Origin of the sequence: Pedobacter heparinus, assembly GCF_032678725.1 — a bacterium.
In the GTDB taxonomy this organism is placed as follows: domain Bacteria; phylum Bacteroidota; class Bacteroidia; order Sphingobacteriales; family Sphingobacteriaceae; genus Pedobacter; species Pedobacter heparinus_A.
This window is the reverse complement of sequence record NZ_JAVTSC010000001.1, coordinates 692,059-749,729: the sequence shown is the minus strand read 5'-3', so window position 1 is coordinate 749,729 and position 57,671 is coordinate 692,059. Positions and strand designations below refer to the sequence as shown.

Sequence of the window (57,671 nt, the reverse complement as noted above, 5' to 3'; positions counted from 1 at the left end):
CTGTTGATCCAATCTGCAGGTCACAAAGTTATCCTGAACAGAATAAGGTTCAAGTGCATAACCGTACACATCAGCTCCTAAATATTTTAGCCAAATGGCTAACCATGAACCTTTAAAGCCTGTATGACCGGTAAGCAACACCTTTTTCCCTTTATAACAATTTTGAAAAGCCATACTTACCAGTTTTTCCATTTAGCAACACCATTGTTCCAGTCTTCTTCGAGCTCGTGTTTATCCCTTAAGGTATCCATTGGCTTCCAGAAGCCTTCGTGTCTAAATGCTACCATTTGGCCTTCCGAGGCAATCCTTTCCATAGGTTCTCTTTCCCAGGTTGTATGATCACCTTCAATATAGTCAAAAATCTCAGGTTCACACACAAAGAAACCGCCATTGATCCAGGATCCATCGCCTTTCGGTTTTTCCAGAAAAGAATGAACTTCGCTTTGATCTCCAATGTTTAACGCACCAAAACGACCAGAAGGCTGCACAGATGTTACTGTACAGAACTTACCTTTTTGTTTATGAAACTCTACTAGTTTGGTGACGTCAATACTCCCAACACCGTCTCCATAAGTGAGCATAAAAGTTTCATTACCTATATGCTGTTTAATTCGCTTAATACGTCCGCCCGTCATGGAATCTACTCCTGTATCTACCAATGTAATTTTCCAGGGTTCTGCATGAGAGTTATGTACATTAATTGAATTGTCTGCAAGATCTATAGTCACATCAGACCTATGAAGAAAGTAATTTGCAAAATACTCTTTAACGATATATCCCTTATAGCCCAAACAAATGACAAAATCATTAAATCCATGGGAAGAGTAAATTTTCATAATATGCCATAAAATAGGCATTCCTCCTATTTCAACCATTGGTTTGGGTTTTAGAACTGTTTCCTCAGATAGTCTTGTTCCTAAGCCTCCTGCTAATAAAACTACTTTCATATTTTATATTAATTATAATTTTGTGAATTGTTCGTCTAGAATGTACAAAGTGCTTGTTGCAAAACTCTGTTGTATCACTTTAAAGCGCCTGAAGTTAACAAAAATAATATAAATTCCTCTATGTCGTAAGATTAGAGTTTTAACATTGAAAAGAATTAAAATGATGTTATAAAAAAATAAAAAACTTACAATCAGCGATATAACATTGTATAAATTAATTAAAACGATTTCTTTTGTTTAACTAAAGGTGTATAGAAAATTTAAAAATATCTATATCTTAGGAACATGAAAGTTGAGGTTAAATATTACTGGCTTGACCTTATAAGGGGCCTAGCTGCATTGGCGGTTTTTTTAGGTCATTTGAGAATTATTACGTTTAAAGACACCCCGACTTACGAACTTGACATTCTGGGCAAACTGGTTTTTTTTGCTACAGGTTTCGGACATATCTCAGTTACCTTGTTTTTTACATTAAGTGGATTTTTGATTATCGGGAGCATTCATGAATCGGTTGCCGCTAAGCGATGGGCTTTTTCCAATTATGCAAACAACAGGTTAATCAGGCTTTGGGTTGTTTTGATTCCTTGCTTGGTTTTAGGCTTGATATGGGATAAGATTGGCCTGACCTTCTTCGGTGACTCCATTTTTTATTCTAACCAATGGAAGTATTTTTTAAACCAGGATTTACCAAGTAAATTAACACCCGAGATATTTATAGGCAACGTCTTGTTTTTGCAGAAAATCCTGGTCCCAACTTTAGGGTCTAATGGCTCATTATGGAGTTTGACCAATGAATTTTGGTACTACGTTACTTTCCCGCTGTTATTTTTTTCTTCATTTAGATATTATGGCAAAGCTACAAGAATGATTTTTGCTATAGCAAGTGTAATGATTTTGTTTTTTGTTGGTAAGGATATTGCTATAAACTTTATTTTGTGGTTAATGGGAGGAATAAGTTACATCATGCTAAAAAAAATAAAAATATCAATATTCGACAATAAACCGGCACTCTTTATTTTGACACTTCTTTTCCTGATCACTATTAGTTTAACCAGGTCAAAATTATATCCTGCAATATTTAACAATTTTTCTATCGGTCTTGTGTTTTCACTTTTGATTCCTTTTTTAACAAGGGCTCAGATGAGAAATCAATTATTAAAAAAGGTTTCTATTTATTTATCAGATGTTTCCTACACGCTTTACTTGGCCCATTTACCAATTATTTATGTAATTACCTCAATGATCTCAGCGCAGAGTCTGGATTGGAGTAACAAGAACTTTCTGATATATCTTGCAATAAGCACTACTGTTTTCATGTATTCCAGGCTGCTATGGTTTTTATTTGAAAAAAACACCAAGAATATCAAGTACTGGATTCAAGCACAACAGACTAAGCTCAATGTGTTAAAACTTAAAAACCAGGAAGAGAAATCATCTAATTCAAAATATTAGACCTAATTTTACACCAAAATGCTACCACTACTTATTAATAACTTACCCCCTAACCCAATACCAGGTTTTATCATCAAATACATATGACTGAACATGCTTATCGCTTTAAAGAAGTTACTTTATTAATTACGCACTACAACAGAAGCAGCTCTCTGGGACGTTTGCTAAATGCTTTTGATAAAATAAACTGTAGCTTTGGGGATGTTGTTATTTCTGATAATGCAAGTGAGCCGGAACATCTGGATTATATAGCGAACCTTAGTAAAATACATAATTTCAGATTAATAACTTCCCCAGTGAATAAAGGTCTTGGAAATAACATCAACAAAGGACAGGATGCCGTAAAAACAAAATATACTGTTTATATTCAGGATGACTTTATTCCACTTCCTTCGTTCCCCGAACATTTTAGGGACGCATTGGAAATCATGGAAGATGATACAAGCTGGGATCTTGTTTCCTTTTATTCTTATGTCCCATATCCATATTTAAAACCTTATAAAAAAGGATATTCAGAAAAAATATTCAAGATTATGCCTTGGTATTCTAATCATCTAAAATTTTATGTATACGGCGATCATCCACATTTAAGGAGAAGCGATTTCTTCACAAAATTCGGCCGTTATCAGGAAGGTGTAAATCTTGACGAGACTGAACGTGCAATGTGTCTTGCTTTTATAAAAAATAAAGGCAAAGCACTATTTTATGATGACCACTATGGACTACTTGATCAGCAAAACTCTGAAAGTGAACCCAGCACTGCTACTTACAGAAAGGAATGGCGCCAGCAAAAAACACCTTTAGTACTGTTCATTAAATGGTTTTATCTGAAGTATAAATTTTTAAAAATTAATTTTCAGTTATTAATAAAGTAAGGTGATTAAGATCCCAAAACAGTATAAAATTATTTCTCCTGATGAGTAATCAAAAAGCGGCCATAAATGGAGCCAAATGGACCACAAGTGCCACGGTTATTACTACAGTTTTTAATTCGCTCCAAATGGCAGTAATTGCCAGAGTATTAGATCCCTCAATTTTTGGCCTAGTTAGCATTTGCACCATCATACTAAATTTTTTTTACATTTTTGCCAATCTTGGTTTTGCTAATTCCATTATTTCAACACAAGAGACAGATAAAAAAAAATTGTCAACAATTTTTTTTGCCAGCCTTGGCATGGGTTTAATTTTCTGCGGAATAATCAATTTAACAGCTCCCTTTGTAATCAGTTTTTATAACCAACCAAGGCTAGCGCAAATCATACCCCTGGCTTCACTTAACTTCCCTCTGGTTTATGGTAGTCAAATCTATGGTATTCTTTTACAAAAGGAGCTTCGCTTCAGAACACTGGCATTCAATGACATACTAAGCGCCAGTGTTGGTATAATAGTAACTATATTTTTAGCGTACAAAGATTTCCAGGAGTTGTCAATTATGTATGGACAACTGGCTCTAGCCGGAACCAGAACGATTACCTACACCATAACAGGGTTAAAATTATTCAGGCCCATTTTATATTTCAAATTAGGTGAAATAAAACAACACCTGCGTTTTGGAGTCTATAGTATTGGAGAAGGCTTACTAGGTTTTGCCAACAGCAATTTAGAAACAATCATAATAGGTAAGTTTATTAGTATGGAAGTTCTTGGCTATTATAATATTGCTTATCAAATTGCCATCTTCCCGCTGTATAAACTCAATCCGATCATCATGCAGGTTACCTTTCCTATTATGGCAAAAATGAAAAATAATGAAGATATGAAAAGAGCCTATCTAAAAATTGTAGATTTCATGACTTTTTGTAATTTTCCATTGCTGGCGGGCCTATTTATTACGGCGGGAACCGTTGTTCCTTTGATTTTTGGACAAAATTTTGCTCCATCAATTCCACTGGTTCATGTAATTGTTTTTACTGGGCTGTTCTCCTGCTTTACTACTCCTTTTTCTGCAATCGCCTTCTCAAAAGGAAAACCTAATCTGTTGTTTATACTAAACCTTTTATCGCTTTTATTTAAACTTCCAATACTTTATTTCTCCGCTAAAAACTATGGGCTGATGGGAATAATCTATGGAGGGTTAATAACTTCAGTATTTGAAGCAGCAGTTTGTGCTTTATTTATACGGTCACTTATAGGAAGCTTTATAATGAAGTTCTTGTCAAATGTATATAAGCCAATTATTTTCTGTTTAATAATGGTCTCCGTAATTGCCTTATACCAACAATTCATAGGGAACATCGGATTTGTTCACACATTCGTCCAGATTGCAATTGGTGGCTCGGTCTATATCGCCTTAACTTTAAGATATAAAATATCATTCGGTGAAGTAATGAATTTAAGAAAATCTTTATAATGAAAGAAACGATAAGTATTGTCGGTGTATGTGGGAATCATTTTGCAGTTCTATTAGCTGCACTCCTGAAATCTTTAGAGTTAAACCATCGTACAGATGAAAACATTGATTTTTATATCATTGACGACAAAATTAGTTACAAGAATAAACTTAAGCTCAATAGATCAGTTGATAAAAAAACAATCAATCTGATCTGGCTAAAGATGTCAGATTGTATTCCTAAACAATTTGACCTGCCCAAAGATAAAAGCACTTATCCGATAAAAATTTACATGAAATTATTTATCCCGTATTTTATGCCTGAACATGTTGAAAAAGTGATTTTTCTAGATGTGGATATGATTATGCTGGAGGATGTCAGTGTACTTTGGAATATTGATCTAAATGGACATCCTATTGCAGCAGCACAAGACCAATTTATTAAGGAAGTGGGCAATTGGGGAGGAATACAGAATTATGAAGATTTTAATCTAACACCAGATACCAAGTACTTCAATACCGGGCTAATCGTATTTGATATTAAAAAATGGCTGAATTTAAATGTAACAGAAAAGGTTCTTGACTGTACAAATGAAAATCAAAAATTTGCCAGCTTCGGAGACCAATATGGATTAAATGCTGTATTGGGTAAGGACTGGTATCAGCTGGATCCATTATGGAACAGATATGCATACTCTGAAGAAGAAAGGCCATTTAATATCCATTTTACAGGTAGAAAACCCATTTATAAAACTTATGAATATAATGAACATTATAAAGAATTGTTCTATAACTATCTCTATCAAACCGAATGGAAAAATTTCAAACCTATAGGAGAAACATCCCGTTATTTGAGTAAGCTAAACAACATACTAAGTAAGCTAAGAAAAATGATATAGCTTTTCGAAACTATAATGAACCTCTTTTTAGTTGCTCCACTGCATAGCTACATGCCCTGGCTGTTAATGCCATATATGTTAAAGAAGGATTTTGACAGGCTGACGACGTCATACAGCTTCCATCAGTTATGAAAACATTTTTCACATTATGAACTTGATTAAATCGATTCAAAACCGATGTATCAGGATCATTACCCATTCTAGCTGTTCCCATTTCATGTATAGTAGATCCTCCAGGTTTGTTATAGTTAAACTTACCAGCCTCAAAACCAGCGCCTTCCAACATCTCCAAACATGTTTGCTGAATGTCATCCATCATTTTTTGCTCATTATCCTGAAATGAAAAGTCAATTTTGACGAGAGGTAAATTCCATTGATCTTTTTTTTCTTGATCAAGTGAAATCTTATTTTCAAAATAGGGTAAACATTCTCCCCATCCTGCCATCCAGACCGTCCATTCTCCCGGAGTAGTCAGTTGAGTTTTAAAATCCTTACCGAATCCAGGAAGGCTATACAATCTATCCATAGACTCCTGTCGTTCACCATCCCCTTGTATATTGTACCCTCTTTTAAAGTTAAGATTTTCGTTCTTCTTCAGATTCCTATACCGTGGAATTAAAAAACCACAAGGCCTTCTACCCTTATAATAGCGATCTTTATAACCCTTATGCACACCATAAGCCCCAGCAGAGGAATGATGATCCATTAAATTATGGCCCAATTGACCGCTATCATTTCCTAAGCCATCAGGAAAACGCGAAGATTTTGAATTTAATAAAATAGAGGCAGTCGCGATAGTAGATGCATTTACAAAAATAATCTTTGAGAAAAAATCCAAATTTTCGTTGGTGTTCGCATCTATTATTCTTACACCTTTTGCTTTTTGGGAACTATCGTCATAAATGATTTCAGTTACAATGGAAAAAGGTCTTAAAGTCAGATTACCTGTTGCAAATGCTGCTGGAATCGTTGAACTATTACTACTAAAATATCCGCCAAAAGGACATCCTCTAGAGCATAAATTACGATTCAGGCAAGGCCCTCTATTATCCCATCCTCTTGTTAGATTAGCGACTCTTGCAATTGTTAACAGCCGGGTTTCGTCATTTTTCTTAATCGATGCAGCTAAATGTTTTTCAATGCAATTGAGTTCCATTGGAGGCAAAAAGTTTCCGTCCGGGAGGTGAGACAGATTTTCCTTTTGTCCACTTACTCCTATATAAGACTCCACATAATCATACCACGGCGCAATATCGTTATACCTGATTGGCCAGTCTATGGCTATCCCTTCTTTAACATTTGCTTCAAAGTCAAGGTCACTTAAACGATAACATTGCCGGCCCCACATTAAAGACCGCCCTCCTACCTGATACCCCCTAAACCAATTGAAGGGTTTATTCTGGATATATGGATGATCCTTGTCAGACACATAAAAATGTTTATTATCTGGTGTATAAATATTGCTGTGCACCGGGTCGCTTTGGCGATCCTGATTGGTATTATTAAAACCATTTTTAAAGTCCCATGGATTCAGCATTGCTGTAGGATAATCCTTTATGTGCTGAACATCCCTACCTCTTTCTAGCAATAAGGTTTTGAGTCCTTTTCGACACAACTCCATAGCCGCCCAGCCTCCGCTGATACCCGAACCAATGACAATGGCATCATAACTATTATTAACTGAATTGCTGATCAACATATTTAAAGTTTAGAAAATTTATTCCCCTTATTTTTGAGCCACAGCCGTTTCTACGGCATGAATAGTAACAGGATGGGCATTATAATCATTATGAAAGTACTTTTTAAATCTTAAAAAATAATTTTCAAATAAATGATAACTTACGATGCTCATTAATATTGAAAGTAATACAATAATAAACGAGGCCAATACAGAAATCAGGCTGCCATGTATAAAATTGCCGGTAGTTATGAATTTACTCACGGTATCTATCAGCAATATATAGATCATGGCATGGTAAACATAAAGGCCGTAAGAATATTTACCAAAAAAGGTCAAGAATCTCCACGAGAAAATCTTCGAAAATATCGTTTTATCAGAAATGGCGTATAACAGTATAGAGCCCCAGAAAAAAGCAACTAATGTAAAGCCAAATCGCGCCATAACGGGGTGTGAAAAAAAGGGGCCGTTAAACATTGCATTAAAAATAATAAAAAACCCAGAAACTATGGTTACCAATACAGTATATTTATTTAATACCTGCTTTTTAAACCTGATTAAAACGGCAATCAAACTGCCAATACATAGCGCATCAAACCTGGCAAATGTATTTACATAATAACCAATATTATTATTGGCAAGCAAAAAAAATCTAATTATCACAGCCAAAATAATGAATGAAATAATTGTTATGATCAGCGGTTTAATTTTTAAATTTTTAACTATGAAGGGCCAGAATATATAAAACTGTTCTTCAACCGCCAAAGACCAAAAATGTCCTAATATTGCATTCTCTTCAGAAAATTTCCCAGTAAATGTAATTTGCCAGTTTTGGAGATAAAGCCAATAGTATGGGTTTGGAATAATAAATTTAAAATCAGTATTGAAAAAAGAGAGGTATGATGAAATTGTGATGATAAACAGCACTAAATAATACAGTGGAAAAATTCTTAAAACTCGCTTGCCAAAAAAATTCCTGTAATAATCTTTTTTATGTTTTACATCTATTAGTATTCCAGTGATTAAAAACCCTGATAAGACAAAAAACAGGTCTACCCCCATCCATCCAAAATAGGACAGTTTCGTAAATCCGAAACAATGAAAAAAAACAACCAGCAAAACCGCGAAACCTCTTAAGCCATCCAGTGCCAAAATCTTTTTTTTTGAATCAATGTAATCAACATCAAAATGGCTTAACTTACTAAGTAATTTCATAATTCAAATTTTGCTAATTGCGTTAATTTCATTTTGTAGCCCATGATCTTTGATTGGGTTTTAAAGGGATGCAGGCTTCGTAGTTAACCGGTACATAGTCATAAACTAATCCCTGGGTTGCCCCAACCTGGGATAGACAATATCCCTCTACAGTAAGATTTTTGAGCTTGGTAAAGAAAGGTTGGCCTAGAAATTTATTAGTTATTTTATTAAGGAGTGGATAGCTATAGGAATCTTTGTGCTCAAAATACTCCAGTATATTATTTCTTTCTTTTGAATCACATTCAAAAAAACTTTTTCCATACGTGTCCAGCGTATAATCTTCAAGATCTCTTAATCCGTTCAGAAATTTATTTTGCTCCTTATTACCAACGCAATTTAACATTACATTTATGATAAACTCATGTACCCGGGCATCCTTGGCCCCTGGGATATCTGTTTTGGGAATAATCGTTTCAGCCAATTCTGCGATGAGATTTTTATGGGACATAAGAGCCTTCAAATCAACTTTTTGATTTAATCCAATCCATTTAAAAACAGGAATAGAAGAAATGCCAATTAAACTTATGCCCAAAAGTGCTTTAATCGTAGTCCTTCTTCTCATTAATTGAATATAGTCTCTGTGGTGAATCACTGGTAAATATAAATATAATGTGTTAGAAAAAACATAATAATAAAAATGTGTTCAATGTTATTGCTTTTATTAGCATCTTTATTTCCAATTTATAACACAGAATAAATATTTTATGAAACTCTTTAATAATCCTTCTTTGTTAAAAGATTTTAATTACCCATATGAAAAATTCGAAGATGTCCCGCAACAGGTCTTTGATTTGGTTAATCAAGATCTGGATAAAATAAGTAGCGACAATCCAACGGTAACTATTCTCATAGCTGCTTGGAATGAAGAGATTAATATTTTAAGATGTGTTGCCAGTTTATCTAAAACATTATGTAATTATCCAATAGAAATTATAGTCGTCAACAATAATTCTAAAGATAAAACACAGGCAACGATTGACAAACTTCATGTAAAGGGGCTTTTTGAAGAAAAACAAGGATGTGGCCCCGCAAGGCAGTGGGGACAAATTAATGCAAAAGGAAAATACGTGCTGCTTGCGGATGCAGATTGTTTTTACCCTTCCTGTTGGGTTGAAGAAATGATTAAAATATTAAAAAAGCCTGATGTAGTATGTGTTTATGGACGATACTCTTTCATCAGCGAACCTGGCTTTCCGCGATGGAAGCTTTTTATTCTGGAAAAATTAAAGGACATTATATCGGAATTCAGGCAATTAAACAGGCCATATTTTAATGCTTATGGCATAAGCATGGGCTATATTAGAGAATTGGGGCTAAAAGTAGGGTTTATCAATGACAACTTTTGGGGCGACGACGGACAGTTGTGTTTAGGTTTGATGAAATATGGAAAAATAAAACAGGTAAGATCCAATAAAGCAAGAGCCTGGACAGGTACCCGAACTCTGCAGAGGGGCGGACATAATTTTTCAAAAGCGCTGACTTCGAGAATTGTTAAAGAATTTAATAGGTTTTTTAGTAATTTCAATTCAAAACTTCCTGATGATTCCTATAGAAAAACATCTTGATACTTATTTGCGAGTAATAACATTATAAACCTCCTCAATTTTTCTTGTCATTTTAGCTACATTAAAATCCGCCAATATTGTTTTTCCTGCATTTCCCCCCAATCGTTTCCTGAGTTGCTCGTCTGTAGATAATAAGACCAAAGCTTCTGCTAACTTTTCTGGATTTTGAACAGGGACCAGGATTCCGTTCTCCATGCTCTTTATAACTTCCTTGGCACCATCAATCGCAGTAACAATTACAGCTTTATGCATTGCCATTGCTTCCAGCATTCCAATTGGCAGGCCCTCCCAAAGCGATGGTAAACAATAAATATCAACTGCATTTAAAATGTTAGGTACGTCCTGACGAAAGTCCAAAAATATTATCCTTGAATAAATACCTAACTCTTTTGCCAATTTAATAGCATCTAATTTTAGCTCGCCATCACCTACAAATAAAAATTTGATATTTACATCTCCAGGTATTAAAGCAATTGCTTTTACTAACGTTAATGGATCTTTCTGTTTTGTCATCCTCACCACATAGCCTACCAGAATATCATCCGCTTCGATACCTAATTCCTGTCTTACATTATCATATCGATTATACGGGTTAAATTTTTCAAGATTTATTCCATACCTGATAACTTTAGCTCTGTCCATTGGAAATTCATTCCGCGCATCTTTCAAGTTATTCTCTGACACACATATTGTCAGATCTGCATTTTTCACAAGATGCTTCTCTCCTAATATTCTTAGGTTTCTCAACAAAAAACCCTGATCTGGATGAAACGACCATCCATGAACGGTATAAACTACTGGAATGCCTAATCGCATTGCACTCTTATAAGTATTGGAGTTTGCCCTGGTGCCATGTGCATGAACCACATCTATATTTTCTTGTTCCAGAATCGCTTTCACTCCAGACCATTTCGTAAAGTCAAAGGGCCGTTCAGTTTCTATAACATATGTTTTTATCCCCATCGACTGCATCTTATCAACCATGGGGCCATACGTAAATGACAACACCACACTTTCGTAATGATCTTTATTTAGTTCCTGCACAAGATCCAGAACATGGGACTCGCCGCCGCCAATTTTACCTTGTCGGATAGTTTGCAATATTTTGATTTTTTTGTTTGTATCCATTCCTTCTGGAGTCTATTTGATTAAGATTTTAAATCTTCAATTTCAGATTGATATTCATGCTTGGTGGCTACCGATAGCTTATTGGCATTGTTGGCTTTAAGCAAAGCCGATAACTGGTAATATATAAATTTTGGTGCGTTTTTTAATGATTTATAAATTCTTTCATCAGCCTGAAAATAACCCAAAGCTTTATAAAATATAAAAACAAAAAGAAAAGATCCAAAAATCCAACCGATTAGTAATTCCGGAAAGATAAAAATATCCAACATTCCAAATAGACCACAGACCATTAAAAGTAAAAATAGCGGAGGGCGTAGTAACATCAGACTAAAAAGAAACTGATTGACGTTTAGGCTAACTATTGCTCTTACATTCATTTTAACGCCGAGTACAAAAAATTTAAACCATGTATTGATCCATCTTGCTCTTTGTTTCACCAACTGATCAGATTTCGCTGTTTTCTCATCATAAACGACTGCTTTTTCGGCGAATGCAATGGTTAATTTTCTCTTAAGAAGCTCATATTGCAGTATTTTGTCAAAGCCTGCCCCTCCAATTTGCAAGTGGCCCAAACAAGTTTTATAAACAGCGGTTGTAAAGGCCATTCCAGATCCGGCTAATGATGCCGAAGATCCAGCATCAAATAAAAGCTTTCTATCAATGAATCTATAATAGATATCACCAGCTTCATCAAGACAAGCGTACTGGGAATTCAAATTTTTAGCTCTTCTTACCCCTTGAACGGCACAGTAGCCCTGTTCAAATAATTTATTTAATTCATTTAAATATTCTGAATCAACCAAATTGTCACTATCAATAATTGTCAGTCTTTCGTGTGCTCTTTTAAAATGATCTATTGCATAAAAATGTGATTTAATATTACTGGCCAGTGTAGTTTCTGGCCTTAGTAAAATTACCTTTGGATTAGAAATTGAAAGTGAAGATATGTCACAATTATCAGCTACGACATAGATTAAATAATTACCATAATTTAATTCAAGTAATGAATTAACTACCGGTAAAATAAGATTAACCTGTTCGTATGCAGTAACGATAATTGCGTAGTCAACATCATTGACGGGTAAGTTTGTCAGGGCCGTTCTATTTTTCCTGAACAGACAGATAATGTACAAAATAAAAGGATAAATCAAATGAAATCCAATAAGGCATTGAATTACCATAAAAAAAACAGACCAGCTAACACTCATTTGAAAGATATTAAACTTTAAGAATTTTCACAATTTCCTTTGACATTTTTTTAACACTTTCCTGCCAGGTATGGGTTAATGCGAAAGCCTTTCTTGCCAAAATTGAATCGTTAGCCTTATCTTCTGCAAGAGCCAACCTAATTAATGGAACGTACGCATCAGCTGTATCGGCAAGATATACAAAATCTGCAAAAAACTCCATTGTTTTTGTTTTGGTAGCTACAACTGCCTTTCCCATGGCCAAATATTCATCAATTTTCCGTGGATAATTTCCAATAGTAATTTTATTTAATATTTGTGGATTGATGCATACATCAAATGAGTTAATATAGGCAGGCAACACGTCAACTGGCTTTAAACCTGTAAAAATAACATTTTGAGAATCATGCAACCTGCTAACCTTAAACTGCTGATCCTCAGGACCAACTAACACCACCATACATTCAGGAAAGCTGTCTGCAATTTGCTCTATAACTTGTATATCCAGGCGTTCGCTATTAAGAGACCCCACATACCCAATTGTTTTCCGCCCGATATCCCTTAATTCATCAGGAACATCATTATTTACACTTATAAATTCCTGAACATCACATCCTTGACCAACATTGAATGAATTCTGGTTAAACGAACTACAGTATTCAGCCAGATACGCTGAATTGCTAAAACATAAATCGCTTTTTGCAATTAGTCGTGCCTCAAGTTTTACCCCATGTTTTCTCCAGTAATCAACACCTATCATGTAATCTCTTGAATAATAAATACTTAGTGAAGGATTTAACAAATCTTTCAGATAATATCCTTTAAATATTTCATTGTCATTAAATAAAATAAAATTGCTAAAGCCAAGTTGTTTAATAGCCTTTATTATAGAAATAGAGAATTTCCAGTTATTAAGCCGATTTATCAAATTAAATAAGAAGTGACTATTTAACCAATTAATAGATTCAACCATACAATCAGGATAATAGTTCCATAGGTTATCTTTAATCTTAATTAGCCCCTGTTCCTTTCCTTTTATAATGTTAATTCTTTTTTTTATCTTTTGATCGTTTTTATTCCTGAAAAGTGTGATTCTATCTAAAGGAGAATTGATATATAATACCCGATTTGTTTTGCTGAATTCCAAAGCAATATCCTTACAATTACTTCCAATTTCAGTGTCCCACGGTTGCTGACCAATTATTATAATATCATTCTTAAAATCCATTTATCAAAATTATTTAAGCCATGTTGCAGATTAATACTTTTTAAGATATAAGCTATAGTTAAAAAGTACATATCTGTATATGTACCTAATGAACCTAATAGGTAAATTATCCTTCTTTCTCCACGAAGTTCTTTCCTGAGTCATAGTACTGGGTTCAGAAGAAGTATTGATCTGCTCAAAGACAGATTTAAACTTATCATACAACAAGCCCTTCCCTTTATTTTGCAGAAACGAGATCATCATATCAAACTCTGTTTTTTCCGGATTTTTCATTTCCGAATACCGGCCGAACTTTTCGAAGAAGTTACTACGCCTAATATGAGGATGGTCACTATACAGAGGAAATTTATCCAGGTTATTTGACCAATGATTAAATATCATCTCTGAGAAACCATACTTGTATACTCTTTTGTGTGTATACTCTAAATACGAATAGAACCTCACTGTATCAAAACGTAGATCTTCAGCTAAGATACTTACCGCATTCTTCAAAGGAACTTCACAGCCTGGCAATGGTATAAAATCTTCCTGAACATACAAAGTATAGGGAGATTTCACAGCATCCTGACCTTTGTTTATGTTATTTCCTAAACCTTTGTTTTTAGGTGTCGTTACTAACTTAAATTCAAATCTAGCCTTTAGGCTTTCGATATAACTTAAATGTTCTGGCCGACTTCCATCATCAGACACAACAATTTCATGAAAAGAACAATCAACCTTATCAAAATTGTCGAGCAACCGTTCTAATGACTTACTTCTATTGTAGTGCGTCACCAATAAAGTAACATTCTCAAAATGATGCGTTTTAACTGCCATATAATTTTACGTCTTTTAAAAACAAGTCTTCTCCCATTTTTTTGAAACAACATTATATTGTTTTATTACTTTGGCGGGGTTTCCAACAGCAATAGAAAACTCTGGGATATTTTTAGTCACCACACTTCCGGCACCAACAATGCAATGTTTCCCAATGGTAACTCCTGCCGTGATCACACTATTTGCGCCAATCCAAACATCATCACAAATTGTTATCTGCTTGCAGATTACCTTCTGCAAAGATGGAGAAAGTGTAATATCTTCATATCCGTGATTTAGCCCTGAAATTACAATATTTTGTGCTAGCATCACATTATTTCCAATAAGAACAGGCCCGATGATGACATTTGATATCCCTACGATAGTTCGATTTCCTATTATAACATTCCCGACTCCATTATTAATAGTTGAAAAATCTTCAATTACCGATCGCTCGCCTAATTCAAATTCATTAAACGGAAAAACATCTAACCTTGTCCTTCTTCTGATAATGCTTCGTTTACCACGCTTATGTTTAAATGGATTCAAAAAAATCCGCACCCATAATCTTGGCCTGTGCTCATTTGAAGGAATCAAAAAAGCCAAAGCCATCTTTTTTAATTTCGGGTTCGATTTTATTTTTGATATTATTGACATTTGCTAGGTATATTAAACAATGCTCGGAATACAACTTTCTGAAATATGGCTACTCATCATCATCTCTCTTCATTGCATTCAAACCACTAATTATTCCAAGAACAAAAAAGACTAACGCTGGCAATCCAAATATTTCGTAAGGCATATTAAACGGCTATAAATTTATTTTCCCTAATATCACGATCTATCTTCGGCATCTTATATACCAGCACCCAGGACATATAGATAATTATAGAAGATGGAATAGTATTCATTATCTCATTTCCATAACTACAAAACAGTATGCCTCCAATACCTGAAGTAATGGCGATTCCTTTAACTCTAAGTGCTTCATCCTCTATCTTCCAAACTATACCACAACACTTACCAAGTATAAACGTCATCATTCCAAACCAAATTACAAAACCAACGATACCCGTCATTGCCCAAATTTTCACCCAATAACTATCTGGCTGAACTTTAGATAAAAATTTATCAGAATTATATTTCATTCCATAATATCCAATTACGCCTAAACCTCCGCCCAAGGGTCTGGAGTCCATATAATCCCTTAACAACTTTTGAGAATTAAATCTCACATTTAGAGAGGGGTCATCAGGGTTTAATGCAGATCTGAATCTATATATGTTATAATTTCCATTACCAATTGTTGTAAACTTTAGGAAGCAAACAAAACAAATACCAACGATTCCCCCTAAAAATAAAACTTTAAATTTTTTGCTCAACAAGATAGCAATTAGCCCACCAGAAATTACTGCGAAAAAGGCCCCTCTCGTTCCGGATATAAGCATTCCATAAAACATTAAAGCTGAACAAATAAACAATAAAATTTTTATTTTCTTATTAAATGGTCCGAGTGCTAAAATCAATGACAGTAACCCTATATGCGCCTGAGAAGAACCGAACTGTGCAGCCTCGGAATAGATGGAAAAAACACGCAGGCGCCCCCATAGCAAATGCGTAATCGAACCACCCTGATCTAAAAATCTTTGATCTCCCGTAGAAAGTCCAAAGTGGAGCTGTTTAGCTCCATATAAAGCTGCGGCAGTGGATAATCCAATAATAACAATTAAAAACTTGTTCAGATCTTTATTTGTTCTCAAAGCCAAGAGTGAAAGTGTTACGATTAACAAAGGTATTAATGCAACCGGTACAATCTCCCTCAACCAACCGTCTACACTAGCCCCCGCTGGATTAAAAACTTCTAAAATACAAATTATGAACCACGCTAATATAATATAAAACAAATCGCTTCGTAACCCTTCCCAATCCTGGCTGGATGGTTTGAAAATAGTGAGGAAAAGTCCAAACAGTGGCAGGGATAATGCAATGATATCCGCAGGTAAATCCAGGTTTAATTGCCTTGTAAATAACTTAACAATAAATGCATAAATAAGTGATAAAAAAAGGATTGATTTAGGATTCATAAGCGAATAAGGTATAAAACAATTAAGAACTTACTGTTTATTAAACAGTCTAAGTATCTTTATACTCACTTAATTTAATTTTATTTAATACCCATCCCATAAATCCAGGTTGATGCTTGATAAAACTTACAAAATCCTTGTCCCTATCAGTTAAAGCCCTTCCGGCTTCAAATACAGCTATATTTTTCTCAGTAAATGACAGCCATTCTTTTGCAAGGTTAATATCAGATAAACTGTTGACATCTATAATAACCAAATCGAATTCATTTTTTAGTATCTCAAAACCTGCTTTTAAACTTTTCTCATTCTGAGATTCCAAAAGCGAGTAGCTTTCATCACTTTTGCTCAAAATAGTAATCAGATCTTCAGTCACCACTTCTTTCTTTACTAAAAAAGATTCGAAATTTTGACCTTTTACTAACTCTTTGGTATTCGCTTTATCAATAAAATTCGGCTCTTCCCCGATTAATAGAATTTTCTTACCCGTCATTGCAAAGGCATATGCCAAATTATAGGCCAGAAATGTCTTACCCTCTCCATCTGTCAGGCTGGTAATACCTACAATATTACTGGAATCTGCAGTTAATGTATTGTTTATTTCAAAACGCAATGACCTTAATAAGTTCTTATAGGCAGCATAATCAGCATTATTTTTGTCTTTCCAGATATTTCTAATGCTTCTATCAGGAGTAGTAATATAACTCAAACTTCCCAGTACTTTAGATTTTGTTGCTGAAGACAGTTGCGAGGAGGTATTGATAGAATGATCACTCAAGAATATCACGACAAGAACCATTACACATAAAAAAAGACTCCCTATTCCCGCCATCGCCAGGAATAATATTTTCTTTGAAGGTTCAGGTAAGCCTGGAAGACCATACTCTTCAATATTCAATCTTAACCCTATATTCTGATCAGTTTTAGTTTGATTGAATCTATTCAAAGCATCAGTATATTCCTTGGTAGCAACATCAGCATCACGCATATAGTTTTGTATTCCGGCATCGAAAGGAACCATTGCATAATATTTACCTTTGGCTTCTGCCAATTCGCTGTCAATAGAGCGCATGCTTCCATTTAATTGTGCCAATGTAGTTTCAAGTCCATATTTTTGCTGGAGAAAATTCTGTCTAGATATCTGAGGATCAACTATATATTTATCTGAATTTAAAGTTGTTAATGAACTTTTAATGGAAACTAAAGAATCAACTTTTCTTTTATCCGACTGCTTAAATCCTCCATCAACATACCTCTTATTTGCTAACTCTAATTGGTTATTTATGTTAATTATTCTTGCATTATCTTCTATAGCAGCCCCACCTAAATCAGTATTACCACTCTTCAACTTACTTTCAATCGCATTAATAGTATTTTGTGTAGATTGTATCTGACGAATAACTTCGGCTTTTCTATTTTCAGCCTGTGTAATCTGTTGATATACCAATTCTGATTGCTTATCTATATTTAATACTCCGTTTTTCATTTTAAATTCTTTCAACGCAATATTTTTAGCATTCATTTCTTCTTCCTTTCTTTTCAGATCGGCATTGAGTATTTCAATAGAATTATTTTGATTAAAGTTCACTTCTGAGCTGAAATTTTTGATAAATTCCGTTGCTAATGTATTTACTGCATAGGCAGATAAATCAGGGCTATCAGAAACAAATTTAATGTCAACATAATCGCTGTTATCAACATGTGTTACTTCTATACTTTCACTCAGTGCATACTCACCGTATCCCATAGAATTCACAATATCAAATAAATTATACTTTCCTTTCCGATCTGCCAGTGTAAGCGGTATTTTATTAAATAGCCGCTCTTTGTAAATTTGAATAACCTCTTGCCTCTCGTTAGCAGTTAAAGAATCAACTTTTTCATTGTATTTTCTAAAGCTCTTTCTTGGATCAGACAAATCATGAATAATTAAATTGTATGAAAGTATATTTAACATCTTCTTCATCTTCATCTTCTCCATGATTGTCGTAAATTGCTGACTTATTTTAAAAAAGTCAGTGTTTTGTTCTGTAACCTGTTTCGACTGATCCAACAATCCAGTGGAAATCTTAGCGTTAGAACTATACTGTTTCGGTAAGTTTTTAACAAAATAATAAGTCGTTGCCACAGCGATTACAGGAACCAATATCAGAAATAACTTATACCTATATAAAAGCTTTAAAAACCGTTTAATATCCATATTTATATTCGTAGAACCTATTTAATCTCTTCTAGTTTTTTACCTATTATTTCTTCTAAAGCATCTTTTGTTTTTAAATAACTAACTTCAGATTCAATTTTTGATGAATTCGCACCAGCTAGAGCAACTCTTGATTGATTGTAAACGTCAAGTGTAACCTCACCCTTTTCAAATTTATATTTTAAATTTTCTGCAACGTTTTTACCGTCTTGAACCACTTGAGAATTAATTTTTAGTTGATTCAACTGCTGTATATAATCATAATATCTCGCTTTAACTTCATTAGCTAACGTTCTATCGTAATCTTTCATTTCTAATTGAGCTATTTTATAATCAATTTTAGCTTTCTTAATTAGAAATGGCCGCTGCAAAAGAGAACCTAAACTTACATTTATGCCAAGTTGAAAACCATTAACGATATAGGGGTTATTAGCATCAATCGCAGACTTACTCTGTGGGCGCCAAAAATAAGAAGCACCAACCATATCCAGATATCCTAATGTGGTTATAGGAATATCTGCTTTAGCCTTTTCAGCGTTTAATCCAAGAATTTGTCTTTTAATTAAGTTTTCTTTTGCCGCCTGAATGTATTTTTCCAAAGTGGAATAATTTATTTCAGCAAGTATAGATTCTTGGGCAGATGATTTAAAACCAAAAGCACACATCAAAACTATAATTAATAGTGATACATTTTTCATTTACTTAAATTTTAGTTGAGTATTAATTAATAATTACAAATTTATTTGTTCCGAGGAACTATCTTAAATATCCTTTTTAAACTTGTTCTTTCTGTATCAACGCAGGTATGGTTTTCATAATAATTTTTAGATCCAGCAAAATGGAATAATTAGCCGCATAATAATTATCCAGTTCCTTCCTTTCCGTTTCAGACATATCCTTTTTTCCCCGCTTGCTGATCTGCCACAAACCTGTTAAGCCTGCTGGGCCTAAAAATCTCGTAGACCATTCGTTAGTGGTCAGTTGCTCTGCTTCATAAAGTGGCAGTGGCCGGTTACCTACTAAAGACATATCCCCGATAAATACGTTGATCAGTTGCGGCAGTTCATCTATACTGGTCCTTCTTAAAAAAGAGCCCAATTTTGTGATCCTCGGATCATCTTTAAATTTCACAAAAGCAGCTTTACCATTTTTACTATTTGACTCACTGGCATATTGGTTCAGTTCGGCAATCGACGCAATCATCTGATCGGCATCGCTGCGCATCGACCTGAATTTATAAAAATCGAAGATCCTGTACCCCGCGCCTACCCGCTTACTTCTATATATCACTTCCCCCTTTGATTCCAATTTGATCAAAATTGCCACAACGATAAAAATTGGGGTTAAGAACAATAAGGCACATCCGGAAGCCAAAAGATCAAAAATACGTTTGGTCATTGGAATCTGGTACTCCACATCCATTTGTTTGGAGAGTTCTAAAAGTTTTGGTTTAATTAACTTAAATTTAATGAGAAAATTAAGTCTTTCATAAAAATCTTCAACTGGAAAAGGGTAAGTATAATAATCGTTCACCTGCAATTCCAGCGCTTTTTTTCGCCAGCCCTTATCCTCTTTAATGCCCAGGAGCACAATGACCAAACCATGAAGCAGCGGGTTTTTCTTAATATATTTAACCTGTTCAAAACAATCTTTATTGTCATCCACCTCTATTAAGATAATGTCCGGCAAACTTAACAGAGACTGGTTATCCAAATGCTTCTTAAAATCATCAGGATTATCTAAATGCTCTATATTGAAATTCGAATCAAAATCTTCAAACACTACACTTTTAAGCAGTTTACCAAAATAAACGATCTTTGCATTGATCTCCGGCCTGTTAATAGTAGCTGTTATCATCATGAGAGGAGTTGTGTGATGTGAGACTTTAAAATGGTAGGATTAAAAGGTTTCTCCACAAACCGGTCTATTTTAAAGGGCATTTCTTTTACTTTATCCTCCAGATCTTCTGCTCCTGAAAGCAGAATAACCGGGGTATTTCTATAAAAACCACTGATTTTAAGGTTTTTGATTAATGTACTTCCGTCAAAATAAGGCATCATCAGGTCAGATATAATTAAATCAGGATCATTTCCCTCTTCCAACCACGCTATCGCTTCAATCCCGCTTGTTTTAATAACCAATGTATAAGTGGATGACAATATAAAGTTCAACAATTTGAGTATGCTTGGTTCATCGTCAACAACTAATATAATTTTTTTAACGCCGTCCTTACTCTCCATGGCTTATAAAGCAATTTTTTGGTTTATTAAAATTAAGTCAAACGTAAACAAATAATTTCAACTAACTTATTTTATTAAAGGTTTTTATCCTAATTATTTTTTTTATTTAAGCTGAGCGTAAAAATAGCATTTTCTTATAAAAAGAATCAATAAATTTATGAATATTGGTGTAGGCAGGACATAGCTCCCCCCTATTGGACATTTAACCAACACTCCAAACTCGCTTTTTTCGTTAAATTTACTTGGCTTTAATCGTGAAAATTCCCTCCCGAACCTCGCCTTCCTTACAGGAATTGAGCTCGTTGGAGACTACCCGCCCATCAGAATCGATCACCATTAACCGGATACCCTGGGCTTCTAAAGACTTCACCTGGGTTTTAAGATTAAAATCTGTTACATAAAAGAAAGGTATATCTTCACTACCATCTTTTACGTTTACGTTATAATCTTTATTCTGAACAGAATAACTTACCTGACAATCGTTACATTCCACTCTTAATATTCCTTTGTTGTTCAGCACAACATTAGATAAGTCGTCAGTGAGGGATTCCTTTTTACAACTGCAAAAGGACAAAATGAGAAGAATCAATAGGGTTGAGATTTTCATTTTTATTACTTTTTCAGAAATACTAAGAGAAAAAATCAGGCCATGAACCAGAATAAGTAAATATGCAGCTCAATTTAGCGCCATATCATCGAATTACCGGCAATTTTGCCTAAAAAAGCAACAATACAAAGCATAACTGCGGTGGAAACGCTGCTTCCCCATTCAAAAACAAACTCCTCAACTTTCCTCAAATCGGGGAATTTAATCAACACTACAAAGCAAATATTTAACAAAAATTCAATTTAATTGCGAATCCCGGTCCCTTAAAAAGCCTGTTTTCTTTTATAAATTAAATATTTCTTTTTTTTCCGGTAAAAAATATCCACACAAATCAGGTAACAAAATACTTATAATGAGTATATTAGCAAAATAAATATGGAAACACCACCAAACGAACCTGGTAAAATGTTTTTTTGTAAGTTTTGCTTATTGAAATGTCATATAAATAACTATTTTTACTCTGTTGTTGAGAACAGCTTATCAGCAGCCATTTTCATATGAAATACACACCTCTTCCCGAAAATGAGAAAGAACGATTAAGGGTATTACACAACTCTCAGGTATTTGACCCCGCGTATGAGGCCCACTTCGAACGCATTACTGAAGTAGCTTCTTCTACATGTGACACCTCAATTGCATTTATTACCCTGATAGACCAGAATAAACAATGGTACAGATCAAACAAGATCTTCACTGCAGAAGAAATTGCGATTGAAAATGAATTTTATCGTCAAACTATAAATTCTCCCGGAATCCTGGAAATTACCGATCCGGCAAGTGACATCAGGTTTAAGATAAATACCAGCCACCAGTACATTAAAATCAATTATTATGCAGGTATTCCATTAATTGATTCCATCGGGAACATTATTGGTGCCTTGTCTGTATTTGATACGAGACCTAAAGAAGTACTTACCTCTAAGCAAAGAAGGATACTGGAGCTGCTTTCTATCGAAATCATTTCCCTGGTTAATGAGATCAAGAATAAAAAAGAATTAAACCACTTTTTAAAACTCTATAAGTCTTCACATGATCTCATTTGTGAAGCGGACACCGATGGTCAGTTAAAACGTGTAAACCCGGCTTTCGCAACAGCACTTGGCTGGCAGGAACAAGACCTGCTCGGCAGTTCCTTTTACAATTTCATTCATCCTTACGATTTGCAATCTACGAGTGATGAGTTAAAAAAGCTAAGTTCATTAAAGAATGCGGTAAACTTTACCAATCGTTTTAAAACGAAAAAAGGAGAATACAGAACCCTACAATGGAGTGCAACTACAGAAGTAGATTCTCAGCGGATACTGGCGATTGCCAGGGACATTACCAGAGATAAAAATCTTCAGCAAAAAATCCTGACCAACGAGAGTAAGCTCAGGTCATATGTAGAAAATGCGCAGGGTTTTATGTTTACCCATGACCTGTCAGGTAATTTCTTATTCATCAATAATAACGGGGCACAGCATTTAGGCTATACCAAACAGGAAATGCAAAGTATGAGCCTGTATGATCTGATTCCTAAAGACCACCATTCTGCCATTAACGATTACCTTAAAGAAATCAAAGTTAAAGGAAAAGCAGAGGGCCTGATGGCAACCACGCACAAAAAAGGCAACGATATCTTATGGATATTTAACTGTGTACTGGAAAATTCAGCATCAAGCAAACCCTATGTGATTTGCAATTCCATAGACATAACCGAAAGACATAACCTGGTAAAGGAGTTAAAAAACCGGAACCAAAAACTTGAGCAGGCAAACCATATTGCCCGTTTAGGGAATTGGGAATTGCACCTGGTTGAACAAAAACTGGTCTGGTCTGATATTACCCGTCAGATATTTGAAGTAGGACATGACTTTGACCCGAGCCTGGAAAGCGAACTGTTATACTATAAACCAGGGGCTACCAGAGAGAACAGGTTCAATGCGCTTAACGCGGCAGTATTACATGGGAACAGCTGGGACCTGGAATTAGAGCTGCTCACCGCAAAAGGAAATCAAATCTGGATCCGTTCCATTGGCGTCCCTGAATTTCTGGAAGGCAGGTGTTATAAAATACGGGGTACCATTCAGGACATCACCAAAATTAAGCGCATGGAAGCGAACTTAATTTCTGCAAAAGAAGATGCTGAATTAGCCAACAAAGCCAAATCAGAATTTCTGGCCAACATGAGCCATGAAATCAGGACACCACTGAACGGCATTATTGGATTTACCGACCTCCTGATCAAGACACAACTTAACGAGACCCAGCAACAATACCTGTCTATAGTTACACAGTCTGGAAACGCCTTGTTAAATACCATCAATGATATTCTAGATTTCTCCAAAATTGAAGCCGGTAAATTAGAGATGAACTGGTCCAAGTTCAATCTTTATGAAATGGCAGAGGAATCTGCAGATGTCATCAAATACCAGGTACAAAGCAAAGGACTCGAAATGCTGCTGAATATTTCAGCAGACCTGCCTAAATACATCTGGGCAGATGAACTCCGGCTGAAACAGATCCTGATCAATTTACTCGGTAATGCGGTAAAATTTACCGAAAGCGGTGAGATTGAACTGAAAGTAGAAGCCTTAACCAATCCGGAACTACCCGAAATCAAGTATCGTTTTTCTGTGCGGGATACCGGGATTGGCATTAACCCGGATAAAAAGCTGAAAATATTTGATGCATTTTCACAGGAAGATGCCTCTACCACAAAACGGTATGGAGGCACTGGATTAGGATTGACCATTTCTAATAAATTACTGGGACTGATGAACAGTCAGCTCCAGGTAGACAGTGTAATGGGCAAAGGAAGTGTATTTTATTTCGAAATTATCCTCCAGTCTGAACCGGGAGAATCGGTCGAGATCCAGAACCTGGATAAAATCAAGAATGTTCTTATTGTTGATGACAATAAGAACAACAGGCTGATCATCAATAAAATGTTATCACTGAAACAGATCAGATCAGTGGAAGCAGGAAGCGGCGCTGAAGCCATAAAACTGATTACCGGCGGCGAGAAGTTTGATGTGATCCTGATGGATTATCATATGCCTGATCTGGATGGCCTGGAAACCATAACAAAAATAAGAGAGGTACTGAAAGATTCTGATAAAGATCAGCCGATTGTTTTGTTGCACAGCTCTTCTGATGAAAGCATCATCAAGGCCTGTGAAAAATTAAATGTACATCATCGTCTGTTAAAGCCAATTAAGCTGAAAGATATGTACAGTTCATTGTATAGGGTAATCTCTAAAAAGAACGAAAAACAGAACGTGGTTGTTCAGGAATCAGAACGAATGGACGATGCCATCAATGTCCTGATCGCAGAAGACAACGCGGTTAATATGCTGCTGGCTAAAACCATTGTCAGACGAATCGCACCAAATGCGACGATACATGAGGCAAAGAATGGTCTCGAAGCACTGGAACTTTATAAAAGCACAAGTATTGATATCGTCCTGATGGACATTCAAATGCCGGAAATGAACGGCTATGAAGCGACGAAAAAGATCAGGGCAGTACAGCATAAGATCCACACCCCGATAATTGCCTTAACTGCGGGAAATGTTAAAGGAGAAAAAGAAAAATGTTTTGCTGCAGGAATGGATGATTTCATATCCAAACCCGTAGTGGCACATACCATTGCACTTTCCCTGAAAAAGTGGCTTAAAAACCCTACAGAAGATCCGCATAGCGACCTGTCTTTATCCCCATCAGCAAATTTGGATTATCATTTTAACATCGAGCTGCTTAAAGAATATGTAGGGGACGATGAAACTGTTTTAACAAAAGTATTGTCCTTACTCCGGACCGAACTGATGAATTTCGTGAAAGAATTTAAGGAGCATACCACAAATAAAGACCTCAGCAGGATACAGCAATTGGGTCAAAAAGTTTATGACACCGCTATTGTATCAGGATTAACGGCACTGGCTGTTATTGCGAAAAAAATAGGAGCAGTTACCGTCTACAACGAAACGGAGATCAACAGCTTGTTTTCGGAGGCCAGGGACGAAATAAAAACAGCCATAGGTTTGATTGTCAGATAATTTATTTTACATAAAAAAAGCCGGAACTGACGCTCCGGCTTTTTTTATCTAAAAATACTTTTTATTTAATTCTTGGGCTGCACCCGTCCTGATTTTCTATCCTGCCCTCTTCCGATCAGGTATCCGGTACCTGCACCTACAACACCTCCGATAATCGCTCCCCGGCCATCTTTTTTGTCAATCAGTACACCACCAAGCGCTCCGGCACCGGCACCGATCACAGCTCCTTTAGCAGCCTGGCTCCAGCCTTTTTTCTTTGCAGGAGCAGCCTCCTCATTACTATATTGTCTCGATGCAGCTTCATTTCGCTCAGACAGTAACAACATGCGTTTTTCTTCTTTTATCTGAGCCAACCTGGCCTCTTCTTTTTGCTTTTCTTTCTGCTGAACCTCAGCTTTCTTAAAACTGTCCAGTCTTAAACTATCCTTGATAGCGGCCACAGCTTTCTGTTTAATCAGCGCTTCCTCCTTAGCATTGTTTGTACATGCCGAAAGCATTAAACCCAATATGATTACCGAAAATAACTTTTTCATAACTGTCTTATTTAATTAATTATAGTATCTACTGAAAAAATGATGCCAAAGATCATTTATCTGCTAAAGAAGAATGACCAGGCCTTTCTTGGGTATCATTTTGATCATCCTCCCCATCCGGATTTCCTGAAATACGGTTATTGTCACTATTCAGATTGCCGTATGTCGCAGTTTCATCGGATGATCCGTCAGCATCCAGGCCAAGGTTTTCGTTAGGGTCATCACCCAAACCAGCTTTCTTGCCTATGCCATTACGTCTTCTATTTTTCAACACAAATACCTCCTTAAAGTTTAATAAATACTATGGTTAGATAACAATATCCCCCCAACTAAGTTTTAGATCATCAGGTCATTTTTCCTGAAAAAGCTACAAAAGCAGCCCTGTTTAACATTTTGATATTAAAGTTCAATTGATTATTTTCACAACGAAATATATAACATAATTATGCGTACAACAGGAAAAGTTAAATGGTTTAATTCTGCAAAGGGATTTGGATTTATAACTCCGGAAGATGGAGGAAAGGATATTTTCGTGCATTTTTCTGCAATTGCAGGTGATTCATTCAGGGAATTGAATGAAGGGGACAGTGTGGAGTTCGAATTGAATGATGGTAAAAAAGGTCCTGAAGCTCAAAATGTAACAGTACTTTAACTGGTAAATTTATGCTGTTCAAAAGGGGTTTGTTTAAACATAACCCCTTTTTCATTTTCAAAATATAAACAGAAATACCTTAATGGGCCAATCAACCGCTTCGGTTAAATTACAAACAGTAAGTATTTTAGGTTGCGGCTGGTACGGCCTCGAATTGGCTAAAGCCTTAGTTGCTAAAGGGTACACCGTAAAAGGATCCAGCACCACCGCTGAAAAGCTACCCCTACTGTCCAGCCACCAGATACAGCCTTTCTTAGTCAGTTTTGAACAAGAGGAAGAAAGCTATGACCCGCTCTTTTTTCAAACTGATGTATTGTTCATCTGTATCCCTCCTAAAAGAAGCAGCAGTCAGCAATCTGCTTACCTCCATAAAATCCAGCGGATTTGCAATGCCGCAACACTTCATAAAACCTCAAACCTGGTCTTCATCAGTTCAACATCCGTTTATGGCGATCACAATGAGGAGGTAACAGAAATCAGTATCCCGATACCCGAAACTGCTTCCGGCAATGCCATACTTGAAGCCGAAAATCTGCTAAAAAAACAAAGTGGTTTCCACTGTACCATTCTTCGTTTTGCAGGCCTGGTTGGTCCGGGCAGACATCCGGGAAGATTCTTTGCAGGAAAAAAGGAGCTGCCAAATGGCCAGGCACCCATTAACCTGATCCATTTAACAGACTGTATCGGCATTAGCCTGCAGCTCATTGAACAGCAGTTGTTTGGACATACCATCAATGCATGCTCACCGGATCATCCGGCTAAACAGGACTTTTACGTTGCAGCAACCCTAAACGCCGGATTGCCGCTTCCGGAATTTAAAAATGAACGCTTAAAATGGAAACTGATCTCCACCATCCATACACCTTTGTTAAATTATACGTATCAGCTGGCAAACTGGAAAAACTGGCTTAATGAAGACAACTTATTATAAAAAACCGTAAAATAAATAGATGAAACTGACAATATTAGGTGCAGCACAGCAGGTAACCGGAAGTATGCACCTGTTACAACTGGATAAATACAACATCATCATAGACTGCGGACTTGATTATGAGAAAGAAACCTATCAAAACGAGAACCTCTATTTTCCGTTTAACCCTGCAGACATTGACCTGGTGGTATTGACCCATGCACACATAGACCATTCGGGAAATTTACCTACGCTTGTCCGGATGGGTTTTAACGGACAAATCCTTTGCACTCCTCCCACAGCAGAACTGACTGAGTTACTTTTACTGGATTCGGTTCATATTTTTCTAAGCAAACAAAACAAACGCTCCAGGAGCAAAAGAAGTAGACCGGGCCCGGAACCATTATACCTTGAAAAGCATGTAAAAGATACGCTGGAGCGCTTTGTAACCATCAGCTTCCATAAAGAATTCCGCATCAGCGAACAGCTGTCCCTTACATTTATTCCAGTAGGACATTTATTAGGAGCAGCTGCAGTGGTATTAAGCGTTCATGAAAACGGAACAACAAAGAAGATTGCTTTCACAGGGGATATAGGGCGAAAAAACTATCCTTTACTCATCGATCCTCAGCCCCTGCCCCCTGTTGATTACCTGGTTTGTGAATCTACATACGGAGGCCGCCTGCACAGCACAGAAAGCACACTGGAGCAAAAACTCATCGAAACGATTACAGAATCCTGCATCAAATTTCCAGGCCGTCTGATCATTCCTGCATTCAGTATCGGCAGAACCCAGTCTTTGGCCTATGCCCTGAATAAAATATTCAGCAAAGGCTTACTTCCCTCCGTAAAAGTATTCATCGACAGCCCGCTGGCCAGTTCAGCTACGGAAATTTATACCAGATACCGCGACCTGATGAACGATGAAGCCAAAGCATTCTATGGTGATGCGCAAAATGCTGATTTTAAAGAGCTTTCATTTGTAAACGACAAACGTGAAAGCGTATCCGTATCCAATTACCACGAACCCTGCATCATCATATCCTCGGCAGGAATGCTGGAGGGCGGGCGTATCCAGGACCACCTCTATTATAACATACAAAATTATTATTGTACCATACTTTTTATCGGGTATTGTGCCAAAGGCACACTCGGAAACCGGCTTTTAAGGGGAGATCCGATCATCAGGCTGAGAAACCGTGACCTTATGGTATACGCCACCATCAAACAAACTGATCTGCTGAGCGGCCATGGCGATCATCAGGACCTGATGAATACCATCAGACAACAGGAACCCGCTCAACTGAAACAGGTTTTTCTGGTACACGGAGAAACCAGCAGCATCCAGGCATTGGCCGATGCTTTACTGCAGGAAGATTATCGGGTGACCATTCCGCAAAAGGGACAGCTTTTTGAGTTATAACCCCTCAGCTACGGATTAAAATTGTAGCAAATACTATACATATTTTTTGATATCCAGCCCATGCAGCTTCTTTTTCCGGCCAGCACAGGCCTCCGATTAAACTACTGATTTTGAATATCTTCCCAATTATTAACGGAGAAAATACGCTTTGGCAAGGTTATTACAAGCAGGTAAGCATCTGGCAATAAACCGGATTAAAAATAGCTAAATTACAGTAATATGAACTCAAAAATTACAAAAACAGCCTTGATGCTGTCCCTGATGGGGTTATCATCGCAATTATTTGCACAAGACTCTGGCAGATTTTCAGAGAAAACTTTTCGCACCTGGTCTGTAGGTGTTCATGGAGGAGTATTGAGCCAAAATACGATATTTAATGGTAAAGAGCGTGATTTCCAAACTGCTAAAGAAAGTATTGGTTACGGCGCCTTCATTAAAAAACAAATCTTCCCGTCATTAGGCATCCAGGCCGATTTCTTAAGAGGAGAAGTTGAAGGTTTAAGGTACAATACCAATGCGCTTAATGCAAATGGTGATGTAATCTATGATGGCAACTCCAGCTATAAAACAAAAATCGAATGGTCAGCTGCCCTAACCGCAGTTTATAACATCGCCAACATCAGCATCAACAACGAAAATGCGGTATTGATCCCTTACGTTAAAGCCGGTGCCGGTTACATGATAGCGGGTGCAACAACCACTAACGTTCCATTGTCTGCAAACGAAGGCTATGAAGAAAGATGGTTTGTACCAGTTGGTGCTGGTTTTAAACTGGGTGTTGCTAAAGGCATTAACGTTGACTTAGGTTACGATGTGAACTTTGTTAAATCCGACAAATTTGACGGTTTTAACAATGGAGGCAAAAACGACAAATTCTCTTACGGTCACGTAGGTTTAGAATTTGCCCTGGGAAACAAAGAAAAGCCTCAGTTACAAAACTACAGCTCTTTAGCTAACCTGCGCAACCAAACAAAAGAAGAGTCTGATGAGCTGAGAAGAGCTTTATCAACTGCAGAGCAAAATGCAGCCAGGGATAGAGAGCAATACGCCAAAGACATGGGAGATGAAGACAACGATGGTGTAGCCAACAAATTCGACAAATGCCCTGGAACAGGATCAGGTACTGTTGTTGATGGTTCAGGTTGTCCGATCAAAGTTCAGCGTGAAGTGATCAAAGAAACTAAGGTGGTGGTAACAGAAGCTGACCGTAAAGTAGTAGATGAAGCCATTAAAAACCTTGAATTTGATTTAGGTAAAGCTACGATCCGTTCTACTTCTTATTCCACCCTAAATAAGGTAGCTGCTTTATTAATCGAGAAAAACTTCAGCTTAAAATTAGCCGGACATACCGACAATACAGGTTCTATGGCTTTAAACCTGCGTTTATCTAAAGAAAGGGCAGAATCGATCAAAGCTTACCTGGTATCGCAGGGTGCAAATGCTTCACGTATCGAAGCAACAGGTTACGGTCCAAACCAACCTATTGCCTCCAATAAAACTGCCGACGGTCGTCAGAAAAACCGCAGGGTAGAATTTACCTTATACTAGTATCAAAACATAAATGAACAAAAACGGCCAGGCAATATGCCTGGCCGTTTTTGTTTGCGGTCATCCCCCGGATTAAGGCGCTTTAACTTCCTGCTTTTCCTTAGGTACAAATACCAGGGAAGCAATGACCGATAAGATCAGCACCCCGCCTACTATGGATAAAGACAAAGGAGAAGAGATGTGATAAAAAGGTGCAATTACCATTTTAACCCCGATAAAAGCCAGTATAATCGCCAAACCATACTTTAACAGGCTAAACATATGGATAAAGTTAGCCAGTAAAAAATAAAGCGCTCTTAAACCCAAAATGGCAAAGATATTTGAAGTATACAGGATCAAAGGATCATCAGGTGCAATCGCAAAAATTGCAGGGATAGAATCCACCGCAAACAATAAATCGGTAAATTCAATTACCGCAACCACTACCAGTAAAGGTGTAGCCAGCCTCACTCCGTTTTCTACGGTAAAAAATTTAGCCCCGTCAAACTCCTTGCTTACTTTAAAGAACTTATAGATCACCCTCGCACCCGGACTTTTACTGAAATCCTTCTCCTCATCATCGTCCTCACCGGCAAACCAGGACTTGATCCCGGCATAAATCAGGAACAGGCCAAAGATCAACAGTACAATATTAATTTTGACCAGGTAACCAAAAACAGTCATTTCAGGCAAATAAGTCAGGTTAATGAGGCCTACGCCTGCAAAAATGAAAATTGCCCGGAACAGCAGCGCACCGATGATACCCCAGAACAACACCTTATGGTGCAACTCTTTAGGTACATTGAAAAAACCGAACACCAGGATAAACACAAAAAGGTTATCCACAGACAGGGCCTTTTCTATCCAGTACGCAGACTGGAACTGTGTAAACTTCTCAAAACCTGAAGTCAGGTAAATTACCCCGCTAAAGATCATCGACAAACTAATCCAGACCACAGACCATATGGCTGCCTCTTTACTACTCACCGCATGAACCTTTTTGTTAAAAACACCCAGATCCAGCAGGAGCATTACCACTACCACAATTGCAAACCCGATGATCACACCGGGATGATTAATCATATTATCCATTTTATATTCTAATTTTTAAATTTATCTGTGTGATCATTGGTGATAAAAATGCTAAAAAAGATCAGTTTTGAGCATCATTTTTAAAATATTGGCCTGTACATCAAAATTGTTCAGGTGATTCAAAAAGTCAATATCAGAGATCTTAATGTAATTCTCTTCCAGCAATTTAGTGATCTCTAAAGGAATATAGGTTTTGGCCGTAGCCGCACTACTTTCCAGTTTATCATTTTTATAAGCCAGTTCCTGTATCAGTCTGTCCTTTTCAGACAGATTGTTGTCCAGGTCTACCCCTTTCAGTTGCTCCGGCTCACAAAACAAGAACAGGTTCCTGCTGGGGAAGAATAAAAAGTAACGGTCCAGGTCTATAAACTTATAAACCTCAACAATCAGCTGCCCCGATTTCAAACCATAGAAAAACTCCGTCCTGAAGTCCTGCCTGCACAACAGGCCCATTAATTTCCGCTCAATACTGGCATGTACATCCACATACATTTCATCAGGTTGATAACCGATCAGTTCCGACAGCTGGGCTGTCGAAATATCGTGATAAAAATCCCTGGCATACCTGGCGCTGAAGGTATTGATATTTTTGGCAAAAGGAAATTCTTCTGTATGGTCAGAAAGTACTTCAAACAGCTTTCTTAAGGATAAATTGATCTTTAAAGATTGCTTCTGTTTATCCAGGTTAAAACTCTTTTCCGTATATACCGCACTGCCAACCTTATCCATCAACTCCCTGTTTAACTGAATTTCATCATAGATCAGGGTAACATTTTTCTCGTTGCTCTTTTTAATTTTCCTCAGCAGCTCGATCAGGCTGGCTGTGAACTGTACGTGGAACAGCTCCAGCTTATCTATATCCAGCTCTTCATTATTGGCAAAAAGCTGGTGGATCACCCTACTCCGTAAATAAATTTTATAGACCGTTTCCTCCTGAAAAAAAGCAGAGAGCAGCTGCAAACGGCTGATCTCTGCCTCGGATTCCTTTAAAATATTTACACGTCGTTCATCCATTGTTAAAATTAATTAACCCGGGTAACGTTTTTCTTCAGTTCTGATTCTAAGGTTTTCAATTCACCGTCCAGTATTTTTCTGCTTTGCGCACCGTCCTCATGGATTTTCTTCACCTCGTTTAAGGTTTCTATCAATGCAGAAGTAGTCATTTTAAGCGTATCTAAAGAAACAATGGTTTTTTCATTTTCTTTCGCTACGTCAATGCTGTTCTGTTTCAGCATCTGCGCATTTTTCTGCAAAATGGTATTGGTGGTATCAGAAACCTTTTTCTGCATCTCAACATTGGCCTTTTGCCTTTGCAGGGCAACCGCAATCGTCAGCTGGTTTTTCCATACCGGTATCGTAGTAGACACAATAGACTGTGCCTTTTCGGCAATAGAGGTATTGTTATTCTGCACCACACGGATCTGGGCCAAGGACTGCAGCATAATGAACCGGACGATTTTCATATCTGCCAGGCGCTTGTCCAGCCTGCTGATAAAATCGCGCAGGTCTGCAATTTCATAATCCTGATAATCGGCGGGCCGGCCTTCCATTTCTGCAAGCTGAAGGCTCAGCTCATTAAATTTAAGCTGACCGGAAATGATCAGTTCCTCCATCTGGTGGATATAGCCCACATTGCTGTCAAACATCGTCTGCAGGGAGCTGTTGTCCTTAATGGAATTTAAGCGGCCTGCTTTGATCTTATTGGTGATCTTGTCCACATTGTTCACCACCACATCATATTTCTGGAATAGCTTTTTAACATCTACCACCAGATTTTTCAGAAAAGGGATCTTTGAAATAAAGGATTTAAACCCGCTTTGCTCCAACTCACCTACGTCAATATAATTCAGTTCGGTAAGCAATTCATTGATCAGACCACCCACCTCGCCACTGTTGTAGGTACGTACAGACGACAAGAAATCATTACTGTATTTCTCCATAGAATTCTGGGCATCTGCACCATAATTCAGGATAGAATTGACATCAGACGGGACCAATGATTTGCCCATCTCCTTGTATTTCTGTTCGTCGGCAGTACTCAGCACGGCCAGGTCCACATTGCCGTCCTTGTCAATTTTTGCAGGACTAAGGTTTTGTGTTTCGTTCGGATTAGTTTCCATTTTTATTCAGATAAAGCTAAAGCGCCTATAAATAACTTTGAGTTACGGTTTTTACCGTTTCTTCCAGTTTCTTGTCCTTGGTCGGTTCGCCAATTGCATTGAACTTCCAATCCCCGTTTTTCTTATAAAACACCCCCATTACCATCGAAACATGACCGGCAAAATTAGAGCCGTTCGCAATGTCATAGGTAGCAAATACCTCATTCACACGTTTGGGAGTTCCTTCATAAATTCTGATCGAAGCAAAAGGAATGGTTCCAAAATCATGTCCCCTAAAGCTGTTCAATACAAAAGCCACATAATTTACAGCAGGGTTCAATCTGGAAAAATCAAGGGTGATCACCTCATTGTCCAGGCCGTCATCCCCACCCATATCTCCTGTCAGATCATCGCCACTGTGTTTTACTGAACCGTCTTTTGAGCCCAGGTTACCAAAATAAACCACCTCGGCCAATTCTTTGTTTTCATTGTAAAGGGCACAGCTGGCATCCAGGTCAACCGCTTCTTTGCTTTTGCCAAAGCCAAACATTCCTTTTTTCTCTATTGCACCCCAGTTGATCCCGACACAGATGCTTTGAAGCTTGCTGCCGTTACTTTTTTCCAGGCTGATGCGCTGTCCTTTTTGAAGATTGATTGCCATAATTTCTTATTGATATTTATTTAAATAATCCTGTAAACCACCTTTCATGCCCATTCCTACAGCTTCAAATTTCCATTTTCCATCACGTTTATAGATCCTGCCAAATTCAACTGCGGTTTCGATCGAAAAGTCTTCTTCCAGCTCGTATTTAAGCAATACTTCATTGGTTACCGCATCAAAAATACGTACGAATGAATTCCTTACCTGACCAAAATTCTGTCTCCTGCTTTCCGCATCATGAATGGTAACCACCACACAAATCTCAGCAACCGCAGCACCAGCTAAAGTCAGGTCAACTTTAATCTGCTCATCATCTCCGTCACCATCACCCGTTAAGTTATCACCGGTATGTTCAACAGCTCCGTCCGGCGATTTCAGGTTGTTATAAAAAACCAGGTGTTCATCAGATACCAGTTTTTTATTGTCGTTCAGCATAAACACAGAAGCATCCAGGTCAAAAGCAGTTCCCGTAGTAGAGCTGTTGGTATCCCATCCCAAACCAATGGTGAATTTGGGCGCATCAATATTTTCTCTTTGCCCTTTTTGTAAGTTAATGGCCATAATTAGATCAATTTATAGTTTTTGTTATTTATGTAGTTCTTTAAAAAATTCAAATTTCTGGAATAGCAATCAATGGTATGGTAACTATTACCTAACGACAGATGATACAGGTTATATATAAAATCTTCCGTTTGCCGCTCAAGAAATAAAGAGAAGCTGTTAAAATCGCAATTTAGGATATATTTAACAATCCTGGTATTAAAACAAAAATTACCGCTTCTGATGATCTCATCCAGGTCAAAAATAGACCTGACCTTATGATAGTTCAGGTAATTTTCTACATTCGGATGCACGTCCTGGTTGACCAGCTCTGCAAAATAAAGCATGTAAATCTCATTTTTCAGTTCATATTCCTTCACCATTTTAAGGATCATCTTTTCATGGCTGCCAGTGATCTTGATATCGTCCAGAAAGAAAAGCACCTTATCCTTTAAAAAATCCTTATCAATATGAAAAGAATCGTTACCAATCAGTTTAATTCTGTCCTCAGCACTCAAAGCCCCATAATCATCTTTATAAGTAATCGTCCTGTGCACCTTAGCTTCCTGAACAACCATTCGCCCGTTTTCTACCAGCCAGTGGTTAAGCTGGTAAACAAAATAATTCTTCATGGCAAAAGTAGCTGTAGGGATAAAACAGTACGGACTGGAGATCACTACAATCTGCTCAGACAGCAGGTTATCTTCCAGAAAATCCTTTATAAAGCCATCCGCCAGGTCTTTACCAAACTTCTTAGCCACCAGGTCATCCCCAAATTTAAACTGGCTGTAATCGTCAGCACTAAACCCAAAGCTGGTAGTATGGTGTATTTTATGTAAGGAATAAGTATATGGGATCATAAAAGCAAATGGCTTATAGATAAATGATTTGAGTTAATTTGCAAACTGCTGATGCCAACTGTTTCTGCACCTTTTACATCTGCGAGCGGGTTGTCCCCTATGTGTATGATGTCCTGTAAATTCAATTCCGGATGCCTGTTTTTGTCGATGGAGTCCAGCATCAGCTGAAAAAACTGCCGGTTAGGTTTGGAAAGCCTGACCTCATCAGAATACAGCTGAAAATCCAGTAACTGATCCAGTTCAAGCGCATTCAGGATTTTTCTGAGTGTTCTTCCTTTAATAAAACCGGTGTTGCTCAGCAAGCTGGTTGTACTTAATCCCGATTCCTTTATCCGCCGCAATACCCCGGCACTTTCCCCGCAATAAACTTCGGGCAGATATTTAAACACCAGGGCCTCCATTTCACGGTACAGTTCATCCACATCCACACCTTGAAAATCTGTCGAATAATTATTCAGGATACTGATCACCATCAGGTACATCTCTTCTGCATCAATATTTTTTCCGGTTTTCTCATTAATGCTGTTCACCATCAGGTCTACCTGCCTGAACACCAGGCTAACTTCTTCAAAACTCTTTTTTGCCGCATTAAAATTGGTATAAAAATACTTTGCCCTTTCCGTTTTAAAAGCCGGATTAGATTTGATCAGTGTTAACCAGAGGTCGAAAGAATAATGTTTATATAAAGGCATTTGTTGAGCGTGTTTTTTTAAGTTTTGACGCATTTCAAACCCTAATGTTACAAATTTAGGGTTACAGTCCGAAATTTAATTTATAAAAACAGCCCTTTAACCCACCTTATCTAAGGATTTCCTGTCATTTAAGGTTGCTGCTTTATATTTACTGGGCGTAAGGCCTGTAACCGCTTTAAACTGGGTTGATAAATGTGCACTACTGCTATACCCCATTTTGTAGGCGATCTCATTCAGGTTTAACTCCCCATATTCCAATAGCTCCTTCACCTTCTCGATTTTTTGCTGGATGATATATTTTTCAATGGTGAGGCCCTCGGCATCCGAAAACTGCCTGCTTAAATAAGTATAATCCTTATTCAGCTTATCTGCAATCAGCTGGGTCATGCTCTGATGTACTTCGTTCAGCTCAGAATAATGGACCAGATCGATCACCTGAGTTTTGATCTGTTCTACCAGCTGGTCTTTTTCCTTGTCCATCAGTTCAAAGCCTAAACCAGCCAGATCGGAACCGATGTCCTGAAGCTGACTTACACTGGCTGCCGGTTCGATTTCAATTTTCCCTAAGGAGATCTCCTTCACTTTAAACCCAAAATTTTCCAGTTGCTGTCTGACGATCAGGATGCAGCGGTCACAAACCATATTTTTCACATATAGCAACATAGGCAATCAAATTTATGTTGATCAAAATAGTACATACTTACAAATATAAGGCAATAATTGTACTGTTGATGTCATTAATCTTTGCTGGCCTGTAACCCGTTTATAGGGTAAGTTCCCCATATCAGCTTCATAACGGGTTCATGACGGCTCCATAACGGGTTCGCCTCGGCTAAAGCCGTTCTGAACAGGATATAAAGCTGTGATGATAGCATCATAGGCTATACTGCTCAGACAAACCAGATACCCGGATAAATTTTTTATTCAGGCGGCATAGGGGTAAGAGCCGATTTCGTTGTCCCAATTAAAACACGAAAAAAATGAGCTTTACATTTTACAAAATCAACACCCAATTACTGGCGCTTCAAACCCTGATCGCTTCGCTTTTGTTAATAGCAGGTATAAAATCCTTTGCGCAAAAAAAGGTACCCGGAAAAATCCACTTCGGCATCATCTATCCTTTAAGTACCAACGGAACACATGCTCCACTCGATACCAATAACCTGTCCATTCACCTGCTTGCCGGAATTTCCGCATCAGAACAAGGTGCATCTTTTGCGGGCCTTTCCAATATTGTCCGCAATGACACCAGGGGATTCCAGTTTGCAGGCTTCTCCAATCACATTGGCAAACAGGCCAATGGAGGGTTATTTGCCGGCTTTTTAAATACCTATGCAGGTGGCGAGGCAATTGCAATTGCCGGATTTAGCAATATAGCCAGCGGAGCTGTTAAAGGTGCGCAGTTTGCCGGCTTCGCCAACATCGCAAAAGCTGTAAACGGCGTTCAGTTCGCTGGGTTCGCAAATGTAGCCAAAACGGTAAAAGGCCCCCAGTTCGCGGGTTTCATCAACCTCAGTAAAAAAGATGCAGCGCTGCAGTTGGCGGGTTTTATGAATAAAGCTAAAGACGTGAAGGGTTCCCAGCTGGCGGGGTTTATCAATATTGCCGGAAAAGTTAAAGGTGCCCAGCTGGCCGGATTTATCAATGTAGCCGACAGCAGTGACTATCCCATAGGCATCATCAATATCATCAAAAATGGCGAAAAAGGCATTGGCATCAGTACCGATGAAACGCTGACTACCCTGCTTTCCTTCCGGTCCGGAGGAAAAGTACTTTACGGCATCATTGGTATCGGCTACAACTTTAAGAATACCGATGAAGTCTATGCGTTTGAAGCGGGCCTGGGTGCGCATTTGTTCCAATCCTCATCCTTCCGTTTAAATGCAGAAGTGGTAGGGACCGGCCTGGAAAGTTTCAAAGCCGGGGAATATTTTAAAACATCACTTCGGCTGATGCCCGCCTTCAAGATCAGTCCGAAAATTGAGATCTTCGGCGGCCCTTCCATCAATTACCTGAACACCAATACCTTTGAAGGGAGAGGCTTAAACAAAAGCTATATCTCCACCTGGGAAAACAGATGGGGCAATAACTTCCAGGCCCTGTACATTGGCTACGGCGGAGGTATACAATATCTTTTTTAACAAACAAGCAAGCAAACAAACATCAATTCCAATCAAAACACCATTATGAGAACTTTAATCCTACTTGCATTATCTGGCATTTTATTTACCAGCTGCACCAAAGACAAATTAACCGCCAGTGGCGATAAAATAACTGAAGAACGTTTTCCAGGCGATTTCAACGGAATCAACACCAGCGGATCGACTACCGTACAAATTACCTACGGCAGCGAATTCAAAGTTGTACTGGAAGGATCCAACAACCTGATCCCCTATTTCAAATCCAATGTGATTGGCAATACCCTGTACCTGGGTTACGAAAATGCAAGTGTTCAGCACGACGATGTAACCGCTTTTGTAACCCTGCCATCCATTAGAAAAGTTTCCATCAGCGGCAGCGGAAAAATTAACCTGCATGGCAATTTTCCGGCAACAAGCGATTTCAAGGTATCCATCAGCGGTTCCGGTGATGCAAGCGTACAGGATGCTTTTGATGCAGATGAAGTTTTGGTTAATCTGTCCGGCTCTGGTAAGGCTGATCTGCAGCAAGTAAACGCAAAAAAAGCTGAAGTCAGCATTTCCGGCAGCGGCGATGCCAGGGTAAGGGTGCAGGAAAAGTTAAAAGCCAGGGTCAGCGGAAGCGGTAAGGTTTATTACACAGGCAACGCCGATGTAGATGCAGATATCAGCGGATCAGGCAAAGTCATAAAGTTTTAATGCTCCAGGAATTTTGATCATCACAGCATGTTACAGGATCTAAAAAATAATGATGGCCTGAAAGAACTGTTGTTCTTCCTGTTTGCCAGCCCAGACAGAACCTTTAAACACAAGGCAGACAAAGCCTTACAGCCCTCCAAAACACCTACACCTATAGGTATGAGGCTGCTCAGAAGTCTGTTGATCATCATCACCATGCTCCTGCTGTTAAACCAGTTATTGTATGCGCAGCAAATTGAAGCCCGGCAGTTACCAACACCAAAAGGCAATAACCTGTTGTTCTTTCTGCAGCGTAATCCCGATGCGAATACCGTAGTTTACGAGCTGAATTACGAACACGACGGTACCTTATCCCCAAAAAATCCAATTAAAGGCTCATGGATCAGGTATGAAGAAGCACAGCAGTTTAAAGCGCTGACCCATATGGAAAAGAAATTTGCTTACGGCGTACAAAGCAAAGCCATTGGCGAAGATGAATATGAGATCAGGCTGGTAGCTTATAAAAAAATGCCCATGTACCTCAGGAAATCAGAAACTGATCAGAAATACCACATTTACATCAAAGATGAAGGTAAAAATCTATTGCTTAAACGGGTATTTGTAAGAGTAAAAGGCGGCAGTTTTTGGTTTCCAAAGGTACAGTATATAGATTTGATCACCATCAACAGCGCAACGGGAATAGAAATTTTAAAGAGAATAAGAACCTGAACTGATATATTTGAATAAGAATTAAGCACTTGAAGTTAAACAGCAGCACTCCGGTAAACCCACATCAGCTATACGATGACCAGGCTTTTGAGCAATTGTTCAAGACGCATTTTAAGGCTTTACATGCTTATGCCCTGGCCATCTTAAAAGATGAAGACACCGCAGAAGAAATTGTACAGCAAATGTTCTTAAAGTTTTGGGAGAAAAGAACGCTCCTGAACATCCAGAGCTCCGTTAAAGCCTATCTCTATAAATGTGTTTACCACGATAGCCTGAACTTTTTAAAACACGAGAAAATTAAAACAAAATACCAGGATTTTGCCAGCTATACCATGAACAGCCACCACGAACCCGCCTCATCAAAAGTAGAAATGACCGAACTGGAGTACCGGATCGCCGAGGCACTGAACGAATTGCCGGAGCAATGCCGTACCATATTTCAAATGAGCCGGTTCGAAGAATTAAAATACAGGGAAATTGCAGCGCAGCTTGGACTGTCTGTAAAAACAATTGAAAACCAAATGGGTAAGGCGCTAAAGCTCATGCGCCTGAAGCTGGCCGACTTCCTGTCACTCATTTTACTGGGCCTGATGTATTACCGGGATTTTTTTAATTAGCAGCAGCATGAACGATGAATTATTGATAAAGTTTCTTTTAAAAGAAACAAGTGAGGAAGAAAGCATCACCGTGCATAAATGGTTGAATGCCTCCCCTTCCAATGAAAGCCATTTTAAACAATTTAAGCGAATATGGGAAAGCAGCAAAAAACTTTCGGGCCAGAGCCAGGTTAACGGCGATGAAGCCTGGTTAAGGTTTAAACAAAGAACAGCAACTGCTAAAGCCAGCCCGGGCCCTGTTGTCCGTTCGTTGAAAGCGCTGCAGCCATGGTTAAAAATTGCGGCGGTATTTGTACTGATCGCCGCTGCATGGGCTGTTTACAGTGTCCTTTCCCCGGTTACTTATACCGCATTGGCTTCAGGTAATACCATCAGCAAACAATTGCTTCCAGATGGCTCGGAAGTTACCCTGAATAAACATGCAGCACTCAGTTATGCTTCCAATTTCAAAAGGAACAGGAGTATCCGTTTACAAAAAGGCGAAGCTTTTTTTAATGTAGCTCACGATAAAAGCAGGCCCTTTGTAATCGACGTAGACAAAGTAAGCGTACTGGTTGTTGGTACCTCATTCAACGTTAAATACTTTAACGGGCAAACTGAAGTTATCGTGGAGACAGGAATTGTAAAAGTAAGTCTGGGTAAAACTGAAATAGCCCTGCATAAAGGAGAAAAGGCAGTGATCAAAAACGGCACCGGCAAATTCAGGAAAGCACAAAACGAGGACCAGTTGTACAATTATTACCGCAGCAAAGAATTTGTGTTTAACAATACACCCTTATGGCGCGCAGCTGAAGTATTAAACGAAGCCTATGGTACACAGATCCTGATCAAAGATCCTGCTATTAAAAACAGGACCATCAATACCACGCTAAGAACAACAGCAAGCCTGGATTATAATTTAAGTATCATTTGCGATCCGCTGGATATCAGATTTGTGCGTAACGAAAACCAGATCGTATTGTCTAACCTCATCAAATGAAATTAAAACTTACGCTTATCCTGTTGGTCCTTAACGGGTACCTGCAAGCCCAGATGCCGCTTGCGCCTGCCAGGCACAACCTGGAAAAAAGAGTGAGCATAACCCTCAGCAACACCAGCATATCCGAAGTGCTGAAAAAAGTAAGCCGGGCCGGGGAGTTCTATTTCTCCTATAGCGGTACACTGTTTAAACAAGACAGCCTGGTTAGCCTGGACATCAGAAATGAGCCCGTTAGAGAGATATTGAATAAATTATTTAACAATAAGGTGGATTATAAAGAGAACGGGGATTATATCATTTTGCGGTATGCCGCCAACCACCTCACCATTGAACCCGAAAACATCACAACCGCCGAAAAGCTATACCTCATCAGTGGTTACGTAATAGATACAGAAACCGGCCGTAAAGTTAAGCAGGCCAGTGTTTACGAGAAGCGCCTCCTGCAATCAACCCTTACCGATCAGGATGGCTTCTTTAAACTCAGGTTTAAAGGAGACCACACTGAAGTGATCCTGACAGCCAGTAAGGAAAATTACCGGGATACCACCCTGATCTTTTTATCAGATATTAAAGTAAAACCTGAAGGTTACAAAGACTCCGGCTCAGATGAGGCAAACGGGGTATTCAGCGATGTGGAAAGTTCCGGACTGGGCCGGTTTTTCATCTCTTCCAGGCAAAGGATCCAGAGTTTAAACATTCCCAGTTTTTTTGCCAACAGTCCTTTTCAAACTTCACTTACGCCGGGTTTAAGCTCGCATGGTATCATGAGCGCCCAGGTAATCAATAAATTTTCGCTCAATGTGTTAGGGGGCTATACGGCGGGCACCAATGGCTTTGAAATTGCCGGTTTGTTCAACATTACCAAAGGCGATGTGAAGAAATTACAGTTTGCCGGCCTTTTTAATGAAGCCGGGGGTTCCTTAAACGGATTTCAGGTGGCAGGTCTATTAAACAACGTAAGGGGCGAAAAAAAGGGTTTCCAGGCCGCGGGGCTCCTGAACCGGGTAAAAGAAAATACAGAAGGATTTCAGGTTGCAGGGCTCTGCAACTTATCGTATAAAAACATGATGGGTGCACAAGCTGCCGGTATCATGAACCTGGTGGCAGAAAATGCCCATGGCGTACAAATTGCCGGTATTGCCAACCTGGTGCGCAAAGACATGGACGGTACCCAGGTAGCCGGTATCGGCAATATGACCAGGCACCTGAAAGGTGTGCAAATTGCCGGAATTTTTAATTATGCCAAAAGAATGGATGGTTTTCAGGTTGGTCTGATCAATGTTTCCGATACCTCATCGGGCTACAGTTTAGGGCTGATCAATTTTGTGAAACGTGGCTATCATAAAATCAGTGTCTTTGCCAATGAAACGGTAAACACCAATATCTCGGTAAAAACAGGTAATTCCAAGCTCTATACCATTTTATTTGCAGGCTTAAACCTGTCCGAAAATGAAAAGGTACGCACGGCAGGTTTAGGACTTGGCCATGATTTTCTGATCAATAACCGTTGGGCTATCGGGCTGGAAACAACCGGACAGCTCCTCTATCTCGGTAATTGGGACAGTTCCAACCTGTTGAGCCGGGTACAGGCCAATGTGCAGGTCCAGCTGGTTAAAGGCATCACCCTGTTTGCCGGTCCGGCCTACTCCGTATACAGCAGCGATAACCCTGCCAATTCCAGTTCTGCAGGCTATAAGCAAAACGTGGTTCCAAAGCACCATACCAGCTTTGGCAGCACAACAAAAGGCTGGCTGGGTTTTAATGCCGGCATCACTTTCCTATAAAACACTGTAAAACAAAACCTTGGGCAGTTTGTTGTGCTGATAGCTGTGGTGTAAACACATCATTGACCTGATTGGCGAAGAAATTACCGCAATTTCAAAAGATTGATTAGATTTACACTACGGCACACAATGCTCACAATTAACCCATATCATAAATTTTAATTTAAAACAATGCCACAAGGAACAGTGAAATTTTTTAACGACTCGAAAGGGTTTGGTTTTATCGTACCCGATAATGGAGAACCAGAAATCTTCGTACATGTAAGCGGACTGATAGACAGCATCAGGGAGAATGACAAAGTAACTTATGAAGTCGAAAACGGAAAAAAAGGCCTTAACGCAACAAAAGTTAAGATCGCTTAACTGCTGATAGATTAAACCTTCACCAGGCATCCTTTGCCGGGATGCCTGGTGGTTTCTACACCGAAATCCACAAAAAAAGGTCGCTTTTCTCAAAGCGACCTTTTATATTTTTATTAAACCCGATTAATTTATGCGTTTACACCTTTTTTAAAACTCAATGAGGGATACCAGGCCATAAATCCGAACATCACCACACCATAGATTACCGTTCCATACAGGAATTTCAACTCAAAAGGGATTGCAGCTACCAGGCAAGCCCAGAAACCAGCTATTGTAGGTGGATATAATCCGGGAATATACATCGCACTGATGTCGGCAACCACCCAATGGATCAGGATCACGGTAATGCCGGTAGTGATCAGGTGCTGCACATTGATCTTTTTTAACAACAGCCTGCTTACGGCTATCATCAATACAAATGCAATATAAGTCCAGTACCAGCCCGGGTAGAAAAAGCCGTATCCTGAGGTCTGCGCGATAAAAATATCACTCAGCAATAACACCAGTAAAGTAAGGCCAAATGCCTTGAGCGGGTTTTTAAAATAGGCAGCACCAAACATGGCAATGGCGCCTACAGCCGAAAAATTAGCGAAATCCTTAAAGTTATCCGCATAAGGGGCAGCCGCACGTATCACACTTACCAGGATTACTATCAGCAATAAAATTATAGTACCGGGATTGAATTTAGATTCAGACATGTTCATTTAAATTATATAGCAAAGTTAGGTTATTTCTACAGATAACAAAACAAGCAACACTTAACTTTCTGTTTAAAATTCTCATTTGACCAGGCTGAGGTCGGCTACCCCCATAATTTCTGTAGAAAGTTCTCCCAATATGCCCAGATTGGCCTGAATACCTGTTTGTAGCTTTATAAAATCAATGCCACTCAGGGAAACCGCTTTTCCATCTGCATCTATGGCATTGGCAATATCAAATTTATCACCACCAACCGCATTGTCGGCATAGCCCCATGCAAAAGGAAAGCTGGTAATTAAACTGCCCGGTTTGATCTCTGTAGAAGGCAATAAAGAGCCTTTTAAGGTATATTCATTGCCACTGATCCAGTTTGGAAAAGCCTGGACACCTGTACCGCTGATGCTGACCACACCGGTATTGCCCTTATTGTCTTTCCAGGACACATGACCTCCTGCAGCAGGTTTGGTATAGGTTACTTCATAATTACGGATATATCCTTCCTTACCAAACTCACTCCCCTTTAATTCATACCAGGTATCATCTGGTTTTCCATTTGCATTGGCATCCTGCATCACCCATACCACACCCGGCTCTGCCCAGTTAAATTGGGCGTTGGCGTAAATGATGATATCCTCTTTTTGGCTCTCGTTGATCACTGTATGGTCAAAACCAAAAACAATATAGCCACCCCAGGCCCCCAGTGATACCGCGCCCTCCTGCCCTTCCAGACTTTTGGCCCCTTCCATACTGCCAAGGGTTTTATTGGTATACTGCCCGGGCCCCGGTAAAAACTCGAACACTTTGGTAACGTAACTGTTGCTGCCAGGGCCGGAAGGCACAGTAGGTATGCCCACATTGACCACATATTTATAGCTAAAAACACCGGCGCTGTTGCTGGCTGTATATTCTATATTATAAATTCCGGCAGCCAGAGGGGTAAAATCGTAATCAGCTGCATTGCTTTTAACTAAACCATCCAGCTTCCACTCCTGTTCATACGCCTTATTGTTCACATTAAATGCCGAAAACAAAATCGATTCATTTACTTTCCCGTTGATGGGACTGTCTTCTATATTCATTTTAACCACCGGCACCTGTTCTGTTTCTTCATCTTTGGTACAGGCAGTCCAGCTGGCAATGCCCAGCAGGGCAATAAGGAAGTAAAGTTTCGTTTTCATCTCGTTCTCCTTTTCTTAAATCTTACTTATAACTGTATTTAAAAACAGCACTTTGCGGTATTGAACCAGTAGCAAATTCAAATCTCTTTTTACCATCAGCTCCAAAACAGAAAAACTTGCCATCAGTTGAATAATCGGTTGCATCAGCTAAATATACGTCATTACTGAGTGGATTAACAGTAACACCGTAAATATTGCTTACCGCTGTTCCATCTGTAATAAAATCTGCACCAATAGTAGCATTGGTGATATTGAATGTTTTTATGGCTGATGGATAATCTCCGGTAATTACATAAGCTTTTGTACCTGAAATGGTGATCGCATTTAGATCATAGTTATAAGTTTGAATTTTGCTGTCTGTAACGCTACTTAGTTTTTCAAAGGCAGGAGCAATAAAAGGCTGATACTGTCCTCTGGTAATTACAAACAAATCTCCACTTGCTGAAGCAGCTATTTTATTGGCATTAAAACTTACCGCAATTTCTTTGAGTTTGGTAAAGCTGTTCAGATCGACCACAGAAACAGAAGAGTTTATCGGATTGCTCACATAGGGATGCAAAGAGTTGGTCACATATAACTTATTGTTTACAATAGCCATTTCTTCCATCGCACCACCAGCTTCCAACCTGGATTCTATAGTTAAACTGGCCGTATCTATCCTGGTAATAAAACCATCATAAGCAGAAACATAGGCTTTGTCCTTATAAAAGATCACATTTCTCGGCGAATAATCTTTGGCATCGTTAAAGAAAGGAATTCTTTTAAGTGATTTACCTGTTGCAATACTGATCACTTCCACATAAGCATCTTTAGCAACTGAATTGTCGCCAGAAACCACGCAATACATTTTACTTCCGTATTGTTTTAAAGCACTGGCACCCGTACCCAGGTCAATTCCGTTCTGTTTCTTAAAGTAGTCCTTTTCCAAAGCTTTGGTCGCAATGTCGTAATAGGTAATTGTACTCTTGTTTTGCTGGCCAAACGGTCCTTCGCACAACACATATACTCCCGTTGTGGCAACAGGCTGAGGGTCAATCGGTGGCAGTTTGTCTTTTTTACAGGCACTTAAAGCCAGAACAGCACCAGTTAAGGTCAATAAAGCCTGTTTTTTAAAATTTAAATTTTTCATCATGTTTGTTTTGTTTAGCGAGGCTCTTTTGAAAAAACCTGTTTTCTTATTTTTTATTAGGTAAAGAGGTAAAATTTGTACTTATTTTTTCAGGTGTAAACTCAGGTCAACTGCGCCGCCGATTTCAGCAGAAACTTCTCCCAGAAATCTTGCCCTCGGATTACTGATATCCGGTTCGTAAGGATTCCCATTTGAATTCTGTGCCGTATACACTTTTACAAAATCAATGTGCGTTAGCTGCAGCTTATTACCCTGACCGTCAACCGCCCAGGAAATATCAAAAGAGTTGTAGGCTGCACCAGTGCTTTCCATCAGGGTTTTGAAATCTTCCGATCCATTGTCTGCATATCCCCAGGCAAAGGGCTTATTGGTAATGATACTCCCATCAGATAAGGTATTTTTTAACAGCGTTCCGGTAAAAGAAACCTGGTCCTGCGCTTTGATCCATAAAGGATAATAGGCTTTGCGATGGAAGTTATTTCTTAAAACATAGCCCTCCTTGCCCTGGTTATCTGTCCACCTGATGTCATCGGTTGTATTTTTAGGATTATGATAAGTGATCCTGTAGTTTTTTATCGTCTCTGTTTTATGGTATTCGCTGCCCGCAAGCTCAAACCATTGCCCATCATCTGGTAAACCATTGCCATTCAAATCCTGCATCACCAGCACAATTGCGGGCTCAGACCACTCCATATTTACGCCGGTTAAAGGATTACCGTAAATCCCGATGTCTGCACCCTCCACATTTTCGATGGAATGGTCAAAGCCAAATACCAGGTAACCACCATAGCCACCTAAAGAAACCAGTCCTTCACGGGCTTTGCCTACAAGTGCTTCGGCGGCTTCCGGGCTGCCCAGTCCTTCATTGATGAACTGCCCGGGGGCGGGCATATAATCAAAGATCTTGCTGATAAACTTTGAACTTGCAGCTGTTACAGGTCTTGGTTGGTAAGCCCCTGCATCGGCCTCATTTTTTTTACAGGCAGTTGAACACAACTGAAAAACAGCAATCAGCATCAGTGCCGGCTTCCAGTACTTAACCTGGTTGTTTTTGTGAAAACTCATTTTAAAATATATAGGGTTTAATAAATAAATGCAAAGTGTGCGGGGATATCCCCTGTTTTAACAGACCATTTCATTTTTCCGGCGGCGTTGAAACAGTACAGTGCACCAGGCGAAACGTAATCTTTCGCATCAGATACATAGACATCCTTTGTAAAAGGATTCACTGCAATTCCATAGGGGATGAAGATCTTTTTGTCCGTACCATCGGTAATAAACTTCCTGTCCAGCAATGTCTCGTCCTTCACGTTCAGCATTCCGTAGGTAATGGTATTGTTCCCGGTTAGGTAACTGAATTCCGTGCCGCAGAAATAAGCCAGGTCATCAGCTATGGCCAGGTTACTGATGCCGATATCAAATGATTTTTTAACGGCATCGGTTTTGGTATCCAGCACAAAAAGCTTAGCAGGAATATTATAATAATCTCCCCTGGAGGTCACATAAAGATCCCCGTATTTATCCGCTTTAATCCGGTGCAGGTTAATCGCCACCTCTATATTTTTGACCACCTGAAAAGTATTCAGGTCTAATACCGAAACGGTCCGTTCATAATTCGGTGCGCTGTAACCACCCGAGTTGGCCACATATAGTTTTTCGCCAACTATGGCCATTTCCTCTGGCTGGCGCCCCACTTCTACCCTTTTCTCTTCCAGCAAACTCAGGGTATCTATCCGGGCAACCACACCTCTGGGAGCGTTCGGATCACCAACCCTGCCCAGGTAAGCGCTTACATAAGCCTTTCCCTGATGAAAAGTAATGTAGCGGCAATTGGTCATGTTGATCTGTTTGATCCGTTTCCCGGTATTTACATCCAGTACTTCTATCTTATTGGAGATATTGACCACCACATATAACTTCGATCCGTATACGCCAATGTCATTGGCCACATCACCTAGCCCTTTCACTACTTCCGGATTGGCCTGACCATAAATATTTCTGCGATAAATGCCTTCCCTAAGGTTAAGGTAGTCGAGGGAGGCTTTGTTCATATTCATGTTTCCCTCATTCACCACATAAAAGCCCTTGATCACACTGCCGGGATCGGCCGTTAGGATCTGTGTTTCTTCTTTAGGCGGCAGCAGGTCTTTCCGGCAGGCAGCAAAGCCCAGGCTGCATAAACAAAGCAGAACTAAACCATTGTTCTTTTTCATATCAGTAAGCATAAGATAAGGTGAAACGATACGAGCGGCCCGGCATTGGAAAATTGGTAACTACGGCATAATCCTGGTTCAGCAGGTTATTCACCTCTGCCGACACTTTAACCCGTGCATGCTTTAAATCTTTATGGTAATGAAAAGCGATATCATGAGTGTACCAGGGCTGTACGTAATTGTCCATAATGTTTGCACTCTGGTCATACCGTTCGCCGGTATAGATATAACTGTAGTTCAATCCGAGGTTTTTCCAGTCGGCACCAGCAATAAAAGCACCGCTGTGTACGGGCGTATAAGGAATCTGGTTCCTGTAATTCAGGTTCACATCCGTCATGTTCAATGCTTGCTGATAAGTATAGGTAACGCCGGTATTGATCATCAGCCGATCGGCAACATGCCATCCGGTCTGCACATTTACATCCAGGCCTTTGATCTCTACCAGGCCCAGGTTCTGCATGCTCCAGGTAAATAAATTGGCTCCGGGAACCGCGACAATCTTATTCCTGATCTGGTTGTAATATACATCAGACTGTATGCTGATCTGGTTGAGCAAATGGTTTTCGATCAGCCTGATATAGGTAAACCCAAGGTCGTACTGCTTCGCGTATTCGGGTTTCAGGAAAGTGTTCCCCAATAAGGTATAATACAGGTCATTGAAAGTGGGCATTCTGAATATATCCTTATAAAATCCACGCAAACGAAATTCCTTTAAACTAAAAGGCTGCCAGGATACCATTACTGATGGTTTTAACTCCCTTTTGCTACCGGCAGAAAAATAGCGTTCTACTTCGTCATGAACCATGGTGCCCAATAAATTTGCCTGGATGTTCAACCTGTTTAAATGAATTTCTGTGGCCAGGGCCAGCAAGCCTGTATTCCTGGTGGGATATGGAAAACGATCCATATTTGCGTCTAAAGTGTTCCGCTGATAATCACCGGACAAAACGATGTCCCAGAATGAATTGAGCTCATAACGGTTGGCTATTGAAAAATACAGTTCCTGCTGTTTGTAGATATTCCTTAAAAACCCGGTGTCTTTAACATAGTTCGGGTCCAGGTATCTGGTATAGTCGTTGGCGTATTTAAAGGCAGACATCAGGTGATACCGGCCTGCATCCTTTTTAAAAGTAGCTTGCGCGAAAAAGTTCCTGTTCCACATCCTTTGCGGAAAACGCCATACATTGTTTACAATAGCGCCAGGCAGGCCCTGTTTATCGTTATATCCATACAATTTCACCCTCCACTGGCTACTGTCGGGCAAGCTGCCGCTCAGCCCAAGTTCCAGGCGCATGGTCTCAATCCCGGCGTCCTCTCTTACGGCTGTAGTATCGTAACCGTACTCCCTGATCCGGAATTTGTAACGCCCACTGGCCTTCTTCCATTCGGCATTTACCGAAGCAGCCGTGTTTTCGCTGATTTTGTGCTGCCACAGCACAGAGGGATTGATCAGACCAAAGGAGCCACCCTTAACAGTTGCCTTCAATTTATCCCTACGTCCATTTTCAAAATCAGGCTGTCTGGCGTTTATATACAAGGAACTTCCTGAGGCAAAACCTTTGGCGGATTGAAATATGGTACTCTTTTGTCCGTTATAGAGTTCTATTTCCTCAATATTGTCCAAAGAGAACTTTCCCAGGTCAACCTGCCCGTTCTGTGCATTTCCCAGCTGCACACCATCGTAAAAAACTGCGGTATGGTTGCTGCCCATACTGCGTACATTAATGGTTTTTAAGCCGCCAATGCCACCATAATCTTTCAGCTGCACGCCGGAAAAGTACCGCACTGCATCAGCTACAGATAAACTGTTTAAGCGCTCCAGCTCTTCTCCGGAAAGGATTTGTAAGGGGGTAGATGAGGTTTGCCTTCTGCTGGTCTTTATCGTTCTGATCTGAACTTCTTTAAGCTGGTTTACTTTATCTATTGAATCGGCTCTTTTAGCCCTGCTCAGCTCTTCCTGCGCAAATAAAGTAAGGGGCGTAAAAAGCCCCAGCCAAAGCAAGGCTTTGAAAAAAACAGAGAAACGGCAACCCATGCCATAAATGGCACTTAATTTTCTTATCATTTTGATGTGAGTTTGTACCCACAGCAAACAGTTAGATCAAGGAAATGAAATACAAAAAACAAGCACTCACTCCAAGCTTCAATCCCCGAAAGCTATGAAATATTACCACTTGTGGCAGGTCTTCTGACTTACTCCCGGATGTCCTGCCTTCCCAATCATCTTTCCTTATCAGATAAAAAGTGGCTTTGATTTGAACACCGTTACAGAGCTTACAGCTGCGGGACAGTTACGGAATCACACCGTATTCCCTTTTAATCCCGGTCAATACAACCGGGAACCAAAAGCGATGCAAAGGTAATTAATTATCCGGCCATCGCCAACATAAGCCTTTTATATATTTTTTAAATACTTATATTTATACGTATTAACCCATCGCAATGAATAAGATTATTTGCTCCTTATTGCTGCTCAGCAGCTTTTGTACCATGGCCCAAAAAACCGACACCCTGCTCCTGGAAAAACTGATGCGCCAGCAGCCTGAACAGTTCTCCGGTGTTTTAAACCACCCGCAAAAAAACCAGGTGCAGGTGCTATACACCCAGGTTAACCGCAATAAATCGAATGAGATCAGCTTCAAATCCTTCAGTTACAACCTGAACGACCACCGGTACTTTTACCCGGCCAGCACCGTAAAACTGGCAGCCGTTATTTTTGCGCTGGAAAAAATAAACGAGCTCCACATCAAAGACCTTAGCGCCACGAGCACCATGATCACCGATAGTGCACAAGCCACCCAAACCAAAGTACTGACAGATAAAACCGCTGAAAACGGCCTCCCGTCTATAGCGCATTACATCAAAAAGATCCTGCTTACCAGTGATAACGATGCTTTTAACCGTTTGTTTGAGTTCATTGGCCGTGCAGAGCTCAACAGCAAGCTCAAAAAGTATGGCTACCACAATAGCCGTATCCTGAACCGCCTGGCCATCGGCGATTCCGGGGAAGCTGCCAAACATACCAATCCCATAAAATTTTATAAGGGCAGCCAGCTGGTATATGCACAAGCCGCACAATATGACCCCAAAGAATACCCCTTAAACCTGACCAATACAGTGATGGGTGTTGGCTACCTGGACAGTGCAGAAAAACTGGTCAACAAACCCTTTAACCTGGCCAATAAAAATGCTTTCTCCATTTCCGATCAGCAATCACTGATGAAGAAGCTCATCCACCCTGAAGCATTTCCGGCCAGACAAAGGTTTAATTTAACGCCGGCCGATTACCAGCTGATTTATACCTATATGCAGAAACTGCCTACAGAAAGTGATTACCCGGCATATGACCCTAAGGAGTTCTGGCCTACCTATGCCAAAATGCTGTATTACGGCAGGGAAAAGAATGCGGTGATCAACCCGGACCTGAAAATATACAATAAATACGGCGACTCTTACGGTTTCATCATAGACAATGCTTATTTCAAAGACGAGAAAAACCATATCGAATTCTTTTTAACAGCCGTGGTGCAATCTAACGAAGATGGCATCTACAACGATGGAAAATACGAATACGATACCGTTTGTTTTCCTTTTATGAAAGCACTGGGCCAGACCATTTACAGTTACGAGCTGCAAAGAAAAGCCAAAAAATAATGCCCCATTACTTTTGGTCGGTCAGCTGCTTTTTGATCAATACCAGCTGGTCTGCCTCGGCTTTGGCCAGCACAGGAAACTGAAGGTCCATCTTTTTAAAGGTATCGGCAAGAATATGGCTGATGGCCAGCCTGGTATACCATTTCTTATCTGCCGGTACAATGTACCAGGGGGCAGCTTTTGTAGAAGTGGCTTCGATCGCTTCTTCATAGGCCTTCATATAGGCTGGCCACAACGCCCTTTCCCTGATGTCACCCGAAGAAAACTTCCAGTTCTTGGCCGGGTCTTCAATCCTGTCCAGAAAGCGCTGTTTCTGTTCTTCTTTGGAAACATGTAAAAATATTTTTACGATAACAGTCCCGTTATCCGTCAGGTGCTGCTCAAAATTCCGGATACTTTCATACCTCCGCTTCCAGAAATCCTTATCGATCTGCTTCAGCTCCTGATAACCGGGTATCCGCTCATTAAGTATGTATTCCGGGTGTACCTTGCATACCAGTACATTTTCATAATGTGAACGGTTATGGATGCCTATCCTGCCCCGTTCCGGTAAAGCTTTATAATGTCTCCACAAAAAATCATGTTCATATTCTTCCGATGTAGGTGTTTTAAAACTATATACCTGGCAGCCCTGGGGATTTAAGCCCGACATCACATGCTGTATTGCGCTGTCTTTCCCTGCTGCATCCATGGCCTGGAACAGGATCAGTATAGAACTGGAATCCGCTGCATAAAGCGTTTCCTGAAAATCGCTCAGCTGCGCTTTGATCTCTTCCAGTTCCATTATGCCCTTTTCTTTACTGTTTTCTCCCTTATAGGTAGTCGGAAATTTATCCAATGAAACTTTCTTTCCGGGTGCTGCTAAAAATTGTGCGAATTCCTTTTTGTTCATCTGTTTAAAACCTTTATAACTTTTCAAAAAAATAAGGTAAATTAAATCTGTTAATTTGCATTGTAAATTTAACACTATTTAACACTAACTGTTTTACGATTTTTTGATATTTACCCCCATGTTTAAAGAAATTCGCAATAAGTACATTCGTTATTCAAGCATATTCCTTTTTTGTATCATCATCTTCTTTTGTGCCCTGCAGCTCAATTTCTTATGGTTATTTGGCTACTCTCCTTCTTATACAGACATCAAACAGCCTACACAGCGCGTAGGTTCTGAACTCTATACCGCAGACGGAAAACTGATCGGCCGTTATTATAAAGAAAACCGTACCCCGGTAAGTTTTAACGAGATATCCCCAAGTGTGGTCAAGGCATTGGTGGCAACGGAAGACGTTCGTTTCTACAAACACATGGGCATCGATTTCAGGTCATTGCTCTCCAGCGGGATCTCTACGGCAACCGGCGATAAACGCGGGGCCAGTACCATTACCCAGCAGCTGGCTAAAAACCTGTACCGTACCCGTTACAACAAATCACAGGGACTGTTGAGCCATATCCCTTTGGTCCGCACCATTGTAGCCAAACTCAAAGAGTGGCTCACTGCAGTAAAGCTGGAATCCAACTACTCTAAAAACGACATCATTACCATGTACCTCAATACGGTATCTTTCGGAAACAATGCGTACGGTATTAAAACGGCATCCCGTGTTTATTTCGATAAAGAAGCCAGTGCACTCGAGGTACCCGAATCCGCTTTACTGGTAGGGATGCTAAAAGGAACCACGACTTATAATCCCATAAGAAACCCGCAAAAGGCATTGGAACGCCGTAACGTGGCCCTTGCGCAGATGAACAAATACAATTACATCTCTGCTGCCGAGCTGGCCAGTTATAAAAGCATGCCCATTAAGCTTAAAGAAGGCAGGATTGATGAAGGCAGCGATGGCGATTCCTATTTAAGGGCAGCTGTAGACAAATACCTGGAAAAATGGTGTAAGGACAACAATTACGACCTGTACGAGGATGGGCTTAAAATTTACACTACGATAGATTCCAAACTGCAGCAATATGCGGAGGAAGCCGTTGCAGATCAGATGAAAACCCTGCAAAGAAGGTTTTACAGTGTCTGGGGCGGTGAAGACCCATGGCAGGATTCTGAAAGAAAGAAAGTGGATTACCCGGACCGTGCCATGCGCAACCTCCCTGTTTTTAAACTGCTCGAAAAAAAATACGCCACTACCCCTGATTCGGTCACTGCTTACTTCAACAGGAAAAAGAAGATGAAGATCTTTACCTGGAAAGGTGACCGGGATACCCTCTTTTCTACCCTGGATTCCATCCGTTACTACGGAAAAATCCTGAACACCGGTATGATGACCCTTGATCCTTTTAACGGGAAAATAAAAGTATGGGTTGGTGGTATTGACCATAAATATTTTAAATACGACCATGTAAACCAGTCTAAGCGACAGGCAGGATCTACATTTAAGCCTTTCGCCTACCTGGCCGCACTGGAAAGCGGCATGAGTCCATGTGACAAGTTTACGGACAAGCCGGTGCGGATTGCCTTTCAGGAAAAAGGGAAAACAGCCTACTGGGAACCCAAAAATGCCAGCTATAGCAATACTTACAGCGAAATGTCCCTGCGCCTGGCCATGGCCAGATCTGTAAATACCATTACTGCACAGGTTACTGAAAAAGTAGGCTGGGACAATGTGGTCAAATGGGCCCATGAATGCGGCATAGACAGCCACCTTGAATCCGTTCCTTCGGTAAGTTTAGGCACAAACGACGTTTCCGTCTTTGAAATGGTAAAAGCTTACAGTACCTTTTTAAATGGTGGCGTAAAAACTGACCCCATCCTTGTGGAAAAGATCACCGACCTGGACGACAACATCATTGAAGAATTTAAAGCCAGGACAAAAAGGGTATTGACAGAAGAAATTTCCTGGTTGATGCTTTATATGTTCAGAGGCGGCATGGACGAACCGGGCGGTACTTCACAGGCCCTTTGGGAATGGGACCTCTGGAAGAAAAACAACCAGATTGGTGGAAAAACAGGTACCTCCAATGATTATGTGGATGCCTGGTATATGGGCATTACCAAAGACCTGGTAACCGGAGTCTGGGTGGGTTGCGACGAACGTACCGCCCACTTCAAAAACGGGGAAACAGGCGAAGGCTCCAGAACTGCCCTGCCTATTTTTGCCAAATTCATGGAAAAAGTATATAAAGACCCGGCTACAGGCTATACGCAGGGCCCTTTCCCTAAAGCTACGGTTAAAATTACCCGGGAAATCAACTGCCCCAGCCCAAGATATGAGGTGGATACGACATCAAATGACAGCCTGGCTGTAGACTCCAGCGATTTTGAAGTGCCTCTCATAGAAGAACCCAAACCGGCCCAGAACGAACCAGTAGTTCAAAAAACCGAAGAGAAAAAAGCTCCTGAACCCGTTAAACAACCTGCCCCTGAAGTTCCCCTGACACGTAAAGAAGAAAGGGAACTCCGGAAAAAGCAACGCCAGGAAGAAAGAGAAAGAAAGAAGAACAACCAGTAAACCTGGTGGTTTACCATAGGTGATAAATAAAGCTGCAATCTAGGTATTACTATTTTGCGTAAATTTAAAAACAACTCTTGAAATATAAGCGCTATGAATAAAAGCTGTACTTTCCTTAAAAGATTAATTCCGGTCCTGCTCCTGCTCAGCCTGTTTTCTACCGCCCTGCATGCCCAATATTTTGGACAAAACCGGGTGCGCTACAACAATGAGAAGTTTAAAGTGCTGCAGACCCCTCATTTCGAGATCTATTATTACCTCAAAAATGAGAAACTGATCCAGAAGTTCGCCCAGGATGCAGAAACCTGGTATAAAATGCACCAGGAGGTATTCAGGGATACTTTCCTCAAAAAGAACCCGATCATTTTGTACAACAACCACCCTGATTTCCAGCAAACCACTGCACTTCAGGGCGAAGTAGGCATCGGAACAGGTGGGGTTACCGAAGCCTTTAAAAACAGGGTGATCATGCCTGTAATGGAACTGAATAACCAGACCCGGCATGTATTGGGACACGAGCTGGTCCATGCTTTCCAATACCATCTTTTACTGGAAAAAGATACCATAGGACTTGAAAATATAAGCCAGATCCCCTTATGGATGATCGAGGGTATGGCCGAATACCTTTCTGTCGGAAAAACAGATGCCTTTACTTCCATGTGGATGAGAGATGCCTTGCTGAACAGGGACATCCCTTCTTTAAAAGACCTCACCAATTCCAATAAATATTTCCCTTACCGCTATGGCCAGGCGTTCTGGACCTTTGTAGGCTCTGTATACGGAGACACCACCATTGTGCCTTTGTTTAAAGCCACTGCAAAATACGGTTACGAAAATGGTTTGAGGTATACTTTTGGCTATGACGACAGGACCCTTTCCGGCTTGTGGAAAAATGCCATAGAAGCCCATTACCGGCCGATGCTAAGGGCCGACAGTTCACAGATCAGGATTACCGGGACAAAGATCATCGACAATAAAAATGCAGGGAACATGAATGTTGCGCCATCGGTTAGCCCGGATGGCAAATACCTGGCTTTCCTGTCAGAAAAAGACCTTTTTGGAATAGACCTCTTTCTCGCAGATGCCAAAACGGGTAGAATTATCAGAAAATTAAGCAGTCAGGTCGCCAATTCCCATATCGACGACTTTAACTTCCTGGAATCAGCAGGTACCTGGTCGCCAGACGGCAAACAGTTTGCCTTTAGTATTTTCAGTAAGGGTAAAAACCAATTGATGATCATCAACATTGACAATGGCAGTGTGGCTTTACGCGCCGAAATGGGCGATGTATTGCAATTCGGGAATTTATCCTGGTCGCCCAATGGAGATGACATTGCCTTTTCAGGGATGATACAAGGCCAGAGTGACATCTTCTCCTACAACCTGAAAACCAAAAAAGTTACCCAGATCACCAATGATGCCTATTCAGATTATGC

Annotated in this window: 54 protein-coding genes and 1 riboswitch (2 of these 55 only partly in view); of the genes, 20 read left to right on the top strand and 34 right to left on the bottom strand. The window is 39.5% G+C overall.

From position 1 onward, the window contains the following. A protein-coding gene (rfbG, locus tag R2Q85_RS03045) for a CDP-glucose 4,6-dehydratase (protein ID WP_316810269.1) crosses the window boundary here: on the bottom strand, window positions 1–174 show its 5' end (the start). 912 nt of this gene lie to the left of the window's left edge; 174 of the gene's 1,086 nt are visible here — the first part of the coding sequence; the start codon lies at window positions 172–174; its stop codon lies beyond the left edge, outside the window. A gap of 2 nt (window positions 175–176) precedes the next feature. Further along, window positions 177–947 (bottom strand): glucose-1-phosphate cytidylyltransferase, encoded by a 771-nt coding sequence (rfbF, locus tag R2Q85_RS03040; protein ID WP_316810268.1) that lies wholly within the window; start codon window positions 945–947, stop codon window positions 177–179. 285 nt (window positions 948–1,232) lie between these two features. Here rfbF and R2Q85_RS03035 point away from each other — a divergent pair, with 285 nt between their 5' ends. The 4 genes from R2Q85_RS03035 (at window position 1,233) to R2Q85_RS03020 (ending at window position 5,627) form a co-directional block, all read left to right on the top strand. Continuing rightward, window positions 1,233–2,399 carry an acyltransferase gene (locus R2Q85_RS03035; protein WP_316810267.1) on the top strand — a complete coding sequence of 389 codons (1,167 nt, stop codon included), beginning with the start codon at window positions 1,233–1,235 and terminating at the stop codon, window positions 2,397–2,399. An 83-nt stretch (window positions 2,400–2,482) separates the two neighbouring features. Beyond that, window positions 2,483–3,274, top strand: a complete 792-nt coding sequence (locus R2Q85_RS03030) for a glycosyltransferase family 2 protein (protein WP_316810266.1) — start codon at window positions 2,483–2,485, stop codon at window positions 3,272–3,274. A gap of 41 nt (window positions 3,275–3,315) precedes the next feature. Next, complete coding sequence (locus R2Q85_RS03025) at window positions 3,316–4,749, top strand: MOP flippase family protein (RefSeq protein ID WP_316810265.1); 1,434 nt, start codon at window positions 3,316–3,318, stop codon at window positions 4,747–4,749. Beyond that, window positions 4,749–5,627, top strand: a complete 879-nt coding sequence (locus tag R2Q85_RS03020; RefSeq protein WP_316810264.1) for a glycosyltransferase family 8 protein — start codon at window positions 4,749–4,751, stop codon at window positions 5,625–5,627. Before R2Q85_RS03025 ends, R2Q85_RS03020 begins: the two co-directional genes overlap by 1 nt. 10 nt (window positions 5,628–5,637) lie before the next feature. On the opposite strand, the gene R2Q85_RS03015 is transcribed toward R2Q85_RS03020, so the two are convergent. From R2Q85_RS03015 to R2Q85_RS03005, 3 genes are read right to left on the bottom strand one after another with little or no spacing between them, the layout of a single operon-like run. Next, window positions 5,638–7,326 (bottom strand): GMC family oxidoreductase, encoded by a 1,689-nt coding sequence (locus tag R2Q85_RS03015; protein WP_316810263.1) that lies wholly within the window; start codon window positions 7,324–7,326, stop codon window positions 5,638–5,640. 27 nt (window positions 7,327–7,353) lie between these two features. Continuing rightward, window positions 7,354–8,520, bottom strand: coding sequence for an acyltransferase (locus R2Q85_RS03010; RefSeq protein ID WP_316810262.1), 1,167 nt, complete (start codon window positions 8,518–8,520; stop codon window positions 7,354–7,356). 28 nt (window positions 8,521–8,548) lie between these two features. Continuing rightward, a complete protein-coding gene (locus tag R2Q85_RS03005; RefSeq protein ID WP_316810261.1) occupies window positions 8,549–9,154 on the bottom strand; it encodes a gluconate 2-dehydrogenase subunit 3 family protein in 606 nt (201 codons plus the stop codon). Between the two features lie 112 nt (window positions 9,155–9,266). Here R2Q85_RS03005 and R2Q85_RS03000 point away from each other — a divergent pair, with 112 nt between their 5' ends. Beyond that, window positions 9,267–10,127, top strand: coding sequence for a glycosyltransferase family 2 protein (locus tag R2Q85_RS03000; protein WP_316810260.1), 861 nt, complete (start codon window positions 9,267–9,269; stop codon window positions 10,125–10,127). Between the two features lie 3 nt (window positions 10,128–10,130). Here R2Q85_RS03000 and R2Q85_RS02995 read toward each other — a convergent pair whose 3' ends face one another. The 11 genes from R2Q85_RS02995 to R2Q85_RS02945 all read right to left on the bottom strand — a co-directional run bounded on the left by R2Q85_RS02995 (window position 10,131) and on the right by R2Q85_RS02945 (window position 21,593). Further along, window positions 10,131–11,255 carry a glycosyltransferase family 4 protein gene (locus tag R2Q85_RS02995; protein ID WP_316810259.1) on the bottom strand — a complete coding sequence of 375 codons (1,125 nt, stop codon included), beginning with the start codon at window positions 11,253–11,255 and terminating at the stop codon, window positions 10,131–10,133. A gap of 20 nt (window positions 11,256–11,275) precedes the next feature. After that, window positions 11,276–12,463: a glycosyltransferase gene (locus tag R2Q85_RS02990; RefSeq protein ID WP_316810258.1), complete on the bottom strand. Its 1,188-nt coding sequence runs from the start codon at window positions 12,461–12,463 to the stop codon at window positions 11,276–11,278. 10 nt (window positions 12,464–12,473) lie between these two features. Further along, on the bottom strand, window positions 12,474–13,670 hold the full coding sequence (locus R2Q85_RS02985; RefSeq protein WP_316810257.1) for a glycosyltransferase: 1,197 nt from the start codon (window positions 13,668–13,670) through the stop codon (window positions 12,474–12,476). 30 nt (window positions 13,671–13,700) lie between these two features. Further along, window positions 13,701–14,486, bottom strand: a complete 786-nt coding sequence (locus R2Q85_RS02980) for a glycosyltransferase family 2 protein (RefSeq protein ID WP_316810256.1) — start codon at window positions 14,484–14,486, stop codon at window positions 13,701–13,703. A 15-nt stretch (window positions 14,487–14,501) separates the two neighbouring features. Next, a complete protein-coding gene (locus R2Q85_RS02975) occupies window positions 14,502–15,122 on the bottom strand; it encodes an acyltransferase (RefSeq protein WP_316810255.1) in 621 nt (206 codons plus the stop codon). Between the two features lie 146 nt (window positions 15,123–15,268). Next, window positions 15,269–16,549 carry an O-antigen ligase family protein gene (locus R2Q85_RS02970; RefSeq protein WP_316810254.1) on the bottom strand — a complete coding sequence of 427 codons (1,281 nt, stop codon included), beginning with the start codon at window positions 16,547–16,549 and terminating at the stop codon, window positions 15,269–15,271. Window positions 16,550–16,598: 49 nt separating this feature from the next. Further along, on the bottom strand, window positions 16,599–18,746 hold the full coding sequence (locus tag R2Q85_RS02965) for a lipopolysaccharide biosynthesis protein (RefSeq protein WP_316810253.1): 2,148 nt from the start codon (window positions 18,744–18,746) through the stop codon (window positions 16,599–16,601). A gap of 17 nt (window positions 18,747–18,763) precedes the next feature. Then, window positions 18,764–19,444, bottom strand: coding sequence for a TolC family protein (locus R2Q85_RS02960; RefSeq protein ID WP_316810252.1), 681 nt, complete (start codon window positions 19,442–19,444; stop codon window positions 18,764–18,766). 76 nt (window positions 19,445–19,520) lie between these two features. Beyond that, on the bottom strand, window positions 19,521–20,606 hold the full coding sequence (locus R2Q85_RS02955) for a sugar transferase (protein ID WP_316810251.1): 1,086 nt from the start codon (window positions 20,604–20,606) through the stop codon (window positions 19,521–19,523). Further along, window positions 20,603–20,986, bottom strand: coding sequence for a response regulator (locus tag R2Q85_RS02950; protein WP_316810250.1), 384 nt, complete (start codon window positions 20,984–20,986; stop codon window positions 20,603–20,605). The genes R2Q85_RS02955 and R2Q85_RS02950 overlap by 4 nt, the downstream gene beginning before the upstream one ends. 238 nt (window positions 20,987–21,224) lie before the next feature. Further along, window positions 21,225–21,593: a hypothetical protein gene (locus R2Q85_RS02945; protein WP_316810249.1), complete on the bottom strand. Its 369-nt coding sequence runs from the start codon at window positions 21,591–21,593 to the stop codon at window positions 21,225–21,227. Between the two features lie 497 nt (window positions 21,594–22,090). Between R2Q85_RS02945 and R2Q85_RS02940 the strand changes: the two genes are divergently transcribed. Beyond that, window positions 22,091–25,630 carry a response regulator gene (locus R2Q85_RS02940; protein ID WP_316810248.1) on the top strand — a complete coding sequence of 1,180 codons (3,540 nt, stop codon included), beginning with the start codon at window positions 22,091–22,093 and terminating at the stop codon, window positions 25,628–25,630. 65 nt (window positions 25,631–25,695) lie between these two features. Here R2Q85_RS02940 and R2Q85_RS02935 read toward each other — a convergent pair whose 3' ends face one another. Both R2Q85_RS02935 and R2Q85_RS02930 read right to left on the bottom strand, forming a co-directional pair. After that, window positions 25,696–26,163 carry a YMGG-like glycine zipper-containing protein gene (locus tag R2Q85_RS02935; protein ID WP_316810247.1) on the bottom strand — a complete coding sequence of 156 codons (468 nt, stop codon included), beginning with the start codon at window positions 26,161–26,163 and terminating at the stop codon, window positions 25,696–25,698. 52 nt (window positions 26,164–26,215) lie between these two features. After that, entirely contained in the window at window positions 26,216–26,434 is a 219-nt protein-coding gene (locus tag R2Q85_RS02930; protein ID WP_316810246.1) for a hypothetical protein, read from the bottom strand. Window positions 26,435–26,608: 174 nt separating this feature from the next. Here R2Q85_RS02930 and R2Q85_RS02925 point away from each other — a divergent pair, with 174 nt between their 5' ends. The 4 genes from R2Q85_RS02925 (at window position 26,609) to R2Q85_RS02910 (ending at window position 30,696) form a co-directional block, all read left to right on the top strand. Further along, window positions 26,609–26,815 (top strand): cold-shock protein, encoded by a 207-nt coding sequence (locus R2Q85_RS02925; RefSeq protein WP_015807769.1) that lies wholly within the window; start codon window positions 26,609–26,611, stop codon window positions 26,813–26,815. 82 nt (window positions 26,816–26,897) lie between these two features. Next, window positions 26,898–27,746, top strand: a complete 849-nt coding sequence (locus tag R2Q85_RS02920; RefSeq protein WP_316810245.1) for an SDR family oxidoreductase — start codon at window positions 26,898–26,900, stop codon at window positions 27,744–27,746. Between the two features lie 19 nt (window positions 27,747–27,765). Continuing rightward, entirely contained in the window at window positions 27,766–29,148 is a 1,383-nt protein-coding gene (locus R2Q85_RS02915) for an MBL fold metallo-hydrolase (RefSeq protein WP_316810244.1), read from the top strand. A gap of 219 nt (window positions 29,149–29,367) precedes the next feature. Continuing rightward, window positions 29,368–30,696 carry an OmpA family protein gene (locus R2Q85_RS02910; RefSeq protein ID WP_316810243.1) on the top strand — a complete coding sequence of 443 codons (1,329 nt, stop codon included), beginning with the start codon at window positions 29,368–29,370 and terminating at the stop codon, window positions 30,694–30,696. Window positions 30,697–30,768: 72 nt separating this feature from the next. On the opposite strand, the gene R2Q85_RS02905 is transcribed toward R2Q85_RS02910, so the two are convergent. The 9 genes from R2Q85_RS02905 to R2Q85_RS02865 form a co-directional block, all read right to left on the bottom strand. Beyond that, entirely contained in the window at window positions 30,769–31,758 is a 990-nt protein-coding gene (locus tag R2Q85_RS02905; RefSeq protein ID WP_316810242.1) for a TerC/Alx family metal homeostasis membrane protein, read from the bottom strand. 60 nt (window positions 31,759–31,818) lie between these two features. After that, complete coding sequence (locus R2Q85_RS02900) at window positions 31,819–32,781, bottom strand: hypothetical protein (protein ID WP_316810241.1); 963 nt, start codon at window positions 32,779–32,781, stop codon at window positions 31,819–31,821. A gap of 8 nt (window positions 32,782–32,789) precedes the next feature. Then, window positions 32,790–33,887 carry a toxic anion resistance protein gene (locus R2Q85_RS02895; protein WP_316810240.1) on the bottom strand — a complete coding sequence of 366 codons (1,098 nt, stop codon included), beginning with the start codon at window positions 33,885–33,887 and terminating at the stop codon, window positions 32,790–32,792. A 25-nt stretch (window positions 33,888–33,912) separates the two neighbouring features. Then, window positions 33,913–34,527, bottom strand: coding sequence for a TerD family protein (locus R2Q85_RS02890; RefSeq protein WP_316810239.1), 615 nt, complete (start codon window positions 34,525–34,527; stop codon window positions 33,913–33,915). A gap of 6 nt (window positions 34,528–34,533) precedes the next feature. Beyond that, window positions 34,534–35,088, bottom strand: a complete 555-nt coding sequence (locus tag R2Q85_RS02885; protein WP_316810237.1) for a TerD family protein — start codon at window positions 35,086–35,088, stop codon at window positions 34,534–34,536. 2 nt (window positions 35,089–35,090) lie between these two features. Then, window positions 35,091–35,927: a phosphoribosyltransferase family protein gene (locus tag R2Q85_RS02880; protein WP_316810236.1), complete on the bottom strand. Its 837-nt coding sequence runs from the start codon at window positions 35,925–35,927 to the stop codon at window positions 35,091–35,093. Further along, a complete protein-coding gene (locus R2Q85_RS02875) occupies window positions 35,924–36,619 on the bottom strand; it encodes an HAD family hydrolase (RefSeq protein WP_316810235.1) in 696 nt (231 codons plus the stop codon). The genes R2Q85_RS02880 and R2Q85_RS02875 overlap by 4 nt, the downstream gene beginning before the upstream one ends. 96 nt (window positions 36,620–36,715) lie before the next feature. Further along, on the bottom strand, window positions 36,716–37,282 hold the full coding sequence (locus R2Q85_RS02870; protein WP_316810234.1) for an AraC family transcriptional regulator: 567 nt from the start codon (window positions 37,280–37,282) through the stop codon (window positions 36,716–36,718). 74 nt (window positions 37,283–37,356) lie between these two features. Next, window positions 37,357–37,497, bottom strand: a complete 141-nt coding sequence (locus R2Q85_RS02865; protein WP_316810233.1) for a hypothetical protein — start codon at window positions 37,495–37,497, stop codon at window positions 37,357–37,359. A gap of 102 nt (window positions 37,498–37,599) precedes the next feature. Here R2Q85_RS02865 and R2Q85_RS02860 point away from each other — a divergent pair, with 102 nt between their 5' ends. The 7 genes from R2Q85_RS02860 to R2Q85_RS02830 all read left to right on the top strand — a co-directional run bounded on the left by R2Q85_RS02860 (window position 37,600) and on the right by R2Q85_RS02830 (window position 43,907). Then, window positions 37,600–38,760, top strand: coding sequence for a hypothetical protein (locus tag R2Q85_RS02860; RefSeq protein ID WP_316810232.1), 1,161 nt, complete (start codon window positions 37,600–37,602; stop codon window positions 38,758–38,760). A 45-nt stretch (window positions 38,761–38,805) separates the two neighbouring features. Further along, window positions 38,806–39,456, top strand: a complete 651-nt coding sequence (locus tag R2Q85_RS02855; RefSeq protein ID WP_316810231.1) for a head GIN domain-containing protein — start codon at window positions 38,806–38,808, stop codon at window positions 39,454–39,456. A 27-nt stretch (window positions 39,457–39,483) separates the two neighbouring features. Further along, window positions 39,484–40,164 (top strand): DUF4833 domain-containing protein, encoded by a 681-nt coding sequence (locus tag R2Q85_RS02850; protein ID WP_316810229.1) that lies wholly within the window; start codon window positions 39,484–39,486, stop codon window positions 40,162–40,164. A 29-nt stretch (window positions 40,165–40,193) separates the two neighbouring features. After that, on the top strand, window positions 40,194–40,781 hold the full coding sequence (locus tag R2Q85_RS02845; protein WP_316810228.1) for an RNA polymerase sigma-70 factor: 588 nt from the start codon (window positions 40,194–40,196) through the stop codon (window positions 40,779–40,781). A 7-nt stretch (window positions 40,782–40,788) separates the two neighbouring features. Then, on the top strand, window positions 40,789–41,760 hold the full coding sequence (locus tag R2Q85_RS02840; RefSeq protein WP_316810227.1) for a FecR family protein: 972 nt from the start codon (window positions 40,789–40,791) through the stop codon (window positions 41,758–41,760). Then, window positions 41,757–43,544: an STN and carboxypeptidase regulatory-like domain-containing protein gene (locus tag R2Q85_RS02835; RefSeq protein ID WP_316810226.1), complete on the top strand. Its 1,788-nt coding sequence runs from the start codon at window positions 41,757–41,759 to the stop codon at window positions 43,542–43,544. The genes R2Q85_RS02840 and R2Q85_RS02835 overlap by 4 nt, the downstream gene beginning before the upstream one ends. A gap of 171 nt (window positions 43,545–43,715) precedes the next feature. Continuing rightward, window positions 43,716–43,907, top strand: coding sequence for a cold shock domain-containing protein (locus tag R2Q85_RS02830; protein ID WP_316810225.1), 192 nt, complete (start codon window positions 43,716–43,718; stop codon window positions 43,905–43,907). Window positions 43,908–44,035: 128 nt separating this feature from the next. On the opposite strand, the gene R2Q85_RS02825 is transcribed toward R2Q85_RS02830, so the two are convergent. The 6 genes from R2Q85_RS02825 to R2Q85_RS02800 all read right to left on the bottom strand — a co-directional run bounded on the left by R2Q85_RS02825 (window position 44,036) and on the right by R2Q85_RS02800 (window position 51,191). Next, window positions 44,036–44,605, bottom strand: coding sequence for a DUF6580 family putative transport protein (locus tag R2Q85_RS02825; RefSeq protein ID WP_316810224.1), 570 nt, complete (start codon window positions 44,603–44,605; stop codon window positions 44,036–44,038). Window positions 44,606–44,686: 81 nt separating this feature from the next. Then, on the bottom strand, window positions 44,687–45,784 hold the full coding sequence (locus tag R2Q85_RS02820) for a cell surface protein (protein ID WP_316810223.1): 1,098 nt from the start codon (window positions 45,782–45,784) through the stop codon (window positions 44,687–44,689). Window positions 45,785–45,806: 22 nt separating this feature from the next. Then, window positions 45,807–46,916 (bottom strand): YncE family protein, encoded by a 1,110-nt coding sequence (locus tag R2Q85_RS02815; protein ID WP_316810222.1) that lies wholly within the window; start codon window positions 46,914–46,916, stop codon window positions 45,807–45,809. A 78-nt stretch (window positions 46,917–46,994) separates the two neighbouring features. Continuing rightward, entirely contained in the window at window positions 46,995–47,978 is a 984-nt protein-coding gene (locus R2Q85_RS02810) for a PKD domain-containing protein (protein ID WP_316810221.1), read from the bottom strand. A gap of 17 nt (window positions 47,979–47,995) precedes the next feature. Then, window positions 47,996–49,126, bottom strand: a complete 1,131-nt coding sequence (locus R2Q85_RS02805; RefSeq protein ID WP_316810220.1) for a YncE family protein — start codon at window positions 49,124–49,126, stop codon at window positions 47,996–47,998. A gap of 1 nt (window position 49,127) precedes the next feature. Next, window positions 49,128–51,191: a TonB-dependent receptor gene (locus R2Q85_RS02800; protein ID WP_316810219.1), complete on the bottom strand. Its 2,064-nt coding sequence runs from the start codon at window positions 51,189–51,191 to the stop codon at window positions 49,128–49,130. A 95-nt stretch (window positions 51,192–51,286) separates the two neighbouring features. After that, window positions 51,287–51,488: riboswitch (cobalamin riboswitch) on the bottom strand. 80 nt (window positions 51,489–51,568) lie between these two features. On the opposite strand from R2Q85_RS02800, the gene R2Q85_RS02795 reads away from it, so the two are divergent. Continuing rightward, window positions 51,569–52,780: a serine hydrolase gene (locus R2Q85_RS02795; protein WP_316810218.1), complete on the top strand. Its 1,212-nt coding sequence runs from the start codon at window positions 51,569–51,571 to the stop codon at window positions 52,778–52,780. 7 nt (window positions 52,781–52,787) lie between these two features. Here R2Q85_RS02795 and R2Q85_RS02790 read toward each other — a convergent pair whose 3' ends face one another. Continuing rightward, complete coding sequence (locus tag R2Q85_RS02790) at window positions 52,788–53,672, bottom strand: polyphosphate kinase 2 family protein (RefSeq protein ID WP_316810217.1); 885 nt, start codon at window positions 53,670–53,672, stop codon at window positions 52,788–52,790. Window positions 53,673–53,790: 118 nt separating this feature from the next. Here R2Q85_RS02790 and R2Q85_RS02785 point away from each other — a divergent pair, with 118 nt between their 5' ends. Both R2Q85_RS02785 and R2Q85_RS02780 read left to right on the top strand, forming a co-directional pair. After that, window positions 53,791–56,235 (top strand): penicillin-binding protein 1A, encoded by a 2,445-nt coding sequence (locus R2Q85_RS02785; RefSeq protein WP_316810216.1) that lies wholly within the window; start codon window positions 53,791–53,793, stop codon window positions 56,233–56,235. A gap of 93 nt (window positions 56,236–56,328) precedes the next feature. Beyond that, on the top strand, window positions 56,329–57,671 hold the 5' portion of the coding sequence (locus R2Q85_RS02780; protein WP_316810215.1) for a basic secretory protein-like protein. Its footprint extends 1,837 nt past the window's final position; only the first 1,343 of its 3,180 coding nucleotides appear in the window; its start codon is at window positions 56,329–56,331; its stop codon lies beyond the right edge, outside the window.

Excerpts from the sequence above, each read along its gene's own strand:
- rfbF (WP_316810268.1), bottom strand. The coding sequence starts at position 947 with ATGAAAGTAGTTTTATTAGCAGGAGGCTTAGGAACAAGACTATCTGAG.
- R2Q85_RS03035 (WP_316810267.1), top strand. The coding sequence starts at position 1,233 with ATGAAAGTTGAGGTTAAATATTACTGGCTTGACCTTATAAGGGGCCTA.
- R2Q85_RS03030 (WP_316810266.1), top strand. The coding sequence starts at position 2,483 with ATGACTGAACATGCTTATCGCTTTAAAGAAGTTACTTTATTAATTACG.
- R2Q85_RS03025 (WP_316810265.1), top strand. The coding sequence starts at position 3,316 with ATGAGTAATCAAAAAGCGGCCATAAATGGAGCCAAATGGACCACAAGT.
- R2Q85_RS03020 (WP_316810264.1), top strand. The coding sequence starts at position 4,749 with ATGAAAGAAACGATAAGTATTGTCGGTGTATGTGGGAATCATTTTGCA.
- R2Q85_RS03015 (WP_316810263.1), bottom strand. The coding sequence starts at position 7,326 with ATGTTGATCAGCAATTCAGTTAATAATAGTTATGATGCCATTGTCATT.
- R2Q85_RS03010 (WP_316810262.1), bottom strand. The coding sequence starts at position 8,520 with ATGAAATTACTTAGTAAGTTAAGCCATTTTGATGTTGATTACATTGAT.
- R2Q85_RS03000 (WP_316810260.1), top strand. The coding sequence starts at position 9,267 with ATGAAACTCTTTAATAATCCTTCTTTGTTAAAAGATTTTAATTACCCA.
- R2Q85_RS02995 (WP_316810259.1), bottom strand. The coding sequence starts at position 11,255 with ATGGATACAAACAAAAAAATCAAAATATTGCAAACTATCCGACAAGGT.
- R2Q85_RS02990 (WP_316810258.1), bottom strand. The coding sequence starts at position 12,463 with ATGAGTGTTAGCTGGTCTGTTTTTTTTATGGTAATTCAATGCCTTATT.
- R2Q85_RS02985 (WP_316810257.1), bottom strand. The coding sequence starts at position 13,670 with ATGGATTTTAAGAATGATATTATAATAATTGGTCAGCAACCGTGGGAC.
- R2Q85_RS02980 (WP_316810256.1), bottom strand. The coding sequence starts at position 14,486 with ATGGCAGTTAAAACGCATCATTTTGAGAATGTTACTTTATTGGTGACG.
- R2Q85_RS02975 (WP_316810255.1), bottom strand. The coding sequence starts at position 15,122 with ATGTCAATAATATCAAAAATAAAATCGAACCCGAAATTAAAAAAGATG.
- R2Q85_RS02970 (WP_316810254.1), bottom strand. The coding sequence starts at position 16,549 with ATGAATCCTAAATCAATCCTTTTTTTATCACTTATTTATGCATTTATT.
- R2Q85_RS02965 (WP_316810253.1), bottom strand. The coding sequence starts at position 18,746 with ATGGATATTAAACGGTTTTTAAAGCTTTTATATAGGTATAAGTTATTT.
- R2Q85_RS02960 (WP_316810252.1), bottom strand. The coding sequence starts at position 19,444 with ATGAAAAATGTATCACTATTAATTATAGTTTTGATGTGTGCTTTTGGT.
- R2Q85_RS02955 (WP_316810251.1), bottom strand. The coding sequence starts at position 20,606 with ATGATGATAACAGCTACTATTAACAGGCCGGAGATCAATGCAAAGATC.
- R2Q85_RS02950 (WP_316810250.1), bottom strand. The coding sequence starts at position 20,986 with ATGGAGAGTAAGGACGGCGTTAAAAAAATTATATTAGTTGTTGACGAT.
- R2Q85_RS02945 (WP_316810249.1), bottom strand. The coding sequence starts at position 21,593 with ATGAAAATCTCAACCCTATTGATTCTTCTCATTTTGTCCTTTTGCAGT.
- R2Q85_RS02940 (WP_316810248.1), top strand. The coding sequence starts at position 22,091 with ATGAAATACACACCTCTTCCCGAAAATGAGAAAGAACGATTAAGGGTA.
- R2Q85_RS02935 (WP_316810247.1), bottom strand. The coding sequence starts at position 26,163 with ATGAAAAAGTTATTTTCGGTAATCATATTGGGTTTAATGCTTTCGGCA.
- R2Q85_RS02925 (WP_015807769.1), top strand. The coding sequence starts at position 26,609 with ATGCGTACAACAGGAAAAGTTAAATGGTTTAATTCTGCAAAGGGATTT.
- R2Q85_RS02920 (WP_316810245.1), top strand. The coding sequence starts at position 26,898 with ATGGGCCAATCAACCGCTTCGGTTAAATTACAAACAGTAAGTATTTTA.
- R2Q85_RS02915 (WP_316810244.1), top strand. The coding sequence starts at position 27,766 with ATGAAACTGACAATATTAGGTGCAGCACAGCAGGTAACCGGAAGTATG.
- R2Q85_RS02910 (WP_316810243.1), top strand. The coding sequence starts at position 29,368 with ATGAACTCAAAAATTACAAAAACAGCCTTGATGCTGTCCCTGATGGGG.
- R2Q85_RS02905 (WP_316810242.1), bottom strand. The coding sequence starts at position 31,758 with ATGATTAATCATCCCGGTGTGATCATCGGGTTTGCAATTGTGGTAGTG.
- R2Q85_RS02900 (WP_316810241.1), bottom strand. The coding sequence starts at position 32,781 with ATGGATGAACGACGTGTAAATATTTTAAAGGAATCCGAGGCAGAGATC.
- R2Q85_RS02895 (WP_316810240.1), bottom strand. The coding sequence starts at position 33,887 with ATGGAAACTAATCCGAACGAAACACAAAACCTTAGTCCTGCAAAAATT.
- R2Q85_RS02890 (WP_316810239.1), bottom strand. The coding sequence starts at position 34,527 with ATGGCAATCAATCTTCAAAAAGGACAGCGCATCAGCCTGGAAAAAAGT.
- R2Q85_RS02885 (WP_316810237.1), bottom strand. The coding sequence starts at position 35,088 with ATGGCCATTAACTTACAAAAAGGGCAAAGAGAAAATATTGATGCGCCC.
- R2Q85_RS02880 (WP_316810236.1), bottom strand. The coding sequence starts at position 35,927 with ATGATCCCATATACTTATTCCTTACATAAAATACACCATACTACCAGC.
- R2Q85_RS02875 (WP_316810235.1), bottom strand. The coding sequence starts at position 36,619 with ATGCCTTTATATAAACATTATTCTTTCGACCTCTGGTTAACACTGATC.
- R2Q85_RS02870 (WP_316810234.1), bottom strand. The coding sequence starts at position 37,282 with ATGTTGCTATATGTGAAAAATATGGTTTGTGACCGCTGCATCCTGATC.
- R2Q85_RS02865 (WP_316810233.1), bottom strand. The coding sequence starts at position 37,497 with ATGATGCTATCATCACAGCTTTATATCCTGTTCAGAACGGCTTTAGCC.
- R2Q85_RS02860 (WP_316810232.1), top strand. The coding sequence starts at position 37,600 with ATGAGCTTTACATTTTACAAAATCAACACCCAATTACTGGCGCTTCAA.
- R2Q85_RS02855 (WP_316810231.1), top strand. The coding sequence starts at position 38,806 with ATGAGAACTTTAATCCTACTTGCATTATCTGGCATTTTATTTACCAGC.
- R2Q85_RS02850 (WP_316810229.1), top strand. The coding sequence starts at position 39,484 with ATGTTACAGGATCTAAAAAATAATGATGGCCTGAAAGAACTGTTGTTC.
- R2Q85_RS02840 (WP_316810227.1), top strand. The coding sequence starts at position 40,789 with ATGAACGATGAATTATTGATAAAGTTTCTTTTAAAAGAAACAAGTGAG.
- R2Q85_RS02835 (WP_316810226.1), top strand. The coding sequence starts at position 41,757 with ATGAAATTAAAACTTACGCTTATCCTGTTGGTCCTTAACGGGTACCTG.
- R2Q85_RS02830 (WP_316810225.1), top strand. The coding sequence starts at position 43,716 with ATGCCACAAGGAACAGTGAAATTTTTTAACGACTCGAAAGGGTTTGGT.
- R2Q85_RS02825 (WP_316810224.1), bottom strand. The coding sequence starts at position 44,605 with ATGTCTGAATCTAAATTCAATCCCGGTACTATAATTTTATTGCTGATA.
- R2Q85_RS02820 (WP_316810223.1), bottom strand. The coding sequence starts at position 45,784 with ATGAAAACGAAACTTTACTTCCTTATTGCCCTGCTGGGCATTGCCAGC.
- R2Q85_RS02815 (WP_316810222.1), bottom strand. The coding sequence starts at position 46,916 with ATGATGAAAAATTTAAATTTTAAAAAACAGGCTTTATTGACCTTAACT.
- R2Q85_RS02810 (WP_316810221.1), bottom strand. The coding sequence starts at position 47,978 with ATGAGTTTTCACAAAAACAACCAGGTTAAGTACTGGAAGCCGGCACTG.
- R2Q85_RS02805 (WP_316810220.1), bottom strand. The coding sequence starts at position 49,126 with ATGAAAAAGAACAATGGTTTAGTTCTGCTTTGTTTATGCAGCCTGGGC.
- R2Q85_RS02800 (WP_316810219.1), bottom strand. The coding sequence starts at position 51,191 with ATGATAAGAAAATTAAGTGCCATTTATGGCATGGGTTGCCGTTTCTCT.
- R2Q85_RS02795 (WP_316810218.1), top strand. The coding sequence starts at position 51,569 with ATGAATAAGATTATTTGCTCCTTATTGCTGCTCAGCAGCTTTTGTACC.
- R2Q85_RS02790 (WP_316810217.1), bottom strand. The coding sequence starts at position 53,672 with ATGAACAAAAAGGAATTCGCACAATTTTTAGCAGCACCCGGAAAGAAA.
- R2Q85_RS02785 (WP_316810216.1), top strand. The coding sequence starts at position 53,791 with ATGTTTAAAGAAATTCGCAATAAGTACATTCGTTATTCAAGCATATTC.